Source organism: Streptomyces sp. NPDC002785 (assembly GCF_040295565.1).
Taxonomy (GTDB): domain Bacteria; phylum Actinomycetota; class Actinomycetes; order Streptomycetales; family Streptomycetaceae; genus Streptomyces.
Map to the genome: position 1 here is coordinate 1 of NZ_JBEOVN010000002.1, position 57,671 is coordinate 57,671.

Here is a 57,671-nt window from a genome sequence, read left to right on the forward strand (position 1 = left end):
GAGGGGCCCGCCGACCGGCGGGCCCCTCACGTATGTCTGTCTCAGGCCTTGCCGACGCTCATGTTGGAGTCGGCGGGATCGGCGACGGTGTTCGTGTCTGCTTCCGCTTCCGTGTCTTCGACGAGGCCCAGCTTCAGGTCCCGCGCCGCTTCGGCCTCGCGGCGGACCAGCCGGAACCACATGAAGAGCACGAACGCGGCGAAAACGAACCATTCGCCGGTGTAGCCGAGGTTCTGGAAAGCCTTCAGATCGAGCCCGGTGCCCTGCGGTACGGCGGCCGGCACGGGACGCAGCGCGCCGCTGGAGCCGGTGTCCTGGAGCGTCACCCATGCGTCGTAGACGTCGTACGGGACGAGGTTGACCAGGGACGCGGCGCTGATCATGCCGAGCTGGCTGTCCGGGAGCCCACCCACCGCGTCGACGCCCGCGGTGCCGGCGTTCTCGGACGCCTGGAGGTCGCCGGTCACCGTGACCTCGCCGGTCGGTGCGGCGGGCACGGAGGTGTGACCGGGCTTGCCGGGCAGCCAGCCGCGCACCACCGGCAGGGCCTTGCCGCTGTCCGTACGGAGCATGTTCAGAACATAGAAGCCGCTCTTGTCGTCCAACTCCCGGCCGGGCACCAGGAACTGGTCGGCGTACCGGCCGGTGGCGGTGGCGGGGCGGCCGGAGGTGACCGTGTCGACAGGCAGGAGGTCGTCGATCGGCTTGGCGGGCCTCGTGCCCGGGGCGGGCTGCTTCTCGGCGGCGTCGTGCGTCTGCACGCGGTCCTCGAAGCGGCCGAGCTGCCAGGTGCCCATGAAGATGCAGAACGGGATGGCCAGCACGACGAAGAGGTTGATCCCCCACCATCGCGGGGTCAGCAGGAACCGGTACACCCCTCCACGGTACGGTCCCCGCTCCGGTCGCCCGGAGCGGGGTGCCGGATGGGGCGAGGCCGCGGCGCCCGGCGCGGGCGTCGGCCGGGGGTATCGGTCGGGGCACCGGTCGCGGTGCCCCGACCGTCCCGGCGTTGGCCGCCGGTCACCGCTTCGTCCTCAAACCGCCGGACGGGCTTGGGCCGGCCGGTGGTGGGGAGGGGTTTCGTGCGGGAGGAATGCGGAAGGGAGCCGTCGCCCTATTCGCCTGACGGGCTCGGCGGGGCGGCGGGGGCGGTATCCAAGGCCAGGTGGCGCTGGGCGAAGTCGAGTTCCAGCCGGAACTGCTTGATCCGCTCCTCCACGACGAGCGAACCGTGTCCCGCGTCGTACCGGTAGACCTCGTGCACCGCGTCACGGCCCTTCAGCCGGTCCACGTAGTTCTCGACCTGGCGGATCGGGCAGCGCGGGTCGTTGACGCCCGCCGAGATGTAGACCGGCGCCCGGACGGCGTCGACGTACGTCAGCGGGGATGAGGCCTCGAAGCGCTCGGGAACCTCCTCCGGCGTGCCGCCCAGCAGCGTGCGGTCCATCGCCTTCAGGTCCTCCATCTCGTCGTGATACGCCGTGACGTAGTCGGCGACCGGGACCGCCGCCAGGCCCAGGGCCCAGTCGTCCGGCTGCGTACCGAGGCCGAGCAGGGTCAGATAGCCGCCCCAGGAGCCACCGGCCAGGACCAGCTTCGCCGGGTCCGCGAGCCCGGACCTCACCGCCCACTCCCGTACCGCGGCGATGTCCTCCAGCTCGATCAGGCCGACCCGGTGCTTGAGCGCGTCCGTCCAGGCGCGGCCGTATCCGGTGGAGCCTCGGTAGTTGACCCGGACGACCGCGTAGCCGTGGTCCACCCAGGCGGCGGGGCCGGAGGCGAAGGCGTCGCTGTCATGCCAGGTCGGGCCACCATGGATCTCGAAGACGGTGGGAAACGGGCCCTCCGCCCGGGCGGCGGGCCGCTGCACGAGTGCGTGGACGCGGCCCCCGGGCCCGTCCACCCACACCTCCTCCACCGGCACGGACGCCGGAGCCTTCAAGCCGGGCGGATCGAGCACCACCGCACCCGAGGTGGACCGGACGACGGGCGGCTGCGCCGCCGACGACCACAGGTACTCCACCGTGCCGTCCGGCCGGGCCGTGGCACCCGAGACCGAACCCGCGGGGGTCTCCACCCGGACGGGAGCACTGCCCGCCCCCGGCTCGTACCGCCACAGGTCGCTGCGGGCCTCGAAGCCGTGCACGATCAGCAGCGCGGAGGCGTCCGGATACCACTCGGCCCCCACACCACCGGGCAGGTCGATCGCGAGATCCGTCTCCGTGCCCGTCATCGGATCCCAGATCATCGGCTCCCAGCGGCCCCGCCGCTGATGCCCGACCAGCAGCCGGGTGTCCCCGGCGACGGGGGCGAAGCCCAGCACGGACAGGCCCAGCTCCTTCGTACCGCCCTCGGTGTCGTCGAGCTCGGCGACCGTCGACCCGTCGGGCCGCACCACGCGCAGCGCGGAGTGCATCGCATCGCCGTGCTCGGTGTGCTCCAGGGCGATCAGTGTCCCGTCGTACGACAGGTCGCCGACGCCCGCCGACTCGCGGTGACGGTAGATCTCGACGGGCGCGGCCTCGGGCCGTACGACATGGATCGTCGTCCCGTCCTCGTCGGTCGAACGGCCGACCACCGCCGTACCGTCACGCCCGATCGCGAGCCCGGCCGGGTACGAGGCACCGAGACCGGGTGCTGCCGGCTCGTCCACCGCCTCCTCGCCCTCGCCGCCTTGGAACCACTGGCGCATCCACACCCCGAACTCGTCCCCATCGGTGTCGCTGAACCACCAGATCGACTTGCCGTCCGGTGTCAGCACGCCGTCCGTCGTCCCGTTCGGCCGGTCGGTCACCTGGCGCTGCTCGCCGGTCGCGCGGTCCCAGGCGTACAGCTCGTACGTCCCCGTGGCATTGGAGACGAACAGCGCGCGATCCGGCGCATCCTCCGCCCAGTCGGGCAACGACACCCGCGGCGCCCGGAAACGCTGCTCCCACTCCGGTACGGAAGCGCTCACCGGAGCGGAAGCGGTTGCGGGTACGGAAGCGGTCGTCGGTGCGGTGGGGGCCGCCGAGCCAGTGATCTCAGTCATGTCCCCCATTCTGCGCTGGAACGCCGATAATTCGTTCGCACCGTCCGCAGCCTGTGGATAACCTCCGGGCATGCATGCACCGACCCCTGCCGACTGGCACGAGGCCAACCGCGCGCTCTGGGACGAGCGGGTCCCCATCCACGCCGGGAGCGACTTCTACGACCTGGAGTCCTTCCGCGCCGGTAAGGACGCCCTGCGCGACTTCGAACTCGCCGAGGTCGGAGACGTGACGGGCAAGTCGCTGCTGCATCTGCAGTGCCACATCGGGGTCGACACCCTCTCCTGGGCCCGGCACGGCGCCACGCAGGTCGTCGGTCTGGACTTCTCCGAACCGGCCGTGGCGACCGCGCGCGGCCTGGCTCGCGAGCTGGGGTTCACCGAGGACCGGGCCGCGTTCGTCGCCGCCGATGTCCATGACGCCGCGGAGGCCGTCCCGGACTCTTCGTACGACATCGTCTACACCGGCGTCGGCGCACTGAACTGGCTGCCCGACACCCGGCGCTGGGCCGAGATCGCCGCATCGCTCGTGGCGCCCGGCGGCTTCCTCTACCTTGCGGAGTTCCATCCGCTCACGGACTGCCTCGACGACTCGACCGGCGCGAAGGTCGTCCACGACTACTTCAGCCGCGACGCATGGGTGGACGAGACGCCGGGCACGTACGCGGACTTCGACGCACCGACCGTCCACAACCGCAGCGTCGAATGGCAGCACCCGATCGGCGACGTGGTGTCCGCGCTGGCCGCCGCCGGGCTGCGGATCGAGTTCCTGCACGAGCACGACGTCTCGCTCTTCGCCCGCTTCGAGGCGCTGAAGCGGCAGGGCGACGGCTTCTACCGCTTCCCCGCCGACCGCCCGCGCATCCCGCTGATGTACTCGATCAAGGCGTCGCGGCCGGCCGGGTCCTGACCGAAGGCCGATGCTCAAGGCCCATTGTCAGTGGTGGGGTTCAGACTCGAAGTGTGACCACGACTGCTGATCTGCGCACCGCGGTGAAGACGTACTGGGCCGCGGCCGACAACCGCGACTGGGACACCTTCGCCACGGCGCTCGCCGACGAGGTGCTGTACGACCTGCCGCAGACTCGCGAGCGCATCCGCGGGAAGGAGCTGTACGTGCGGTTCAACCGGGAGTACCCGGGGGACTGGCACGTCCGTGTCGAACGGGTCGTGGCCGACCGGGAGGGGCAGCAGGTCGCTGTCCGGACGCTCTTCACGGTCGGCCCGCAGGAGTTGCACGCCATCCACTTCTTCACGTTCGACGCGGAGGGGCGGATCAGCGAGATCACCGACTTCTGGCCCGAGCCGTACGAGCCCCCGGCGGGCCGGGAGCACCTCGTCGAGCGGTACTGAGGTCGATGGGGCGGGGGCGGGGACGCGGGGGCAGGGGACGTGATGGCGGCGGTGAGCGTTCGCCGGGCCGCGGGTCCTCCGGCCGCGCCTTCGCCCTTGCCTTCGCCCTTGCCTTCGCCCTTGCCTTCGCCACCCTTGCTCTCAACTGCCGGACGGGCTTGATTCCTCGAGGCCCCGCGCGGTCCCACCGCGGTAGCCGCCGCTGTGACCGCCCTCGCCCTGTACCGGCGGAACACTGCTGCCCGCGCCTGAAGCAACATCCCGTGCGCGAAGCAACACTCCCGCGCCTGAAGCAACACGCCTGAGCCTGAAGCAATATGCGCGCCTGAACGCAACAGAAGTGCGGCGGGCGGCCCGCCGCACCTCTGTACCTCCGTCGTCCGCGTCCTACGCGGCCGAGCGGAAGGCCGGAAGGTAGCCGCCCGACTGTCCGGCGGCCTTGGGGTGGTACGAGTTGTAGACGGGGAGCGTCACACTGTTGAGCCATGCGTCGCCGGAGCACAGCTCATGTCCGGTGAACTTGTCCACCACGCTGGAGAACGTGAACCCGGCGTCGGCCGCCTGCTTGGCGATGACACTGTTCAGGACGTTGGACGCATTGTTTATGGCAGCCCGCTCCTTCTCCGAGAGCCCGGCGATGCAGCTGCCGCTCAGCTGGTAGAAGCGCGGGTAGCCCAGCACCACGACACGCGCCTGCGGGGCCCGCGACCGTATGGAGCCGTAGAGCGAACGCAGGCCGGAAGGAAGCGAGTTCTGCATCTGCGACACGGCCGAGTTGACGCTGCTCAGGCAGGTGGCCTCGCCGGACAGTACGCAGTTCTGCATGACATCGGCGAAGCCGACGTCGTTGCCGCCCGCAGTGACGCTGACCAGGCCGGTGGACGAGCTCAGCGCGCCCAACTGGCCGCCGGCCACCGAACTCGTCGTGGCGCCCGAACAGGCGACGAAGGCGAAAGAGGAAGGTGAGTTCGCGGCTGCCCACAGATAGGGGTAGGCCTTCGTGCTGCGGCGGCAGTCGCCGCTGTCTGAGAGGTAGCTCCCCGCGCCGACGCCGGACGAGTACGAGTCGCCGAGCGCGACGTACCCGCCAGTGGCGGCCGAGGCCGGCTGGGCGACGCCCAGAGCGGTTACGGCGGCGAGAACCAGAGTGGTTGCGGACGCCCAGAATCTGCGTACTGACATGGCTGTCAGCCCTCCGAAGTGTGGGGGGTGGGTAAGGGGGTTGATTTCGCGCCATGTTTCTAGCAGCTGGTGGTACTCGCCGGTAATAGCTGCGCAAGAACTGGTCTGATATGCCGGAATGATCGTTAGGGCACGATGGCTCCGCGCGTAGATAAACCTCTCGGCCTGCCTGAATCTGCGTGCGGAACCTGCGTGTTCGGGCGGCGGTGTGCCCCGTGATCCGGGCCGTTGTGGTGCGGTCGGGGGCCGGCTCAAAGCGTCCGGCGGCCTGTTCACCGATAGGTTCGCGCTCGCCGCGCACCGCCTGCACCTCGGCGACCGTACGGGCTCGATCGAACGCCGATGCGGCCCTTGCCGCGGGCAAGGTCGTGAGGCGGAATGAGGAGGCCGGCCCCGCTGACCGGTGTGACGGACAGCGGGGCCGGTGGGCTGGAAGCGTCGGGTGGGCTCGCCGAGGTCACATGGGGATCTTCACCTTCATGCCCTCGTGGGCCCGGCTGCCGCGTACCTCGACCGTGAGCCGTCCCCCGTACCGCCGACACCTCGTCCGGCTCCCGCTCCGGCCGGACGGCGGTGAACGCAGGGCCGCACCCCTGGAAGCACCTGCGGAGAAGCCATCAAGAACTGTTCCGGGACTGCGTCGAGCCGGCGGACGGCCAAGCCGTAGGGCATGACAAAACCGCCCTCTGTGGTGGCACCCCGATGCGGGGGTGCCACCACAGAGGGCGGTTGTCGTAGATCTACGAGGGTCAGTTGTGGCCGAACCTCCGCTGCTTCCGGTGGGAGACCTGTTCTGAGATCGAGTGCACCGTGTCCTGGGCAGCCGTTGGCTGCGTCGGCTGTTCCTTCGTCTCCGGAGCAGCGCTGCGTTCGTGGCCGCCGGTGCGGGCACCTCGGTTCTGCCGACTCTGCTTCTTGCCCACGATCGTGCCTCCTGTGGCGGATATCGGACGATGGGCCAGTACCAGATTCGCATGTGAGTGCGAAAGGTGCATCTCGGGCGGCTGCCGACGAGTGTGCTCCTGCTGACGCGGGCCGGCAGGGGGCTGGCCGCAGGCCGGGTATCTGCCCCGCCCTTCGCGGGTCGGATCCGCGCCGCATGGGTGCCCGGGGCACCCGTGGCTCCGCTCAGGCGTGCTCCGCCGGGTCCGGTAGGGAGCCCATGGGCGATGCTGGTCCTGGACGGCGGATCACGCGAATATTGAGATGCGGGCCGGTCGGGGCGGACGTAGGGTCCATGCCCGTGGAACCGCTCAGCGAGAAACAGATCCGCTCATCCTTCGTGAACTGCAGCAAGGGTGAGGCGGCGCGGCTTCGGCTGCCGCTCGACTTCGCCGAACTGCCCTGGGAGGACCTGGACTTCTTGGGGTGGGTGGATCCGGGCGCGCCACTGCGGGCGCATCTCGTGGTGCCCCGCGCGCAGGGTCTGCTGGGGATTTCTCTGCGTATACCCTCCGTGAGGCGTACCAGCGCCGTGAAGTCGAGCATGTGCCAGATCTGCCTGACAGGCCACGCCTCCTCCGGAGTCACCCTGCTCGCTGCCCCCTTGGCGGGCGCCCGGGGCCGCGAGGGCAACACGGTCGGTATCTACATCTGCGCGGACCTCGCCTGTTCCCTGTATCTGCGCGGCAAGCGGCAGCCGAAGCTGCGTTCCGGACGGTACGAGGAGTCCCTGACGCTGGACGAGCGCCTCGTACGCATGTCGGGCAATCTGGGTGCCTTCGCGGCCAAGGTCGCCGCGGCGTAAGCCCTGACGCGCACGGCCCGTCACCTCGTTCGGCATCCTGTGCGGCGCCCCTAGCCACCCCATGCCCGCCCGCTGTACTTCAAGGGATACCCGGCAGGGGTGCACTGCCGCGCCACGCCGAAGGCCCTGCGGTAGTCGGCTCGCTCAGCCTCATTTGGGTCGGGAATGCGCAGGAAGCTTCCTGCTTGCTGCGGGTCGTCGTACCGTCCGTGCTCATGTCAGCGCAAGCTGTGCGGTGAGCTTCCGGGTATCCGGTCGGCTGCTCCCGCGGGTGCCGGATTCCGAGGTCGGCTCCCAAACGGCTCCCAAGAGGGCCCCTCACCTGGTGTTTCAGCTGTCAGGGTGGCGGGATTTGAACCCACGACCTCTTCGTCCCGAACGCGATCACGGACTCAAGTGACCTTGTGTGCCTGCTGTTCGACCTGGACCAGCTCGCAAGGTTACGTCCGTAATCGTCCATGGGAGTGCGAGGGCGACTGCTGTCTTTGGCCCTCTGTTTGGCCCCCTGACCCAGTCAAACGTCAGCTCGGGCCGCGCACACTTTCCAGCTCTGTACGGTCCCGTCTGCCCTGGGTTCACGGTCGTCTGTGAGCTGGACCCCTGGGGCAGCCCGCAGGAGAGCTGAACGGCCGCGAACGGCTACTGGGCAGGTCCACGGACTGCCCGACACGCCGGAAGCTTACGGGGCCATGATCACTCACCCCGAAGCAGCTCCTGGCCAAAGTCGTTCCGCCAGCCTTGCAGGGCAATGCGCACGTAGATCATGCGCCCTTGCGCTGTGGGCGAGACTCAGTGCGAGCCATGGATGAATCGTGTCATATCGCTCGAAATGATCTATCAGTGCCTAAGGTGACGCGGGGTCACAGTGGGTGATCCGCGGCTCGTTGTCGGCACCATCGGTGTGGCTGGCGGAGGCCGCCGATGCGCGAGTCGGAGGTGCCGGTGATCAGGCGCGAGAGAAAACAGAGTGGGCCGTATCGCGGACTGGGGCCCGAGAAGAGCGGACATCGACCACGACCATGGGTGTGGGCGCGGACTTGCTTGGCGGGGCTGCTCATGGTGGCGGGACTGGCCTTGCCGGCCGTCACCCCGTCCCCGGCCTGGGCCGCCCCACCCCCGAACGTCTACGTCGCCAACCTCAGTTCGAACACTGTGTCGGTGATCGATACCACCACCAACACGGTCACCGCCACCGTCAACGTCGGCGCTGCCCCGTGGGGTGCCGCGGTCACCCCGGATGGCACGCACGTCTACGTCGCCAACGAAAACTCGCACAACGTGTCGGTGATCGATACCGCCACCAACACGGTCACCGCCACCGTCAACGTCGGCACCACTCCGAGGGGTGTGGCGATCACCCCGGACGGCCTGCACGTCTACGTCACCAACGCGGGCGCGAGCACTGTGTCGGTGATCGATACCGCCACCAACACGGTCACCACCACCATCAACGTCCAAGCCGACCCGTCCGCTATCGCGATGGCCCCGGACGGCCTGCACGTCTACGTCACCAACGATCTCTCGAACACTGTGTCAGTGATCGATACCGCCATCAACACGGTCACCGCCACCATCAACGTCGGCTTCAACCCGATCGGTGTGGCGGTCACCCCGGACAGCATGCACGTCTACGTCGCCAACGATGGCTCGAACAACGTGTCGGTGATCGATGCCGCCACCAACACGGTCACCGCCAACGTCAACGTCGGCACCAACCCGTACGCTGTGGCGATCACCCCGGACGGCACGCACGCCTACGTCGCCAACAACACGGGCGCGGGCACTGTGTCGGTGATCGATACCGCCACCAACACGGTCACCGACACCGTCGGCGTCGGCACCAACCCGGCCGGTGTAGCGATCACCCCGGACGGTCTGCACGCCTACGTCAGCAACTTCTTTTCGAACAACGTGTCGGTGATCGATACCGCCACCAACACGGTCACCGACACCGTCAGCGTCGGCACCAACCCGCTCGGCGTCGCGACCGTCCCGGCCACCGCAGCTCCCAAGCCTTCCTTGACCATCGCCAAGAGCCACACCGGCAGCTTCACCCCAGGCAGGGGAGTGAGCACCTACACCATCACCGTCGGCAACAACGGGACCGCTCCAACCGACGGCACCACGGTCACCGTGCACGACACCCTCCCGGCGCAACTCACTGCGGCCGGCCTCAACGGCTCCGGATGGCGCTGCACCCAGTCCACACTCACCTGCACCCGTAGCACCGTGCTGGCCGCCGGGAGCAGCTATCCGCCCATCACCCTGAGGGTCCGCGTCGCCCGCACCGCCACCGGCACGGTCACCAACACCGCCACCGTCACCGGAGGCGGCGACGCCGCCACCCACACCGCCACTGACCCGACCGTCATCGACCCCCCGAATCCGCACCACCACCACCAACACGACCACGGCTGGTGGTGGTGACGACACCGCACCCGCCCGGTACGGCGGCAGCGACTCACGGGAGTCCCTAAGCCGTCCGCGCCCCATCCGTGCCCGATCGTGCGGGTAACCGCGGGGACTTACGGTGACCACCGGGCAGCGCGCAGCCCAACGGCCCCTGACCGTCTCACCTGGTCAGGGGCCGTTTCGCGGGTCGGTGAGTGTGGGATCTGAACCCACGGTGGCTCGCGCCACGACGGTTTTCAAGACCGGTCGCCAGCGACAGAGTATCGACCGCCGTCCGTTGGCCGAGCAGCTTGCCGAGGTGATCACGACGGACGGCATCGCTGTGGGCAAGCCATTCCCCAGCACGTCGGCCACCCGATTCGGCGTCTCCCGGCCGACCGTGGCTAAGGCATTGGGCAACCTCGAAGCCGCGGGCTTCTGAGCGGCGTGCGGACAGAGGAGGCGCGCCCTCTCACCTGGGATCACGTGTACCTCGCGACCGAGAACGGCGTCCCGCCTCACGTCGCGGTGTGGCGCTCCGTTCGACGCCACGGGGAGACCAAGACCAGGAAGAGCCGGCGGGCGATCGCTCTGCCGAAGCAGGTGGTGGAAGTCCTCGAAGAACATCTGCGCTGGCAGGAGCGGGAGTCCCACGGAATCGAGTGGAGCCCGGCTGGCCGGGTCTTCACCACCCGAAGCGGCGAGCCCCTCGATGCCGTCAACGTGCGCCGTGACTTCCGAGCCATCGTGAAGAAGGCGGGGCTGGAGCCGGAGTGGACACCCAGGGAGCTCCGGCACAGCTTCGTGTCCCTGCTTTCGGACCACGGCATCCCACTGGAACGGATCGCGATGTTGGTGGGGCACAGCAGTCAGGCGACTACGGAGGCTGTCTACCGTAAGCAGCTCCGCCCGGTGATCACGCAGGGAGCGGAGGCGATGGACGAGATCTTCAGGTTCGAGGCCCTGCGCAGAGACAGCGAGGCTTGATCCGAAGCCTTTGGCCCCCTGTTTGGCCCCCCGGCAACGACAGAGGGCACGTACTAAATTTAGTACGTGCCCTCTGACCTGCTATTTCAGCTGTCGGGGTGGCGGGATTTGAACCCACGACCTCTTCGTCCCGAACGAAGCGCGCTGCCAAGCTGCGCTACACCCCGATCGCCGCCGATGTCCCGGCGACATCGATTACTTTAGCCCACCCGCGCCCGCAGACGAAATCCGGTTTATGGGCTGCTGAGGGCGAGGGGCCATGGGTGCTCATTCCCGGGGCGTCAGGGTCAGCAGGGTCGCTTCGGGCGGACAGGCGAAGCGGACCGGGGTGTAGCGGTTGGTGCCGCAGCCTGCGGAGACATGGAGGTAGGCGCGGTGGTCCTTGACGGAGTGGGTGGAGAGGCCCTTGACCCGGTCCGTGTCCAGGTCGCAGTTGGTGACCAGGGCGCCGTAGAAGGGGATGCAGAGCTGGCCGCCGTGGGTGTGACCGGCCAGAATCAGGGGGTAACCCTCCGCAGTGAAGGCGTCCAGCGAGCGCAGGTAGGGGGCGTGGACCACGCCGATGGAGAGGTCGGTGCCCGTCTCGGGGCCGCCTGCCACCTCCGCGTAGCGGTCGCGCTTGATGTGCGGATCGTCCAGGCCGGTGAAGGCGATCTCCAGACCGTCGATCTTGAGGCGGCCGCGGGTGTTGGACAGGCCCAGCCAGCCCGCCTCGTCGAAGGCGTCGCGCATCGGCTCCCAAGGATTGTGGACGACGCCGACCGCCGGGGCGTTCCCGTTGAGGCCGTGCTTGCCCCTGGCCTTCTCGAAGAGGTAGCGGGCAGGGTTGCGGAGCTTGGGGCCGTAGTAGTCGTTGGAGCCGAAGACGTACACACCCGGGAACTGCATCAGCGGACCGAGTGCGTCGAGCAGCTCGGGTACGGCCTCGGGGTCCGAGAGATTGTCGCCGGTGTTCACGACGAAGTCCGGGCGCAGGCCGGCCAGCGACTGCAGCCAGGCGCGCTTCTTGCGCTGGCCGCTCACCATGTGGATGTCGGAGACCTGGAGTACGCGCAACGGCCGTGCGCCGTACGGGAGTACGGGGATGGTGACCCGTCGCAGGCGGAACGAGCGGGCCTCGAATCCGGCGGCGTAGGCGAGGCCGACAGCGCCGACCGCTGCGCCGACTGCCGTGACTTTCAGGGGTACTCCGTAGCGTGCGCGCATGCGCCCATCGTCGCAGACACGGTGCGGTGGGAAGAAAACCGGCGGGCGGCGGGCGCCCCGTACCTGCCACAATCAGCACATGACCACGCTCAAGTCCAAGCTCAAGGAAGACCTCACCACGGCGATGAAGGCGCGTGACGAGCTGACCTCGTCCACGCTCCGGCTGACCCTCACCGCCATCACGAAGGAGGAGGTCAGCGGCAAGACGGCGCGCGAACTCTCCGACGACGAGGTGCAGAAGGTGATCGCCAGGGAGGCGAAGAAGCGCCGCGAGGCGGCCGAGGCCTTCGCCCAGGGCGGCCGGACCGAGCAGGCCGAGCGCGAGAAGGCGGAGGGTGAGCTGCTCGACGCCTACCTTCCGAAGCAGCTGAGCGACGACGAGCTGGGTGCGATCGTGGCGTCCGCCGTCGAGGAGGCGAAGGCAGCCGGGGCCGAGGGGCCGCGGGCGATGGGCGCCGTCATGAAGATCGTGAACCCGAAGGTCGCAGGGCTCGCGGACGGCGGCCGTGTGGCCGCGGCGGTGAAGAAGCTCCTGGCAGGCTGAGGCCGCGCGACATACGCACAGGGATGCACGGAGTGGGGCGCCCCGGATCGGGATCGATCCGGGGCGCCCCGTCTTCATGTGTGTGAACCGTACGGGTCAGGGACCCTGCGTACCGCCGTTGGTCTGCCCTCCGCGACCGCCGGTGTTCCCGCCGGTCGTGTTCGGCGGGAGGTTGATGCCGGGGAACGGGTTGTTGGCGCCGGGCTTCTTGCCGGGCTTCTTACCCCCGGGACCAGGCCTGCCATGGTCGTCGCGGTCGTCGCGGTCGTCGCCCTTCGGCGAATCCGGGATGTTGACGGTGTTGAAGGCGGGAGCGGGCACTCCATTGAGCGCGCCCGTCATCGCGTCGCGCCAGATCGGCCCGGGGACCTCTCCGCCGAACACCTTGGCCTGGTACGCGCCACCGATGGTGATGTTCACCATCTCGACGCTCTGGGTCGGGCTGCCGACCCAGACGGCGCCGGACATGTTCGGCGTGTAGCCGACGAACCAGGCGTTCTTGCGGGCGTCGGTCGTACCGGTCTTGCCCGCGTTGTCACGGCTGTTGAGACCCGCCTGCTTACCGGTACCGGAGTCGACGACGCCGCGCAGCAGGGTGTTGATGGTGTCCGCCGTCGGTTGCGACATCGCCTGCGAACAGGTGGTCTTCGGTACGGGGAGCGAGGTGCCGTCCGCCGTTTTGACCGACTCGATGGCGATCGGGGTGCAGTATGTGCCGCGGTTGGCGAAGGCGGCGTAGGCGCTGGCCATCGTCAGCGGCGACAGGCCGTTGGAGCCGAGGGTCAGTGTGGACGGGTTCTGCGGCAGCTTGGTGCCGTCGCCCTGCACCACGCCCAACTTGTCGGTCATCTGCGAGACCGGACACATGCCGATGTCCTGGAGCATCTGCACGAAGTAGGTGTTGACGGACTTCTCCATCGCCTCCCTCAGTGCGTACGGTCCCCTCTCGGACGTGTTCTCGTTCTCCAGGTGATACTTCGGCACGCCGTCGTTGACCCACGTCTTCCCGCAGGACCGCACAGTGTCCGGGTAGTCCATCTCGTACGGGGAGGAGTAGACCTGCGTGGCCGGCTTGCCGCCCTCTATGGCTGCTGCGGCGAGGAACGGCTTGAACGTCGAACCGGTCGGGAAGCCGTAGTTCGAGCCGCCCATGCTCTTGTCGACCGAGTAGTTGTACTGGGTCTCGTTGGGCCCGAAGCCGTACGGCTTGGACTGGCCCATTCCCATGATCTTGCCGGTACCCGGCTGGACCAGCGTCACGGCGGTCGCGACCTTGTCCGACTTGTAGACGTGGTCCTTGATCGAGTTCTGCGTCGACTGCTGGGACTGCGGGTCGAGCGTCGTCCGGACCGTCAGACCGCCCCGGTTCCAGATCTTGGCCCGGTCCTCCTTGGTCTTGCCGAAGACCGGGTCGGAGAGGAAGACGTGACGTACGTAGTCACAGAAGAAGCCGGCGCCGCTGACGGCCGTGATGCAGCCGTTCCGCGGCTTCTTGACCTTCAGCTTGATCGGGTTCGCCTTCGCCTTGTCGGCCTCGGTCTGCGAGATGTCACCGACGTCGGCCATGCGCTGGAGCACGGTGTTGCGACGCTTGGTCGCCTCCGCGGGGTCGTTGACCGGGTCGTAGCGGCTCGGCGACTGCACGATGCCGGCCAGGAGCGCGGCCTCGTCCAGCGTCAGGTCCTTCGCCGCCTTGGAGAAGTAGCGCTGGGAGGCAGCCTCGACGCCGTACGCCTGCTGCCCGAAGAAGGTGATGTTCAGGTAGTTCGTCAGGATCCGCTTCTTGCCGAGCTTCTCCTCGACCTGGATCGCGTACTTCAGCTCCTGGATCTTGCGGCCTATGGTCTGCTGCGTGGCCTGCGCGACCTTGTCCGGGTCGTCGCCGGCCTCCTCGACGAAGACGTTCTTCACGTACTGCTGCGTGAGGGTCGAAGCGCCCTGCGCGGTCCCGCCCGACTGCACATTGCGGTTCAGCGCGCGCAGGATGCCCTTGAGGTCGATCGCCCCGTGCTCGTAGAAGCGGGCGTCCTCGATCGCCACTATCGCCTTCTGCATGTACGGCGAGATGTCCTTCAGCTCGACCACCGTGCGGTCGCGTGAATACACCGAGGCGATCAATCCGCCCTTGCTGTCCAGGATCTTGGTGCGCTGACTCAGCGGCGGAGTCCGGAGATTGGCGGGGATCTCGTCGAATCCCTCGACCGTCCCCTTCGTGGCGAGACCCAGTGCTCCGGCGGCCGGCAGCGCGATGCCCGCGAGCACAACTCCGGAAAGTGCGGCGACACCGAGGAACTTGGCGGCTTGCTGGGTCGTCGTGAGACCGCCGCCCGAGCGCTTCTTTGGCATGGAGGCAGCCTACGTTCTCATTCGCCGGACAGGCGTATATGCCTTGGCCTAAGCTGCTCTCAACTGTCACAGCAGTCCTGTTGTGTATCAACCCCTGTGCACGATCCGGCCACGAGTTCAGGCGCTCCCGAATTCGCATCCTGTGTCATCGAACGTCCGTTGTGATCCAGGTGAATTATTCCGATTCTGCCGGGATGTTCAGCTATGTCCTCACCTCACTCCCCTGGGTGATCTATTGCATACGCATAGTCCGTTCGGGCCATCCAAGATTGGGCCCGAAGGGGGTGTTGTGCTGTCGCAGCCTTCCGTAACGTCCTCAACTGGCAGCGGTGAATATGCCGCTACCGCCGTGGGGGAGCCTCGATTCGGGAGAGGACGGCGCCGTGATGGGCTGGGTAACCGACTGGAGTGCGCAGGCAGCCTGCCGCACTACCGATCCGGATGAACTGTTCGTACAAGGGGCAGCGCAGAACAGGGCCAAGGCGGTGTGCACCGGATGCCCGGTGCGGACCGAGTGCCTGGCCGATGCGCTGGACAATCGCGTCGAATTCGGCGTGTGGGGCGGAATGACGGAGCGGGAGCGCCGCGCACTGCTGCGCAGGCGGCCCACCGTCACGTCCTGGCGCCGGCTGCTGGAGACCGCGCGCAGCGAGTACGAGCAGTCCACGGGCATCCTGCCCGTGGCGATCGGGCTGGACGACGACGAACTGCACGAGAGGTACGCCGCGGTGGGGTAGACCGTACGGAAGGCTACGCAGCTCCGGCCGGGGGGGAACCGGTCGCGAGCCGGTCCCCGATGGCCCGAAGCCCTGCGAGGTCATGTACGTCACCGGGCAGCGCGGCCACTTGGGTCACGGCGACTTCGGGGTGCAGCGCGGTGAAGCGGTCGCGGGTGCGGTGTTCGCGCGCGACCACCTGCATCCGTTCCGCGTGCAGCCGCAACAGACCTGCGGTCAGCTGCTCGACGGAAGCGGCCTCGGTCGCGGTCCTGGATTCGGCTGCGGCTTCGGGATCTGGTTCGGGATCTGGCTCGCGGTCTTCGATGTCCTCGTGCTCGGAAGGATCGGCAACGGCTTCGGGGGAGGCGACCGACCAGTCGGCCGGGTCACGAAGTCCAGCCTTCCCGGCCGTCTGATCCACAATGCCGACCCCGTCAAGATTTTCTGCGGCCGCAAGTGCGCGCTCGGCGGAGAGCCGGGCGGCGTCGCTGCCATGGACACGGTTGAGAACCAGGCCGGCCAGCGGCATTTCCTCCGCGGCCAGGCGTTCCACGAAGTACGCCGCCTCACGCAGAGCGTCCCGCTCCGGTGTCGCGACGACCAGGAACGCCGTACCGGGCGCCTGCAGCAGTTTGTACGTGGCGTCGGCCCGGGTGCGGAAGCCGCCGAACATGGTGTCCATCGCCGCGACGAAGGTCTGTACGTCGCGCAGGAACTGACCGCCGAGCAACTTGCCGAGGGTGCCGGTCATCATCGACATGCCCACATTGAGGAACTTCATCCCGGCCCGGCCGCCCATCTTCGCCGGGGCCATCAGCAGCTTGATGAACTTTCCGTCCAGGAACGAACCGAGCCGCTTGGGTGCGTCCAGGAAGTCCAGCGCCGAGCGCGACGGCGGGGTGTCGACGATGATCAGGTCCCACTCGTTGCGCGCCCGCAGCTGGCCGAGCTTCTCCATCGCCATGTACTCCTGCGTGCCCGCGAAACCGGCCGACAGGGACTGGTAGAAGGGGTTCTCCAGGATTGCGCGGGCCCGCTCGCCGTCCGCGTGCGCCTCGACGATCTCGTCGAAGGTCCGCTTCATGTCGAGCATCATGGCGTGCAGTTCCCCGGCACCCTCGCCGTTGATGCCCGACACCCGGCGCGGGATGTTGTCCAGCGAGTCGATACCCATGGACTGGGCGAGCCTGCGCGCCGGGTCGATGGTGAGGACGACGACCTTACGGCCGCGCTCGGCCGCCCGTACGCCCAGCGCTGCCGCGGTCGTGGTCTTGCCGACCCCGCCCGAACCGCAGCACACGACGATCCGGATGCCGGGGTCGTCGAGCAGCGCGTCGGTATCGAGCGCGAGGGCCGGTGCGGCGGCTCTGCCCGCGTCCGAGTCCGCGTCCGAGTCCGTGGCCGTGGCCGTGGCCGCGTCCGTGCTCTGTGTCATGTACCCGCCCCTTCGCCCACCCCGTCACCCACGCCCTGCTTGCGGAGCTCGGTCGCCAGGTCGTAGAGCCCGGCCGGGTCCATACCCTCGCCGATCAGCGGGAGTTCGTACCCCGGCACCTCCAGGCCCGCGAGCACCTCGCGCTGCTCGCGCTCCAGCTCGACCCGCTGGGCATGCTCGGCGGCCTGCTCGACCAGGGGACGTACGAGCCCCGCGGAGCCGGTCACGCCCACCCGGGTCAGCGCCTCGGCGATCTCCTTGCGGCGGCCGCCCGCGGCGGTGCGCAGCGCGTCCTCGTCCAGCAGATGCGGTCGCACCATGTTCACGATGACCCGGCCGACCGGCAGTTCGGCGGCCCGCAGCTCCGCGATGCCGTCCGCGGTCTCCTGGACCGGCATCTCCTCCAGCAGTGTCACCAGATGGACGGCTGTTTCCGGGGACTTCAGCACCCGCATCACGGCCTGTGCCTGATTGTGTATCGGGCCGATCCGGGCCAGCCCCGCCACCTCGTCGTTCACATTGAGGAAGCGGGTGATGCGCCCGGTGGGCGGGGCGTCCATGATCACGTAGTCGTAGACGTACCGGTTCTGCTTGTCCTTGCGGCGTACGGCTTCGCAGGCCTTGCCGGTCAGCAGCACGTCCCGTACACCGGGCGCGATCGTGGTGGCGAAGTCGATCGCGCCGAGCTTCTTGAGGGCCCGGCCCGCGCTGCCGAGCTTGTAGAACATCTGGAGGTAGTCGAGAAGGGCGCGTTCGGCGTCGATCGCGAGGGCGTACACCTCGCCGCCGCCCGGCGCGATGGCGATCTTGCGCTCCTCGTACGGAAGGGACTCCGTCTCGAAGAGCTGGGCGATGCCCTGTCTGCCCTCGACCTCCACGAGGAGAGTCCGCCGGCCCTCGGTTGCGAGGGCGAGCGCGAGGGCGGCGGCGACCGTGGTCTTACCGGTACCACCCTTGCCGCTGACGACCTGGAACCTGCTCACGTATTCGAGCCTAACCAGTCGGGCCGTGGGCTACGCACGAGGCTGCGCGTGCCAGGCATTACAGTCGGGCCATGACCAAGTGGGAATACGCGACCGTGCCCCTTCTCGTGCACGCGACCAAGCAGATTCTGGACACCTGGGGCGAGGACGGCTGGGAGCTGGTCCAGGTCGTTCCCGGCCCGAACAACCCCGAGCAGCTCGTGGCCTACCTGAAGCGGGAGAAGGCGTAATGGCGGGCGCCGTCGAGGCGAAGCTCGCCGAGCTCGGGCTGACGCTGCCGGACGTCGTGCCGCCGCTGGCCTCGTACCAGCCGGCCGTGCAGTCGGGCGTGTATGTGTACACCTCCGGCCAGCTCCCGATGGTGGGCGGCAAGCTCGCGGTCACCGGCAAGGTCGGTGCGGAGGTCACGGCCGACGAGGCCAAGGAGCTGGCGAAGACCTGCGCGCTCAACGCGCTGGCCGCCGTGAAGTCCGTCGCGGGCGACCTGGACCGGATCGCGCGAGTCGTGAAGGTCGTGGGCTTCGTCGCCTCGGCATCCGACTTCACCGGGCAGCCCGCCGTGATCAACGGCGCCAGCGAGTTGCTGGGCGCGGTCCTCGGTGACAAGGGCGTGCACGCGCGCAGCGCGGTGGGCGTTGCTGTTCTGCCGCTGGACGCGCCGGTGGAGGTCGAGGTCCAGGTCGAGCTGGTCGGGGCCTGAGCCGTAGGTCTGCTGCAGACAGTCTGTCGGGCTTGAGACATGTGTCTGCTGCGGCTCGTCGGCGGTCGCTGCCGTCCGCTGCCGTTTCTCTGATCCCGTCCAGTCGTGACGACCGGGCGGGATCAGGTGTGTACGGGGCATGTACGGATCAACGTGCCTCTCGAACATCGTCGCGGTTCCGGATAGCCTCCGGCCATGTCCAATGGTCAGTGGTACCCACCGGAATGGCCCGACCGGATCCGGGCACTCGCCGCAGGCGAGCTGACGGCCGCGACCCCGAAGCGGGCCGCCACCGTGATGCTGCTCCGGGATCCTGCCGCTGACACCGAGGGCGGCCCCGCCGTCCACATGCTGCGCCGCCGCGCCTCCATGGCTTTCGCCGGTGGGGCGTACGCCTACCCCGGTGGCGGAGTCGACCCGCGCGACGACGACCGGCTCGTCGGCTGGGCCGGACCCGCGCTGGAGAGCTGGGCCGAGCGGCTCGGCGTCGATACGCCGTCCGAGGCGCAGGCCATCGTCTGCGCGGCGGTCCGTGAGACGTACGAGGAGGCGGGTGTCCTCCTCGCCGGCCCGACCGCCGACACGGTCGTCAACGACACCACCGGTGCCGGCTGGGAGGCCGACCGCGAGGCGTTGGTCGCCCGCGAGCTGTCCTTCGCGGAGTTCCTGGACCGGCGCGGTCTGGTGCTGCGCTCCGATCTGCTGCGTGCCTGGGCGCGCTGGATCACCCCCGAGTTCGAACCGCGCCGCTACGACACCTGGTTCTTCGTCGCCGCGCTCCCCGAGGGCCAGCGCACCCGCAACGCCTCCACGGAGGCCGACCGCACGGTCTGGACAGAGCCCGGAGAGGCCGCCGACAGGTACGACAGGGGCGAACTGCTGATGATGCCGCCGACCGTGTCGACGCTGCGGGCGCTCAGGCCGTACGGGACAGCCGCCGAGGCCCTGAAGGCGGCGGATTCCCAGGACCTCACCCCCGTACTGGCACAGGCACGGCTGGAGGGTGACGAGTTGGTGCTGAGCTGGCCGGGACACGACGAGTTCACCAAGCACATCCCGAACGGGCCGGCCGGTGCAGGTGGTGCGGGAGGCGAAGCCGTATGAGCGACGCGGCCGCGCTGCCCGGGCAGCCACGCGGCGGGGTGCTTTCCGGCCCCGCCACCACCCGTACCGTCAACGTCCTCGCCCCCAACGCCTCGCCGATGACGCTGGACGGCACCAACACCTGGGTCGTCGCCGAGCCCGACTCCGACCTCGCGGTCGTCATCGACCCGGGCCCGTTGGACGACATACATCTGCGGGCCGTCATCGACACCGCTGAGAGGGCGGGCCGCCGGATCGCGCTCACTCTCCTCACCCACGGACACCCCGACCATGCGGAGGGCGCGGCGCGCTTCGCCGAGCTGACCGGTACGAAGGTGCGCGCCCTGGACCCGGCGCTGCGCCTCGGTGACGAAGGCCTGAGCGCGGGCGACGTGATCACCACCGGCGGCCTGGAGATGTACGTCGTGCCGACCCCCGGGCACACCTCGGACTCGCTCTCCTTCCATCTGCCCGCCGACCGGGCGGTGCTGACGGGGGACACGATCCTCGGACGCGGCACCACGGTCGTCGCACATCCGGACGGACGGCTCGGCGACTACCTCGACTCGCTGCGGAGGCTGCGTTCGCTGACGGTCGACGACGGCGTGCACACGGTGCTGCCGGGGCACGGCCCGGTGCTGGAGGACGCGCAGGGAGCGGTCGAGTTCTACCTCGCACACCGCGCGCACCGGCTGGCCCAGGTGGAGACGGCGGTCGAGGCCGGGTACCGGACGGCATCGGAGGTGGTGGCGCAGGTGTACGCGGACGTGGACCGATCCCTGTGGCCCGCGGCGGAACTCTCGGTGTTGGCGCAGCTGGAGTACCTGAACGAGCACGGGCTGATCTAAGGGCTGTCCCGTAATCCCTGGTGGATCAGCGCGCGGCGTCAGATGCGGTGCATCGCAAGGCGGAGGGGCGTCCGCATACTGGATGTATGCGGACGTTCCGACAATGCGGCGAGGTGCCGTAGCTGACGTCGTGCGCCCGTCAGGGATTACGGGACAGCCCTTAGGACGGAACGGATACGCGCAAGGCCCCGCCGTGCGGCAGGGCCTTTGCGTACAGAGATGGCGTCCGGTCGTCGGCCGACCGGCTAGCGGGACCGCTTCGCCAGGCGCTCCACATCCAGCAGGATCACGGCGCGCGCCTCCAGGCGCAGCCAGCCGCGCCCGGCGAAGTCGGCGAGTGCCTTGTTGACCGTCTCGCGGGAGGCGCCGACGAGCTGTGCCAGCTCTTCCTGGGTCAGGTCGTGGACGACATGGATGCCTTCCTCGGACTGGACGCCGAAGCGGCGCGACAGGTCGAGGAGGGCGCGGGCGACCCGGCCCGGTACGTCCGAGAAGACCAGGTCGGACATCTGGTCGTTGGTCTTGCGTAGTCGGCGGGCGACGGCGCGCAGCAGGGCCGTGGCCACCTCGGGGCGGGCGTTCAGCCAGGGCTGGAGGTCGCCGTGGCCGAGGCCGAGGAGCTTGACCTCGGTCAGCGCGGTCGCGGTGGCGGTGCGCGGGCCCGGGTCGAAGAGGGACAGCTCGCCGATCAGCTCGCCGGGGCCGAGGACCGCCAGCATGTTCTCGCGCCCGTCGGGGGAGGTGCGGTGGAGCTTCACCTTGCCCTCGGTGACCACATAGAGGCGGTCGCCCGGGTCGCCCTCGTGGAAGAGCGCGTCGCCGCGTGCGAGGGTCACCTCACTCATCGAGGCGCGGAGCTCCGCGGCCTGCTCATCATCGAGCGCCGCGAAAAGCGGGGCGCGCCGCAGAACGTCGTCCACGAGTTCTCTCCTTGTCGGCCTGTTCAGGGAACCGTGGTCCCCATCATGCCGGACGGTAAAACAGTGCGATCAATCACAAACCAGTTTGACGCACGGGCGTGCCGAACCGTGAGGCAGGGGGCCGATTGGGGGTGGATACGCGGTGACCGGGGCGGATGTCAGTGCGTGGCTCTAGGCTGGCTGGGTGTCCAACTCGCCGGTGAGAGCGCAGGCCAAGGGGGCTGATGGAGTGTCGGAAGGCCGTGATTCCGCTGTGGGCGAACAGGCTGCGAGTCGCCCGAAAAAAGCGACAAAACGCCCTGCGGGTGAGCAGGTCCCGAGGGCTGGAGTGAAGGCCGCGGCGAGGCCCGCTTCGAAGTCCGCGACGCAGTCCGCAGCAAAGTCCTCGACCGAGCCGGCCACGAGGTCCGCTGCGAAGCCCGCGTCGAAGTCCGCCGCACGGGACGCGGCCAAGTCCACGGTGAAGCCCGCGCCGAAGTCCGCCACGAAGGCCACCGTGAAACCCGCGAAATCCGGTGCAAAACCCGGTGCGAAACCCGGTGCGAAACCGGAATCGCGTCTGGCGATGGTTCGCCGTGCCCGCAGGATCAACCGTGAGCTCGCCGAGCTCTACCCGTACGCCCACCCCGAGCTGGACTTCAGGAACCCCTTCGAGCTTCTCGTCGCCACGGTCCTCTCCGCCCAGACCACCGATCTGAGGGTCAACCAGACCACTCCCGCGCTCTTCGCCGCTTATCCCACCCCTGAGGACATGGCCGCGGCCGTCCCGGAGGAAATGGAAGAGTTCATCCGGCCGACCGGCTTCTTCCGGGCCAAGACCAAATCGCTGATAGGCCTCTCCGTGGCGCTCAGGGACAGGTTCGGCGGCGAGGTGCCGGGCCGGCTCGCCGACCTCGTCACGCTTCCCGGGGTCGGCCGCAAGACCGCCAACGTCGTGCTCGGGAATGCCTTCGGTGTACCGGGCATCACGGTCGACACCCATTTCGGACGCCTGGTCCGCCGCTGGAAGTGGACGGAGCAGGAGGACCCGGAGAAGGTCGAGGCCGAGATCGCCGCGATCTTCCCCAAGAGCGAGTGGACGATGCTCTCGCACCGCGTCGTCTTCCACGGCCGCCGCATCTGCCATGCCCGCAAGCCTGCCTGCGGCGCCTGTCCGATCGCCCCGCTCTGCCCGGCGTACGGGGAGGGTGAGACGGACCCGGAGAAGGCCAGGAAGCTGCTGAAGTACGAGATGGGCGGTCAGCCCGGTCAGCGGCTGAGCCCGCCGGCGGACTACCCGGGCAAGCCCGCGCCGGCCCTGGGGGCCGACTGACGCACGGCGCTCGCTCCGGAACGAAATGAGTGATGACAGGCGTTGCGAGACGAGGGGTGCCTATGAAGACGCACGAACAGAGCACGGAAGCGGCAGCCGCGCCCGCGGCGGTCAGCCCCGCAGTGGCCCACCCAGCGGCCGTAAGCCCCGCAGCGGCGGTGGCAGCGGCCGCCGCCACGGCAGGCGCAGGCCACGACGGAGCCGTCACCGTCACGACCGAGGGCCTGCCCGAGTGGCTCGACCCCGTGGCCCGCGCCGCGCGGACGATCGAGCCGGACCAGCTCAGCCGCTTTCTGCCGCCCGAGAGCGGCGCCGGGCGGCAGTCTGCCGTACTCGTACTGTTCGGGGAGGGTGGGCGCGGTCCCGAGCTGCTCCTCATGGAGCGATCCGGAAGCCTGCGTTCCCACGCTGGGCAGCCTTCCTTCCCCGGCGGCGCCCTGGACCCGGAGGACGGCGACCAGGCCACTACAGGGCCGCTCAGGGCCGCTCTGCGGGAGGCCCAGGAAGAGACCGGCCTCGATCCGCGCGGAGTACAGCTCTTCGGAGTGCTGCCCCGGCTCTACATCCCCGTGAGTGGATTCGTCGTGACGCCGGTCCTCGGCTGGTGGCGGTCGCCGAGCCCGGTCGGCGTCGTCGATCCGGGTGAGACGGCCCGGGTCTTCACCGTCCCCGTGGCGGATCTCACGGACCCGGCCAACCGTGCGACCGCGGTCCACCCGAGCGGTCACCGAGGCCCGGCATTTCTGGTTGAATCCGCCCTGGTCTGGGGTTTCACGGCCGGAGTGATCGACCGGATTCTGCACTTCGCGGGCTGGGAGCGCCCGTGGGACGCCGCCAAGCAGGTGCCACTCGACTGGCGCGCATGACACGCTGACTCCCGTGCTGCGCTGTCCGGCCCTGCCCGGACCCAGCCGAAGGAACAGGCCCGGTGACGAATCTGCGAGGCTATAGACGGTGAACGTGCTGGACATCCTGCTGCTGGCCGGCGCCGTGTGGTTCGCGGTCATCGGCTATCGCCAGGGGTTCGTCGTCGGCATCCTGTCGGTGATCGGGTTCCTGGGCGGCGGTCTCGTCGCCGTCTATCTGCTGCCGGTCCTGTGGGACCAGCTGACGAACGGCTCCGAGGTCTCATCGACGGCAGCCGTCGTCGCCGTCGTCATCGTGATCGTCTGTGCCTCGGTGGGGCAGGCGTTCACCACTCACCTCGGAAACAAGCTCCGCCGATACATCACGTGGTCGCCCGCGCGCGCCCTCGATGCCACCGGCGGCGCCCTGGTCAATGTGGTCGCGATGCTGCTTGTCGCTTGGCTGATCGGCTCCGCACTGGCCGGTACCTCACTGCCCACGCTGGGCAAGGAGGTCCGTAGCTCCTCGGTCCTGCTCGGCATCTCCCGGGTGATGCCGGCCCAGGCCTCCACCTGGTTCACGGACTTCTCCTCGGTCCTTGCGCAGAACGGCTTCCCGCAGGTCTTCAGCCCCTTCGCCAACGAGCCGATCACCGAGGTCCGGGCCCCGGACCCGGCGCTGGCAGGCAGCCCCGTGGCGGTAAGGGCCAAGAAGTCCATCGTCAAGGTCGTCGGTACGGCCCCGAGCTGCGGCAAGGTCCTCGAAGGCACCGGCTTCGTCTTCTCCGACCGCCGGGTGATGACCAACGCCCATGTCGTCGGCGGCGTCGATGAGCCGACTGTCCAGATCGGCGGCCAGGGGCGGCTGTACGACGCGAAGGTCGTCCTCTACGACTGGCAGCGCGACATCGCCGTACTCGACGTACCGGACCTCGACGCGAAGCCGCTGAAGTTCACCGACACCGATCGCGACGCCGGCACCGGGAACAGCGCCATCGTCGCCGGCTTCCCGGAGAACGGCTCGTACGACGTACGGGCCGCGCGCGTCCGGGGCCGCATCGACGCCAAGGGACCGGACATCTACCACCGGGGCACCGTCCGCCGCGATGTGTACTCGCTCTTCGCGACCGTCCGTCAGGGCAACTCCGGCGGTCCGCTGCTGACCCCCGACGGCAAGGTGTACGGAGTCGTCTTCGCGAAGTCGCTCGACGACCCCGACACCGGCTACGCGCTGACGGCCGACGAGATCCGCCAGGACATCGCGCACGGCCGCACCGCCAACCAGCAGGTCGACAGCCAGGGGTGCGCCCTCTAGTGCCGGGAGGGGCACCAGAGCCTCTCCGGCTCTGATCAGCCGGACAGGCCCCAGGCGCACTGCCCCGCGGCAGCCGGGAGAGTTGTGGAAGTCCCGCCCGATCGGTGAGTGCTCACCGGTCGGCCGAGGCGGACATCATCCGCGTGGATGGCGCAGCCGCGCCGAGACCCAGCGGGCCCGACGGCGCAGAATGCGTGGAATACCGAGCCGGGGATCATGCATATCGTGCACCCGGCCCTGGGGGCCGCCCCCCTCATGAGTGCTCGGACTCGCCGTGGCGGTCGAGCGACGGTTGCGTGCTGTGTCACCGAAGTCGTGCGTCCAGCCCATACCCCGACGTCTGCCCGTGCCTCATGGTCGGTAACCGCCCATCCGTCAGCCAATTGGCCTATGCGCCGGGCAATTGGCTGTTCGTTGGACAACTATGCCCGTGCGGCTACCGGTCGGGCTCGGGATCCTTGAGCCAGTTGATGAGTTCGGTCGAGAACCCGCCCGGATCCTCCTCGTGGGGGAAGTGCCCCAGACCGTCGAAAAGTCGCCAACGGTAAGGCGCTTCGACGTATTCGCCGGACCCTGCCGCGCTCCGCGTGCGGATCGCCGGATCGAGTGAACCGTGGAGATGCAGTGTGGGTACCCGCACCGGCCGCTTCATGCGCCGGTTGAACTGGATTCCGTCCGGACGTGCCAGGGAGCGCACCATCCAGCGGTACGGCTCGATCGAGCAGTGCGCCGTCGACGGGATACACATTGCGCGCCGGTAGACGTCGATTGCCGCATCGTCGGGGAACTCCGGGGTCCGGGGGCCCGCCCAGTCATGGATCAGCCGGCCCACCAACGCCGCATCGTCCGCGACGAGCTGACGCTCCGGCACCCACGGACGCTGGAAGCCCCAGATGTACGAGCCCGCGCGGGACTGCGCGAAGTCGGAGAGCATCGAGGAACGCCAGCGGCGTGGATGCGGCATCGAGGAGACCGCGAGGCGGCGCACCAGCTTCGGCCGCATCACCGCGGCCGTCCAGGCGAGATAGCCGCCCATGTCGTGGCCGACCAGGGCGGCGTCCGGTTCGCCGAGCGAGCGGATCACGCCGGTGATGTCGAGCGCCAGGTTGGCGGGGTCGTAACCCCGGGGCGTACGGTCGCTGCCGCCGACCCCGCGCAGATCCATTGCCACGGCGCGGAAACCGGCGTCGGCCAGTGCGGTGAGCTGATGGCGCCAGGTCCACCAGAACTGCGGGAAGCCGTGCAGCAGCAGCACCAGCGGCCCGTCGCCGAGCTCGGCGATGTGGAAGCGGGCGCCATTGGCCGCCACGTCCCGGTGGGTCCACGGCCCGTCGAGCCGCACGGGCCCACCGGAGCCGGCCGGGCCGGGCGAACTCGGCAGGTCGGAGGGGCCCGAGGGGCCTGAGCGGCCGGTCGAGCCCGAGGAGCCGTCCGGGCCCGCCTGGCCGTTCGGGCCTGCCTGACCTTCCGGGCCTGCCTGACCTTCCGGGCCTACTGGGCCGGATGCACTGGAATCGGGGACCGTCATGTGGACGAGCGTGCCACAGCGGACGCTTTGTCCTGGACCGGAGACTTCTCCGGGGCCTTGTCCGCCGACGTGCTGCCCACGGCGGCCGGACGGCTCGTCCCCGCCGCGACGGCGGGCCGCGGGTGCGGCTTGACGCCCTGCAGCACGGCCGCCGTCTGCTTGGCCGAAGCGATGGACTTCTCCGGCGGCTTCACCTTCTTGAGCTTGGCGATGGCGAACAGCGCGAGCAACGCCCCCAGCACGATGAAGGCGGCGCCCACGATCGTGAACGACACGGCGAGTCCGAGCCCCAGGTAGTGGATTCCGTACGCCGCCGCGAAGCTCAGCACCGGGATCGCGAACAGAATCAGCACACCCGCGATGATGAACGCCACGCTCCCGGTGACGCCGCGCTTGACGTCCTGCCGCACTTCGGCCTTGGCCAGGGCGATCTCGTCGTGCACCAGTGCGGACATCTCGGCCGTCGCCGCAGCGACCAGCTGCCCGAGACTGCGGTCGGCGCTGCCCGCGTTGTTGCCGGGGTCGCTCATCCCTGACTCCCTCTCCTGCTCTCCTGCTCAACACATCTGGTGTCAGATCATGCCGGACTGTCCGGCTTGCTGCTCGCTGCCCCCGCCAGTTGGGCAAGACGGCGGTGCTCGGCAGCCTTCTTCTCGTAGATCGCGGCCATCCGCAGGTGGTACTCCGGGTCGTCCTGCTCGTAGACGTCGGGCACGCCGTCCTCGTCCTCGTCGAGCTCCTCCGCCTCGTACAACGTCCGGTATCTGCGTACCCGGAGTTTGAGCAGTACACCGGAGAGTACGGCGGCTGTCAGGGAGCCGAGCAGTACGGCGGCCTTGATCTCGTTGGTCATGTCCTCGTCGCCGGCGAAGGCCAGTTCACCAATGAGCAGCGAGACGGTGAAGCCGATCCCGGCGAGCGAGGCAACCGCGAAGACGTCCCCCCAGGCCAGGTCCTTGTTCAGTTCCGCCTTCGTGAAGCGGGCGGCCAGCCACGTACCGCCGAAGACGCCCATCGTCTTGCCGACGACGAGCCCCAGGACGACACCGAGCGTCTCGGGCCGGGTGAAGACGTCCGCCAGTGCGCCACCGGAGAGGGAGACACCGGCCGAGAAGAGGGCGAACAGCGGCACGGCGATACCGGCCGACAGCGGACGGATCAGGTGCTCGATGTGCTCGCCGGGGGAGTGGGTCTCGCCGTCCCGCCGGGTGCAGCGGAGCATCAGGCCCATGGCGACACCGGCGATGGTGGCGTGGATGCCGCTGTTGTACATCAGGCCCCAGATGGCCAGGGCGAGCGGTACGTAGATGTACCAGCCGCGCACATTCCTGCGCAGCAGCAGATAGAAGACGGCGAGGCCGATGAAGGCGCCGATCAGCGCCATGAAGTTGATCTTCTCGGTGAAGAAGACCGCGATGATCAGGATCGCGAAGAGGTCGTCGACGACGGCGAGGGTCAGGAGAAAGGCGCGCAGCGCGTTCGGCAGCGAGGTGCCGATGACCGCGAGGACGGCGAGTGCGAAGGCGATATCGGTGGCGGTGGGTACGGCCCAGCCGCCCGTGGAACCTCCGCCGATCACGGCTACGAGTGTGTAGACGACGGCCGGAACCGCCATTCCGCACAGCGCGGCGACGACCGGGAGGGCGGCCGCCCTGGGGTCGCGCAGTTCGCCCGCGACCAGTTCCCGCTTGAGTTCGACGCCTGCGACGAAGAAGAAGACTGCGAGCAGCCCGTCCGCCGCCCAGTGCTCCACGGAGAGGTTGAGACCCAGCGACCCGGGACCGAAGTGGAAATCGCTGACGGCCGCGTAGCTGGAACCGAAGGTGTTCGCCCACACCAGGGCAGCTATCGCGGCGACCAGCAGGATGACTCCGCCGACGGTCTCGGTGCGCAGGGCGTCCGCGAGGTAGTTCCGCTCGGGGAGGGACAGGCGCCTGAGAAAGGTGCGTCGGGAGGAAGGAGGTGTGGGGGTTGGCGCGGCCACGAGTAAGGACCTCCGGGTCGGTACGGCAGCGATGGCATGACTGTTGCACTTGCCGACCAGACTTCCCGGCACACCCTGTGGAGATTTCTTATTGCTTTTTTGACGTGGCTGCCACTGTACCCGGGGTGCGCGGGGGCTGTATCCGGTGATCTTCAACTTAGACCGACCGGCACGTGGGGGTGGGAGAAGCGCGGGGCTGGGTGCGTGCTCAGCCCCGCGACGCCGCCTCCCATTTGCCGGTCGGTCTTAAATGCCCGAGGGCACCCGGCCCGTTGCCGGATGCCCTCGGGGAGGTACTCGCCGCGGTCAGTCCTCGGAGAAGGAGGACGGCAGCTGGGTCTGGATGAGGTCCATCACCGAGGAGTCGGCGGAGACCGTACGGCTACGTTGCCGAGCTTTTCGTTTTCACCATCTGCACCTTGACCTGCGGAAACATCGCTCGGACCGGCGTCGATGGCGCTCGTGATCTCGGGTGCGGCGGACTTTGACGGGTACGAGGACAGCACTTTCAGACCGCGCGGTACTCGCCGGTCTCATCCCAGTGCCGAATACGACGCATGAGCGCCGCGTACGCCCGCCCGCCGATCCGCTCGGACGCGCTTCGCAGCCTTGCTGACGACGTCGTGCACCGGGTACGTCTTGCCGTCCGCCTTGTAGTGACCGGCTTCACTGTTCGCCCGGACCATATCGATCGGGGGCACCAGACAACCGGCGACCGAGAAGGGATCGAGCATAACGTTCTTGATCGCGTCCCGGATGGCGTTGTCTACGACCTGCATGCTTGCGGGACGACCTCGCCGGTCTCAGCGTCATAGGTGCCCAGGTACCGGGCCAGCTCGCCCGGCTCGAACACGGCGTGTCCGTTGCGCTCATGGCGCCCCACCGCCAGAAAGGCGAGGCGCGGCCACTTCGGCGACTTCAGCTCGGGGCCGAGTGTGCAGGACATGAACGCCTCTTGAAGAGCTGCGTGAACGGCTGTTGGATGCCGCTGCGGTCGTTGGGGGTTTCACTGTTGTGGGGCGTCTCTTCGGCCAGGTCCCCGCGCTCTCCCAAAAAATGATCACTGCGATTCGGTCTGTTCGCGCAGTGTGCGACAAAGTCTGATGGCACGTGCTCAAGGTCCGCTGCCACGGGACAGCACACATGAAGGAACCCTCGCACTTGGCGGGGGTTCCTTCATACCTACCTTGGGGTGAGGCCCTGGGGCCTACTCCGAGTGGGTCGAGTGGGTCGGCTTCAAACTGTCAGCGATGCGACGCACGCTGTCTGAATCCGTGAGCGTCGTGACGTCGCCCAGCTCGCGGTTCTCGGCGACGTCACGCAGCAGACGCCGCATGATCTTGCCGGAGCGGGTCTTCGGCAGCTCGGCGACCGGCAGGATCCGCTTCGGCTTGGCGATCGGGCCGAGCGTGGCGCCGACGTGGTTGCGCAGCTCCGCGACGAGCTCGTCCGAGGCGGCAGCCGTACCGCGCAATATCACGAAGGCGACGATGGCCTGGCCGGTCGTCTCGTCGGCGGCGCCGACCACGGCGGCCTCGGCGACCGAGGGGTGCGACACGAGCGCCGACTCGACCTCGGTGGTCGAGATGTTGTGCCCGGATACGAGCATCACGTCGTCGACCCGGCCGAGCAGCCAGATGTCGCCGTCCTCGTCCTTCTTGGCGCCGTCGCCCGCGAAGTACTTGCCCTCGAAGCGCGACCAGTAGGTGTCGATGAAGCGCTGGTCGTCGCCCCAGATGGTGCGGAGCATCGATGGCCACGGTTCGGTGAGGACGAGGTAGCCGCCCCCGCCGTTCGGAACCTCGTTGGCCTCGTCGTCGACGACCGTGGCGGAGATACCGGGCAGGGCACGCTGGGCGCTTCCCGGCTTGGTCTCCGTGACGCCCGGCAGCGGCGCGATCATCATCGCTCCGGTCTCGGTCTGCCACCAGGTGTCCACGATCGGGCACTTGTCGGCGCCGATGTGCTTGCGGTACCACATCCACGCCTCGGGGTTGATCGGCTCACCGACCGAACCGAGGACCCGAAGACTGCTCAGGTCGAACTTGGCGGGGATGTCGTCACCCCACTTCATGAACGTACGGATCGCGGTCGGCGCGGTGTAGAGGATCGTGACGCCGTACTTCTGCACGATCTCCCAGAAACGCCCCTGGTGCGGGGAGTCCGGCGTGCCCTCGTACATGACCTGCGTCGCGCCGTTGGCCAGCGGGCCGTAGACGATGTACGAGTGGCCGGTCACCCAGCCGATGTCGGCGGTGCACCAGAAGACATCGGTCTCCGGCTTGAGGTCGAAGACCGCGTTGTGGGTGTACGCAACCTGCGTGAGGTAGCCACCGGAGGTGTGCAGGATGCCCTTCGGCTTACCCGTTGTGCCGGAGGTGTAGAGGATGAAGAGCGGCTGCTCCGCCTCGAACGCCTCGGCGGTGTGCTCGGCGGACTGTCGGCCGGTGATCTCGTGCCACCAGACGTCGCGGCCCTCGGTCCATGCAGTGTCCTGACCGGTGCGGCGCACCACGAGGACATGCTCGACGCTGTCGAAACGGGAGACGGCGTCGTCCACGGCGGGCTTGAGCGCGGACGGCTTACCGCGGCGGTAGCCACCGTCGGCGGTGATGACGACCTTGGCGTCCGCGTCCTGGATGCGGGCGGCGATGGCGTCGGCGGAGAAGCCGCCGAAGACCACCGAGTGCGCGGCGCCGATGCGGGCGCAGGCCAGCATGGCGATGGCGGTCTCGGGGATCATCGGCAGATAGACGGCGACCCGGTCGCCCTTGCCTACACCGAGCTCGGTGAGGGCGTTCGCGGCGCGGGAGACCTCGTCCTTCAGTTCGGCGTAGGTGATGGCGCGGCTGTCGCCGGGCTCGCCCTCGAAGCGGATGGCGACCCGGTCACCATGGCCGGCCTCGACATGGCGGTCCACGCAGTTGTACGCGACGTTGAGCTTGCCGTCCGCGAACCACTTCGCGAAGGGCGGGTTGCTCCAGTCGAGTGTCTCGGTCGGCTCCGTGGCCCAGGTCAGGCGACGGGCCTGCTCGGACCAGAAGCCCAGCCGGTCCGCCTCGGCCTGCTCGTACGCCTCCGCTTTGACGTTGGCATTGGCGGCCAGATCGGCAGGCGGGGCAAACCGCCGCTCCTCCTTGAGCAGATTGGCCAGGCTTTCGTTGCTCACGACATCTCCCATTCCCAGGGTGTCCGTTGTGTCCCGCGCATAGCTCATCAGGCCAAAGGCCAGGTGACAAGTGTCTGCCCGGAATTGGTTTAGACCTGTGTCTCGTGTATGGAGACACGGTTCCGCATCCAAGTGCGGTCCGGCGCAGTGCGGCGCAGTACGGAGCACGGCGACACGGAGCACTCGGAGCACTCGGAGTGGTACGGAGGCGGGACCACAAGGGTTCACGGACCGGGGGCGAATGTGGTTCAGACGCCGGTACGTTCCAACTCGCCGGAACCGGATGGATTGCCCGGGGCGGCGGCGGGCCTGGGGGTGTCGGCGTCGCCGGGGGAGCGGGAAACGGCCAAGGCATGGGAATCGGCCGAGGCGTGGGCGTCGCCAGGGTCCACACGGTCGAAGACCTCGTCGAGCGCGAGCCCGGCGCTCGCGCCCTCGGTCAGCAGATAGGCCTGCGCCTCGCCCACATGGAAGTACATACCGTGCAGTTGGAGCGTGCCCTCGGCGAGCCGCCGCGCCACCGATTCATGGGCCCGCAGATGGTCCAGCTGCTGGACCACATTGGTGAGGCAGAGCTGCTCCACCGCATCGGCCGGAAGGCGGCCGGAGATCCGGGCCCAGGCATGATGTCGGGACGCCATCCGCTCCAGGCTCGGCAGCCCGTGTCTCAGCCAGCGCCACAGGGACGTCAGCGGAGTGCCCGGGGCCGGCTTGGTGCCGAGCAGAGCCTGCATCGCGCCGCAGCCGGAGTGCCCACAGACGGTGATGGACTCCACCTTCAGCACATCCATCGCGTACTCGATCGCGGCGCCCACCGAGTCGTCACCCGACTCGGTGTCCGGCGGGGGCACAAGATTACCGATATTTCGCACGGTGAACAGGTCACCCGGGCCGCTCGCCGTGATCATGCTGGTGACCAGGCGGGAGTCGGCACAGGTGATGAAGAGCTGGGAGGGGCGTTGCCCCTCGCGAGCCAACCGGGCCAGCTCCTCGCGCACCAGCGGAGCGGTGTTCCGCTGGAACGAACTCAGGCCGCTGACCAGGCGGTTTCCGCCGGTCCGGCGCGGGGTGGCGGTGGGTGAGCCGGTCGAGCCGGGGGTGCTGTGGACTCCGGGGGCGTCGTGGGACGTGTCGTTGTCGGGGACGCGGTCCTTGATGTAACTGGATCCGGAGCCGGGAGCTGGGCCCGTGCCGAGGTGGCCGTGGTGGGTCTCGGGCGTCTGCTCGGGCCGGTCGTGGCAGTGATGGTTGCGCCACGGCGTCCAGGGGCGGCAACAGGAATGCGCCGCCGATGCGGGCTCGGCGATCCGGCCGCCGGACCTGCCGGTGAAGACGACCCGGCCGCCGTGGGCCGCCTGGGCAGTGCTCCAGTCCTGGATCGCCTCGTACGCCGCGTGGTCCATGAAGAAGCCGTCAAGCTCGACAACGGCATCCCCGTCCTGGGGCAGCTGGCCGAGCGTCCGGCTGAGCCGGGGCACCGCGAGAAACGTCAACTGGCCCCGTACGACCACCAGATGCTGGCCGCCGTGTTCGGTCACGGTGATCCTGGTCCGGGCCAGCCGGTGCAGGGAGACGGCCACCGCGGCCGCGATGCCGATCACCACACCCTTGAGCACGCCGAAGAGGACCACGCCAGTGATTGTCGCCCCGTACACCGGGAATTCCCGGTGCCTGTGGACATTGCGGATATGGGCGAAACTCACCATCTGGATGCCGACCATCATGACCAGCGCGCCGAGCGCGGCCAGCGGGATCCGCTCCAGGACGGAGACCAGCAGCCCGGCGGCAAGCACCACCCAGACACCGTGCAGCACGGTGGAGGCGCGGCCCGTCGCTCCGGCCCGCACATTCGCCGAACTGCGCACTGCACCGCCGGACACCGCCAGCCCGCCGACCAGCCCGGACAGGGCGTTGGCGATGCCCTGGGCACGCAGCTCACGGTCGAGATCGGAGCGTCTGGCGGGCGGGTCCGGTGGGGACGAAGAGGCGGGGCCCCGGGCCGGGGTTGAAGTCGAAACCGAACCCGAGGCCGAGGCCGACGTCAGGTCGGCCTCGGGTCGGGCGGCCGGTTGCTCGCCGGCGCGGTCGGCCGACAGCTTGTCCACGGCGACCGCGGCGAGCAGCGACTCCAGACTGGCCACCAGCATCATTGTGAACACGGCGGTGGCCAGGGCGAGTACGGGGCCGTGGGGCATCTCCGGCAGGGCGTGCGAGCGCCAGGACGGCAGATCGACCCGGGCGATCCCGGGCGCCGTGATCGCAGCCACCGCTGTCGCGGTCACCACTGCGGCGAGGGCAGCCGGAATCCGCCGTGCCACCCGGCCGATCCGCCCCGGAATCCGCGGCCACAGGATCAGGACGGTGATGGTCAGCAGGCCGATCAGCGGGGCGGCCGGACTCACCCTCCCCAGCTGGTCGGGGAGGGCGAGGGCATTGGCGACGGCCGAACTCTGAGGCGAGCCGCCGAGCACGATGTGCAGCTGGGCGAGTGCGATGGCCACGCCGATGCCGGCGAGGGCGCCGTGCACGATGGCGGGGCTGACGGCGAGGGCGCTGCGTGCCGCCCGCAACGAGCCCAGCAGGATCTGCAGAAGTCCTGCGCCGATGGTGATCGCGCAGGTGGTGCGCCAGCCGTAGGTCTGGATCAACTCGGCTGTGACCACGGTCAGTCCGGCGGACGGCCCGCTGACCTGGAGAGGTGTGCCGCCGAGTAGTCCGGCGACGATTCCGCCGATCGCGGCGGAAATGAGGCCTGCCTCCAGCGGGGCGTCCATGGCGACGGCGAGGCCTAGCGACATGGGGACGGCGAGCAGGAAGACCGTGATCGATGCGGACAGGTCGGCGCCCGCGATGCGGAATCGTCCGCGGCGCGGCGGTGGTGGGCTGTGCGGTCGTTTGATTCCCGAGGCGCGGGGTGGGCGCGAACCGCGGGATGTGCGGTCATGACGAGTGGGGACGCAAGCAGACATGTTCCCGTCTCCTCCGGGGCAGCGCGGTCGCGGAACGTGGGGGACGCGGCCGTGGGTCACGGCGTGCAGCGGCGGGATTTCTCAACTCTCAGTAAATAGATCGTAATGGAGAGTAAAGATATGTGTCCATGGTTGAGGTCAAATGGATCAGTTAGCCATCCATTCAGGCGAATAAGAAGCTTTTCATATGGATTGTCGTACTAATTTCGGCATAGCTGCATGCGATCTCGACCGTTCCGCGTCAGCACTTCAACGTAAATTTCCCCCAAGGAAGAGGGGGCGGATGATGGGCGCCACGGAGAGGGCCGCCGCGAAGGGGACCGCCGCCGAACGGGTCGCCCCGGGCGTCATGGCCGTTGTACTGACCACGGAGAGTCGCCGGCTGTTCCTCCGGTACGGATTCCAGGACCGGAGCCGCCGGCCCTGCCGCCGCAAAGCGAGACGCCGGAGCGAAGAAGAGCGTTCCCCGAGCCGCACCCAAAAGCCTGTCCTGGCTCATCGGTGACGGCTCCACCGCCTTCACGGGCAGCTGGCCGAAGCTGCCCGTGGCGCAGCGCCTGGCGCTCGGTCAGAAGCCCCCGCAGTTCATGCTGTTGTCGCGGGACGGCGCCGGAGAGGGTAGCCAAAAGCTGTTCCCGCACTTCCGTGAGGTGGGCGAGAGGTGTCACGCGAGCATGACGTATTTCCTCAGCGGCGTGTACCTGCTGCCGGAGGACATGCGGGACCTCGACGACCCGTCGAAGCGCGATGCCGGCAGCTCCCGACATCGGCTTCAACGGCACAGAGGGAATCCGGAACACCTTCACTCGGGTCCGCGGCGCCTGGGAGGACGGCGACGAGATCGGCACCCGCTTCAACGCCCAATTCTGCGGCCCCGACGGTAGCGCGGTCGGTCCAAGCCTGGAGTCACTCGGTGAATCGAGGCTGAGCCGGGACCTCGGGGGCGGAAGCGGACCGGGGGCCGGGGGTCGGCAGGGCTCATGGCGGGGCCGGTGCGGATCAGGTCGGCCGCTGGCTCGGGTGACGGCGTTCGGTGACCGCGCACGGCCACCGAACCGCACGCCCTTCAGCTGCGACTGCCGCTTGAGGGTGCAACGGAGCCCCGGCCGGAACGCGGGCATCCTCCCGGCCGGGACGCCGACGGATCAGGCAGGCTGAGTGGCGCCGTCCCGCACGTACCGCTCGTCGAGTACGAAGGCCGGGTCGACCTGGGCCGCCAGGTCGGCGCCCGTCTTCTCGTTGCCCCAGCTCTCCGCGTTCTTCAGATGGAAGTGCACCATTTGTCGCGTGTAGCGCTCCCAGTCCCGCTGCTCGTACGAATCCTCCGCGGCGTTCTGCAGTGCCTGCAGGGCCATGCGGTTGTCCGCCTCCAGCAGCTCGAAGGGGGCTGGCCTGCCCTTTTCCATGGCCCGTACCCAGTCGGAGTGCCCGACGCTGACCAGTAGATCGTTGCCCACCTCGGCGCGCAGGAAGTCCAGATCGTCCTCGCCCTGCACCTTGTTGCCGATGACCTTCAGCGCGACCCCGAAGTCCCGCGCGTACTCCTTGTACTGGCGGTAGACCGAGACGCCCTTACGGGTCGGCTCGGCGACCAGGAACGTCATGTCGAAGCGGGTGAACATCCCGGAGGCGAAGGAGTCCGAACCTGCTGTCATGTCAACGACGACATAGTCGTCGGGGCCGTCGACGAGATGGTTGAGGCATAGCTCGACCGCACCGACCTTGGAGTGGTAGCAAGCCACGCCCAGATCCGACTCGGTGAACGGTCCCGTGGCCATCAGCCGGATCTCCCCGTCGTCGAGCCGGACCGTGCGGGCGCACGCGTCGTAGACCGGGTTGTCCTCACGGACTCGCAGCAGCCGCGAGCCCTCGCCGGGCGGAGTCGTCTTGATCATCGTCTCGACGGAGGCGATGCGGGGATTGCTGCCGCGCAGATACTCCTTGATCAGAGGTAGTTGGGCTCCCATGGCGGGCAGCGCCGCAGCCTCGTGGTCGTCGAGGCCGAGTGCGGCCCCGAGATGCTGGTTGATGTCGGCGTCCACCGCGACGACATGGGCTTCATTGGCGGCAAGGTGGCGGATGAAGAGAGAGGACAGCGTGGTCTTGCCGCTGCCGCCCTTCCCTACGAAAGCGATCTTCATGTTCACCTAGGGTAGCGGTGTGATTGCGTTCTGCTGTCACGCTTCGTGAAGAAGGCCACTCCTGGGCGGTATCGGTGTAGGGGGCGCGTAGCCTCGCTACTTATGAGTACGACTGCCTCTGATCCGCTCGCCACCCTGGGCACCCTGCCGGGGGTCGCCGACGCGGTGGACTCCGTACGCAAGGCCGTCGACCGGGTCTACGGTCACCGCGTCATGCGGCGCCGCAGCAGTGAGGTCACCGCCGAAGCGGCGCTGCGTGGCGCCCGCGGCTCGGCGGCGCTGTCCGGCGCCGACTGGAATCTGGAGGAGGTGCGCCGGCGCACCGACTTCAGCGGTGACGGTGAGGCGCATGTGATCGGAGCGGCCCTGAGGCTCACCGCCGAAGCGGGACAACTGCTCTCTATTTGGCGGCAGTCGCCCCTGCGTGTCCTGGCGCGGCTGCATCTGGTTGCAGCCGGCGGCGCGGCGCCCGAGGATGCTGTCGGTCGGCCGCGACTGGCGGGCGAACCCGTGGACGAGCCGCTGATCGATGCGCCGCTGCCGGACGCCGAGGAGGTGGCCGGGCGGCTGGAAGGGCTCTCCGGATTGATCCTTTCGGGTACTGCGGCGCCCGCGCTGGTGACGGCGGCGGTCGTGCACGGTGAACTGTTGGCCCTGCGTCCCTTCGGTTCGTACAACGGTCTCGTCGCGCGTACCGCAGAGCGGATCGTGCTGATCGGGAGCGGGCTCGACCCTAAATCGATCTGCCCCGCCGAGGTGGGCCACGCCGAGCAGGGGAGAGTGGCGTACGTCGCTGCGTTCGAGGGCTATCTGTCGGGGACGCGGGATGGGGTGGCGGCCTGGATCGCGCACTGCGGGCGTGCCGTGGAGCTGGGCGTCAGAGAATCGACGGCGGTGTGCGAGGCGTTGCAGCGCGGAGCCGCGTAAGCAGGGCGACGGGTCCGCAAGGCTGGGTGCGGCAACTGGGTGCGGCTGACTTCACCGCGGTAACTCCACTGCCCGGTAAAAGGGTTGCGGCGGTACCGTCCTCGGTACCGCCGCTGGCATGTCTACCCAGTTACCATGCGTCCTCAATATGTGCCCATCAGGTCGGGGACTTTGCCCGTCCCTGGTGCGGCTGGCCCGTAATCGACGGGTCGACGTCGCGTGGGTGCTCGGTTTTCATGCTCGGTCCGTGGGGCCTTCTCTGCGTTATCAGGTAATCCTCTCGGACGTCCTTGGTCTCGCGGGCCGTTGAGTCCTTTGTACTCCAGAGCCGGGGTGAGCGGTAGTGCTGGCCATACTTCTTTACTTTTAGGTTCAATTACGGGCGAGTTGGACAACTCGGTTCGGCCGGATGAACTGGACTGATTGGTCGCCGTGCAAGTGATCGGCCGGGCGGCGGGCCCAGGGGGCGTCGGGGCGCCGCCCGGCTTGTACATCAGGCGGAGGTCGTGGTGGCGCGGCGGCGAGAGGTGTACCAGACCAGTCCCGCCGTGACGGCGGCTGCACCCAGCGCTGCCGCCGCGACCAACGCAGGGCGCGGCGGCAGCGAGAGCGTGGGCAGTCGCTGCTTGAGTCGGACCGGTCGGTCAAAGACGAGAATCGGCCACTCGCGGAGGGTCGCTTCGCGCCGCAGGGCGCGGTCCGGATTCACCGCGTGTGGGTGGCCGACCGACTCCAGCATCGGTACATCGGTCGCGGAATCGCTGTAGGCGTAGCAGCGCGAGAGGTCGTACCCCTCCGATACTGCGAGCGCCTTGACCGCCTCGGCCTTCGTCGGCCCGTACGCGTAGTACTCCACTTCGCCGGTGAAACAGCCGTCGTCACCGACGACCATCCGGGTGGCGACGACTCGGTCGGCGCCGAGCAGCTCGCCGATCGGCTCGACGACCTCGGCGCCCGAGGTTGAGACGATCACCACATCGCGTCCTGCGGTGTGATGCTCCTCGATGAGCGTCGCCGCTTCGTCGTAGATGATGGGGTCGATCAGATCGTGCAGGGTCTCGGCGACGATTTCCTTCACTTGCTGGACGTTCCAGCCCTTGCAGAGTGCGGAGAGATATTCCCGCATCCGCTCCATCTGGTCGTGATCTGCACCCCCGGCAAGGAACACGAACTGTGCGTACGCAGTGCGCAGTACAGCGCGGCGGTTGATCAGTCCGCCTTGGTAGAAGGACTTGCTGAAGGTCAGCGTCGAAGACTTCGCAATGACCGTCTTGTCCAGGTCAAAGAAGGCTGCTGTGCGCGGCAAGAAGCGGTTTTCCACAAGGCAGAGCATAGGGGCCCACCATTCGGCGTAAACTCCGGCGCGTGGGTTTGCCTGAGAAGGCTCTCGGGTACACCATGGAAGTCACGGATCGTTCGCGACCGTGCTAACCCGGTCCGGCTCCTCCCCCCCCGAGTCGGCCGTGGGGACGACCCCCGCTCTCCCCCCCGGCGGGGGTCGTCGCATGTCCGGACGCGTTTCTGTCGTTCGGAATCAAGCTTTTTGCCTCCGTTTAGGCCGCGACGGCCCGCTTCTCGTTCCGTCTTTCATCATCTTGACTCGTCACGGTGCGTAGTGGAAGTGCTGCTCTCCGGAAGTCGCCGGTATGAGCGACAGAGATATTCACAACGGTGGAGTTGTCCACAGTTTTTGAGCAAGATCCACACGATTTCCCGAAGCGCTGCACGGTGATTCCAGCCGCGAAGTCCGCGGGTTGTGGAATCGCCGATCTCGGAACGCTCCGAGATCACCGCGAACCGCGATGAAGGTGTAGTGAGAAGGGGGCGGAGATCGTGGCTGAATCCATCGCACGGGATCGTCTGCCGACCGCCGAAGAGCGGCGGGGCGGGCCGCTGATCGTGACCGAGGATGTGGAACTCCTCGACGACCTGTTGCGGCTGTGCGCGGCCGCCGGAGCGGAACCAGAAGTTCATCACTCATTGCCCGAACGCAGAGGCAGCTGGGAGCAAGCCCCGATGATTCTGGTGGGGGACGATGCCGCCCAGCGGTGCCGCGGAGCGGTGCGCAGGCGCGGTGTGATGCTCGTCGGCCGGGATCAGGACGCCCCGGATGTCTGGCGCCGCGCCGTGGAGATCGGGGCCGAATATGTGCTGAGGCTGCCCGATTCGGAGGGCTGGCTCGTCGATCAGATCGCCAATGCGGCGGAAGGCGTGGGTCGGCCGGCACTCACCGTCGGGGTGATCGGCGGACGGGGCGGATCTGGCGCATCCACATTGGCCTGCGCCCTCGCAGTGACCGCGGCCAGGGCCGGACGGCGGACCATGCTGATCGACGGCGATCCGCTCGGCGGGGGCATCGATGTGCTGCTCGGCGGCGAACGGGCCGATGGGATGAGGTGGCCGGATTTCGTCCATTCCAAAGGGCGGGTCGGCGGAGGCGCACTGGAGGAGTCCTTGCCCGCACTGCACGGTCTGCGGGTGCTCAGCTGGGGCCGCGACGACTGGGTGGCTATCCCGCCTCAGGCCATACAGGCCGTGCTGGCCGCCGCGCGCAGGCTCGGCGGGGTGGTGGTCGTCGATCTGCCGCGCCGGGTCGATGAGTCGGTGGCCGAGGCGCTCGCACAGCTGGACCTCGGGCTGTTGGTGGTCCCGGGAGAGCTTCGTGCAGTCGCGGCGGCGAAGCGGGTGGCGTCGATGGCCGGGATGGTTCTGGACGACCTGCGGGTGGTGGCCCGCGGCCCGTACGCGGCGGGCCTCGACGAACGGTGGGTGGCGCAGGCGCTGGGGCTGCCGCTTGCCGGTGAACTTCCGCTCGAGGCAGGGCTGCTGGCCGCCCAGGACGGCGGTGCACCGCCCGGCGGCAGTGCGCGCGGCCCACTGGCCAGGTTCTGCACGGCGTTCTGGGAGCGGGCGCTCGCCCCGATGGGTGCAGGTGGACGCGCCGGTGGGGGTGCGTCATGACCGAGACGCTGCTCGACGCCGTACGGCAGCGACTGGCGCAGAGTGGTGCGGCGCCGACCCCGGCCGGGGTCGCGGCGGCTCTTCGGGCCCAGGGGCGACTGCTTGGCGATGCCGAAGTGCTCGGTGCGGCCGATGAGTTGCGGGGCGAGCTGGTCGGGACCGGGGTGCTGGAACCGCTGCTCGCCGATCCAGCCGTGACGGATGTCCTGGTCTCTGCGCCGGACCGGGTGTGGGTGGACCGGGGCGGCGGGCTCGAACTCACCGGGGTGACCTTTCCGGACGTCGCCGCGGTGCGCAGGCTGGCGCAGCGGTTGGCGGCCGTGGCGGGGCGGCGGCTGGACGACGCCCAGCCCTGGGTGGACGCGCGGCTACCGGACGGCACCCGTATGCATGCTGTGCTGCCGCCGGTGTCGGTCGGCTCGACATGTCTGTCGCTGCGGGTGGTGCGGCCCAGGGCCTTCTCGCTGACGGAGCTGGTCGCGGCGCGGACCGTGCCGCCGGACGGTGACCGGGTGCTGAGGGCGTTGGTGGAAGCCCGGGTCTCGTATTTGATCAGTGGGGGGACGGGGGCCGGGAAGACGACCCTCTTGTCGAGCCTGCTGGGTGCGGTCGGGGCGCGTGAGCGAATCGTGCTCGCCGAGGACTCGGCGGAGCTGCGGCCGGACCACCCGCATGTGGTGCGCCTGGAGTCGCGCCCTGCCAACCAGGAGGGGGTGGGGCGAGTGACCCTGAGGGACCTGGTGCGGCAGGCGTTGCGGATGCGGCCCGACCGGCTGGTGGTCGGGGAGGTGCGGGGCGCCGAGGTCACCGAACTGCTGGCCGCGCTGAACACTGGCCACGAGGGCGGCTGCGGCGTATTGACCGAACTAACTCGTACGTCTTCGCAGGTCAGGCACTGTTTCTGCTAGCTTCCGTTCATGGCCGGTGAGCAACGTCCCGGAAGGGATCTGAGGAACTTCGTCCTGCCTGAAATAGGCAAATTGCTGGAGACAGGAGATCCCTGGGAGCCCTACCGACTGCTGGACCTGTTCGGGAGACCGGTCGAGCCGACAGTCGTCTACTTCAAGGACCTGCTGGCCGGCCCTTACTCGCCATTGACCCCACGCTCTTACGGCATGGACCTGCTCCGGTGGTGGCGCTACCTGTGGGCCTTCGAGATCGAGTGGGACCGCGCGACCCGCGAGGACGCCCGGGACTTCACCCTGTGGATGAAGCTGGCGGACAAGCCGGTACGCGTCCACTGGCGCCACCGCGGAAAGGACTCGTCTGAGATCCCCGCACCGTCCCGGAAAGGCGGGCCGGCGCCGGGAACTCCGAACCCGGTGACGGGCAAGCCCACGATCGGCAAGAAGTACGCCCCCACCACCCGGGCCCACTTCGAGACGGTTATCTGTAGGTGTTGTAGGGCGTGAGGCACGTACGAAGCGCGTGCCCAACTCTACGTCACTGAAAGGTATCTAATAGGTGACTGTCACATCTGTTACGTTCACCGGTATGCAGGCATTCAAGGCCGAACGTGCCGTGTCCCCCGGCGACGAGTCAGTGGCATGGGTGGTCGTCTCCGACTCCTACGAGCTCCACCAGGAGGCGTCGGCGTACTTGGCGTCGCTGCGGGCCCGGGACTGCTCGCCGAACACGGAGCGGGTGTACGCGGGCAGGGTCGCCCTGTACCTGTCGCACTGCGTTGCGAACGGCCTGGACTGGGCCGCGCCGGGGTTCGTCGCACTGACTCGGTTCCTGCACTGGTTGGTGAAGGAGCCTCTGCCGCTCCGGGGTCCGCGGTCCAGTGCGACGCCGCGCTACCGGGACAAGGCCACGGCGAACCAGATCCTGACGACGGTGGGCGAGTTCCTGAGGTTCTGCGTCCCCTTCGGCTGGGTGGCACCAGCGACGGCGTCGATGCTGTCCGAGACCAAGTACTTGTCGTTTCTGCCGCCCGGCTACAGCCCTGGCGAGGGCGGGCAGTTCCGCTCGGTAGAGGCCAAGACCATCAAGTTCCGGGTGGCGTTGCCGGGCTACGACTGGTTGAGCGATGAGCAGTTCGCGCAGTTGCTCGCCCTGACCGTCCGGGCACGAGACCGGTTCCTGGTCTATCTGCTGGGGGCGACGGGGATGCGGATCGGGGAGGCGCTGGGGCTGCACCGCCAGGACATGCACCTGCTGCCGGACTCATCAGGGCTGGGCTGCCACGTCTCCGGCGGGCACGTGCACGTGCGGCGGCGGATGAACAGCAACGGGGCCCTGGCGAAGGCCCGCAGCCCGCGGTGGATCCCGGTCGATTCGGACGTGGCGGGCCTTTATGCCGAGTACGTCTACGAGCGGGACCAGGTCCCGCAGGCCGCCGAGAGCGAGATGGTGTTCGTCAACCTCTTCCGGGCCCCGCTGGGGCAGCCGATGAAGTACCCCAACGTCAAGGACCTGTTCGACCGGCTGGCCGTCAAAGCCGGCTTCGCCGCCCGCCCGCACATGCTCCGCCACTCCGCCGCCACGCGGTGGAAGCGAAGCGGGACTCCGGATGACGTGATCCAGAACCTTATGGGACACGTCTCCCCTTCCTCGATGGCCCCCTACATCCACGCCACCGACACCGACAAGCGCGAGGCCGTCGAACGGCTCACCGCCCTGCGGAAGGACCGCGCATGACCAGCACTCTGGCGCTGGTCGAGCGCATCACGCCGGTCCCGGCGCAGAGCGATGCCAGGTTGGAGGAGTGGCGAACCTACCTCGCGGGGCGCATCGACCCCGACTGGCGTCCGAACGAGTGGGACATGGCCCTGTGGCTGTTCACCGGCGACGTCGACAACCCCCGCACCGTCGCCTACAGGTGCCGCACCCCCGAGTGCCCGCGGGTGAATGCTGCACCCAACATGAGGTGCAGGAGTTGCGAGAAGGCACTCGCACGCGCAGGGCTGAGCTCGGAGGAGTTCGACGCCGCCTACACTCCCAGTACGAGGCTCCAGGCTTACAAGCCCCTCACCCAATGTGCAGCCGGTCCTGAGGATGGTCGGTGCCAACGGCGAGTCGCGGTCCGCGGCCTCTGCAGGTCCCACTACAGCCTGTGGGTCGCGGTGTTCAAGCGACAGAGGCTGGAGGACTCCGACGAAAACATGGCTACGTGGGCGGCTACCACGCCGGGCTACGAGCCGCTGCCACCGTGCCTGGTGCTCGGCTGTTCGCCGGAATCCGCTGTCCGCGCACGCCTGTGCCCGACGCACTACTCCCGCTGGCAGGCCAGGGGGGCCGAGGCGCACGACTCGGTCGAGACCTGGGCAAGTCGCCAGGCTCCCTACATGACCGGCAACCAGATCTCCCTGGCCCCGTTGGTACCCGTGATGCGGCTCGAGGTGCTGTTCGCACTCCAGCAGCGGGACGCAGTCGGCCGGAAGCTGGATCCGCGGGCTGCCCGGTCGATCGTGTCCCAGCTCTTCGACCTGCCCAGCCTTGTCCTGGCCCCGCCGGAGAGCGTCGCTCGGGGTGCGTTCGGCCGCACCACAAGTGTCATCGCCCATGCCCAGGAAATGCTGCGTCATTTGCGTTCGGCCTTCGATGACTTCAATGGCATCGACCCCACACAGCGTGTTGTGTGGGACCTGCCGGCCCTCGGGATCGGTTCGGCGACCGGCATCCGGCCGCGCCGCAATGCAGGAACGGCGGACTTCACCGAAATCCGGCAACCGTGGCTGCAGGCGGTCATGATGCAGTGGGCCCGCAGCAGCAATCCCACTGGCGGCAAGCTGTCCACGAGAATGGCCGCCTGCATCGCGGCCTCCAGGGCCCTTGAGCTGCGGCCGGGAGGCGGCATGGACCCCGCAGCCCTGGGGTTCGCGGACATGACCGCCGTCGTTGCCGCCTTCCGCACGCTGCCCAGGAAGGACGGCCGTCCTTACAGCGAGAAGCACCGGCACACCGCGCTGTCGAGTTTCTGGCAGATCCTGGAGTTCGGCCAGCTCGCCGGAATGCTAAATACCCTTCCGGGGCTTTTCGGCCGCCATCCTGCACACCGGATCGCGTTGCCCGAGCCGAACGAAGATGAGATCGGCAAAGCCGTGCCCGAGTCGGTCATCGCCCAACTCGACCGGCAGCAGGACACGTTGGGAGATGGTCTTTCCCACGGTTCGATGCCTGCTGAAGAGGTCAAGGAGATGTGCCGCACCCTCTACGCGGTCATGCGGGACACGGGCCGCCGACCGAACGAGGTCGTCACCCTGAAGGTGGGGTGTCTGGAGTGGGTCGACGGCCACTACAACCTGATCTGGGACAACAACAAGGGCAAGCGCCTGCGGCGACGCCTGCCCATCGACATCGAGTCAGCGGAGATCATCCAACGGTGGGAACGCCGCCGCGCGGCATTGAGCGACTTCGAGCACGGTGACGGCTACCTGTTTCCTGCCGCAACGGAGCGCAAGGAGACGGGACATCTCGGTGCGGACATCCCTTCAAGGATGCTTCGCGCCTGGGTGGACGCCCTCCCGCAGTTGGATTCCGAGATCCTCGATGAAGACGGTCAACCGTTGCCGTTCGACCGGGCGTTGGTCTTCCCCTACGCCTTCCGGCACGCGTTCGCTCAACGCTGTGCGGACGCCGGGATCGCGCTGGACATCCTCAAGGATTTTTTGGATCATAAGGATCCAAAAACGACGATGGGGTACTACAAGGTCTCACTCAAGCGGAAGCGGGCAGCGGTCGAGGTGCTGCGCAAGCACGCCGTGGACCGTGGCGGACGTCCGGCGCCGATGCCGTCCAACGCCGCCTACGAGCGGAGTTCCGTGGCGGCGCCGTTCGGCGGTTGTGTTGAGCCCAGCAACGTCAAGGCCGGCGGGAAGGCATGCCCGCTCCGCTTCCGCTGCGCGGGCTGCGATTTCTACCGCCCCGACCCGTCCTACCTGCCTGTGATCGAGGATCACATTCGCACCATGAAGGCGGAACGCGAGACCGCGCAGGCGCTGGGTACTGCGGAGTGGGTGATCGGGAACATGAACGAGGAGATCGACGCCTACAAGCGCGTCGCCGCCAACATGAAGAGGAAGATCGAGGATCTGACCGCTGAGGAGCGGACCGAGATTGAAGAGGCGAGCAAGATCCTGCGCAAGACCCGCGCCTCGAACGGCCGCACCCTGCTCCCGCTGACCGTCCTCCAGCAGCCGGGCGGTGCCCAGTGAGCGGCAAGCGTGTCCCCGCCGAGGTCCTCAAGGCAGCCCGTCTCCGCGACAGCCAGACCAAGCGGACCAAAGTCCTGGCGGTACTGCACGACATGGTCGCCCGCGGGGAGCCCGTCACCTTCGCGGCCGTCGCCAAGACCGCCGGGGTGTCCAATTGGCTGGTCTACGCCGAGGGCGTCCGTGAGCACATCGACGCCGCACGTGCTCGGCAGGCCGTGCACCCGCCGAAGCCCAGCGCAGGGGCTTCCGTCAGCTCGGCGGGCTTGAAGACCGATCTGGCGCTGGCTCGCCAGGAGATCAGCGCACTGCGGGAGGAGCGGGACAAGCTCAAGGACGCCGTGCGACGACAGCTGGGGCAGCAACTCGACCAGGTCGGCACGGGCGAGCTGGTGGCACGTATCGACGAGCTCAGCCGCCAGAACGCCGAGCTGACCGCCGAGAGGGAAGCGCTGACTCGGGGCAAGGCCGAGTGGGAGGAGAAGCTTGCCGAGGCGGAGGAGGACCGGGACGCGGCTCGCGCGAGCCTGCGCAGGATGATGCGCAGGGAGAACACCAACCCGGATGCCCCCGAAGCCGGATGAGCCCTGTCATCGGGCGGAGCCGGTTCCCGCCGCCGAGTGGGAACGCCTTCGCAGAGCACCTCGTCACAATTTCTCTGAGCTGCGGTGATATCCCACAAACCGGAGCCGGTGGCGGTCTACCGGCCTGGCTCGCGGCCCGGAATCGCGGTTGCTGACCAGATCACTCCGTTACGAGCAGGCACTCGGCGAGCAGGTCGATGACGTCGTGCCAGGCGCGCTGCGCGTGCTGTGGGTGGTAGCCGACGCCGGGGACCACGGGGTGATCGACCGGCGGGTGGTGGAAGGCGTGCAAGGCGCCGCCGTAGACCACGAGGCGCCAGTCGACGCCTGCGGCCTGCATCTCGGCGGTGAACGCGTCCCGTTGCGCGGGCGGCATGATCGGGTCTTCTGACCCGACCCCGGCCCACACCGGGCAGCGAATGCGCGCCGCCTCGCCCGGTCGGCCCGTGGTAGTCGCGTTGACTGTCCCGATCGCGCGCAGGTTGACGCCATCGCGCCCGAGTTCCAGCCCGACGGCGCCCCCGGTGCCGTAGCCGACGGCGGCGATCCGGTCGGGGTCGGTCCGCGGTTCGGCGCGCAACACGTCGAGCGCCGCATGGCCGATGCCCCGCATCCGGTCGGGGTCGGCGAGCAGCGGCATGCAACGGGCCAGCATCTCCTCGGGGTCACCCAAATAGCGCCCGCCGTGAAGGTCGAAGGCCAGCGCTACGTATCCCAGCTCGGCGAGAGCATCGGCCCGGCGGCGCTCGACGTCGCTGAGCCCCATGCCCTCTGGTCCGAGCAGCACCGCGGGCCGGCGGTCGACACCGGCCGGGAGCGCGAGGTGCCCGATCATCGTCAGACCGTCGGCCGGGTACTCGACCGTGCGCGTTGTAATCGTCGTCATGAGACTGGACCGTAGTGACCGTCGAGCCCGGTCGGGCCGGTGTTCACCGCTGGCAGAACAACGCGGGTGTCCCTCTGAAATGCGGCGATAGCTCACAAGATCCGTCACAAACCCGGTTCCCGCGGGGGCATCGACGCCCAGCAACGTGCCTAACTTCCCTTAACAAGCAACAGGGGCCTGAACTGCATCAAGACTTGACAGCACTAGATAAAGACCGTGCTCCGGACTTTCTACGACTGGCACCTGGACAACCACTCCGGTGCTCTGCTGATCAACCCGTTCCCCTTGGATCGCTCGCGCCACCGCGGTCGGCGTCTGCCCAACGGCCAAGGCGAGGAACGCCGTCCAGGTGAGCGGACGAATTCACACCACAACCCGATGGACGAGTTCAAGAACGAGCGGAAGGGCCGCTACCGTCCCACCGTCCCCAAGCGGATTCCGCGGCGCATCCCCGAGGACAAGTACACCGAGGTCTTCGCCGGCCTCCGCTCGCACCGCGACCGGGCCCTGCTGGCCTTCTGGGTCTCCAACGGCGCCCGCGCAGAGGAACTCCTCAGCCCCAAGCAGGGCGACGCGAACGTCGGCCAGCAGACCATCGGCGTGATCCGCAAAGGCACAGGCGACTACCAGGAACTGCCCACCAACGTCGATGCGTTCGTTTGGCTGCGGCTCTATCAGGAAGAAGCCTGGAAGAAGGGCGTCCCACGCGGCCGCCACAGGCCGCTGTGGTGGACGCTACGGCGGCCCTGGCGGCCGCTGGAGTACGACGCGGCACGCATGATGTTCAACCGCGCCAACGCGCTCTTGGGCTCCAACTGGACCCTCCACGATCTGCGGCACACGGCGACGTTTTTGATGCTCGACGACCCGAACATGCCGCCGGTCTACGTCCAGCACATCCTCGGCCACAAGTACCTGTCGACGCTGGACATTTACAACCGTCCCTCCAAGGACGACGTCATCGCGGCAGGCATCGCTCACCACGCCCGCCAGGAGCACAAGAAGAACCATCCGCCTCCGGCGCCGGCCGCACCCGCCTACAAAACCGAGTCCCTCAACATCCTGTTTGGAGGGCCGGTACAGTGACGCAGGCCGCCTCAACCGCTGTGCTGCCGGAATTCCGCACCGTCATTTCGATGGGCAAGGAAGCGGCTGCACTGATCAAGACCTTCCCGCCCCGCCCGCAGTCGGCAACATGGCCGACTACAGCGGCCAGTCGTGAAGCGGTCCTGGACCAGCTTCGGCTTCCAGCATTTCAGTTTGGCCAACCCAACTCGCACAAAGCGCGGTTGGTCGGCGCGCGCGTGCTGCTGCAGTGGCTGGAGACGTTCCCCGGGGACAGCTGGCAGCGGCGCTGGGATGCCTGCCCGAGCTCGCCCTCTGCACAAGGCTGGGCAAGCCCAGTGCAGGCTTGGGCTCCGACCATTGGCAGGAACCCGACAGGGGCATCCCTTCGAGCCGGGATGTTGCTCCTGATCTGCGCGGATGTTATCCGGCCGAGCCTGCGTTGGCTCATGGACAACTCGTCTCGACACCTGCGGCCAAGCCTCGAATCTGTTCGCGACCCCGAGGGGTTCAGGACGTTGCTGGCGTCCCGCCCGCCGCACGAACGGGACACAAAGATGGCGTCGGAGGCGTTGAAGGCGCTGGCCCGAATCATGGCGGCCAGCGGGGGGAACGTCAGTGACATCGTCGTCGGGGATGTCCTCGCCCTGCTGCAGGAAGGACGCGACGGCACCACGGCGATCAGGCTCGCCTACGCCTGGCTCCGGGAACGGGGCCAGTTTCCCGCCAACGCTCCCGCGACTTTGCACGGGATCAAGGTCCGCAACGGGCAGTTGAGCCCCACTGAACTCGTCGACCGCTACAACCTGCAGTGCAAACCCATCCGCGATCTCATCGTCGCCTACCTGGCCGAACGCCAGACCGCAGTGGACTTCAACAGCCTGGTGCCTTTGTCCATGGCTCTCGCCAAGTTGTTCTGGGCGGACCTGGAACGACACCATCCGGGCATCGACTCCCTGCGGCTGCCCCGCGAGGTGAGTGATGCCTGGAAGGCCCGCATCGCGGTCAAGTCCGTCGCCCAGCGGAAGCCGGACGGGACGACTGTGATGATCTCCGCACCGCGGGGAAGCGCCGCCTCTGTCAAAAGCCTCGTCCGGACGTTCTACCTGGACATCGCCCAATGGGCCGTCGACGAGCCCGAACGCTGGGGCCTCTGGGCGGCACCGAGTCCGCTCACCGAAGCGGACTGCTCGGTCAAGAAGATGGAGCAGGACCAGAAGGTCAGGATGGACCGGCGAACCCGGGAGCGTCTGCCCGTCCTGCCCGCGCTGGTCCGCACGGCAAAACAGCAGTTGGACACTGCCAAGACTCGTCTCGAACTCATGGACAGCACGGCACTGGGCGCCGAGTTCACCGCGCTCGGGGAGACGTTCACCCTTCCTCTCTCCACCGGGCGGTCCGATGGAAAGCCCGCCTTCGCCATGGACGGAACCGGGCGCCGCCGCCACCTCCGGGCGGAGGAGAAGAAGGCGTTCTGGGGCTGGGCGACCGTCGAGATCCTCAGGCACACGGGCATCAGGATCGAAGAGCTCCTGGAGCTCGGACACCACAGCATCATCAGCTACAAGCTCCCCTCCACCGGAGAAGTCGTACCTTTGCTGCAAATCGCACCATCGAAGACCGACCAGGAGCGACTGCTGCTGGTCACCCCGGAACTGGCCGATGTCCTCAGCACCGTGGTCATGCGCGTTCGTGGCAAGGACGGCGCCGTTCCCCTGGTATCCAGCTACGACTCCGGCGAGCGCGTCTGGAACCCGCCCATGCCGCTTCTCTACCAGTGGCAAACGAGCGGGACGAACCGCTCGGTCTCCGAGAACGTGATCCGCGCGTCGCTCAAGGAAATGCTGGCCGCCTCCGGAATCACCGACAACTCCGGAGCACCTCTCAACTTCCAACCGCATGACTTCCGGCGAATCTTCATCACGGACTCGATCCTCAACGGGCTGCCGCCGCACATCGCCCAGGTGATCGCAGGCCACGGCAACATCAATACCACCATGGGGTATGCGGCGATCTATCCGACCGACGCGATCGAGGCACACCGGGCCTTCATCGCGCGCCGCCGCAGCCTCAGGCCCTCCGAGGAGTACCGGTCCGTCACCGCCGAGGAATGGGAGGAATTCCTCGGGCACTTCGAGCGCCGGAAGCTCGCCTTGGGCCAGTGCGGGCGCGCGTTCGGGACCGACTGCCAGCATGAACATGCCTGTGTTCGTTGTCCCGTATTGATCGTTTCGCCGGAGGAGCGACCGCGCCTCGAGGAGATCCGCGACAACCTGAGCGACCGGATCGCCGAAGCCGAACGGGAAGGTTGGCTGGGCGAAATCGAAGGCCTGCAGGTCAGCCGCGCTGGCGCCGAGGAGAAACTGGCGCACCTTGACGCTGAACAGCTCCGCCGAAAGACAGTCGATCTCGGAATCCCCACCTTCAACCAGATCGCCGCCCGCATCATGGAGGGGAACGATGAATGACCCGCCACGGACTCCCGGAGACACAGTGATCGCTGACCTTCGACGCCAGGCCGAGGCCGATGCCCTTTCGGTCGCCGCTCTTGCCTCGGAGCTGATCCGCACTCCTTCACGAGGCGGGATCGACGACTACGAACCTGTACTGACCATCGTGGGAACGTGGCTCCAGGCCAGACAGCTTCCGCACCGCCGCCTTCGCAACCCGGACGGCGACTCCGTCGCCGTCCTCATCGAGATCCCCGGCGGCCGCCCCGGCCCCACCTGGGTTCTCGACGCCTGCCTCGACACCGCCCCATTCGGCGACGAGGCCGCATGGAGCTTCGCGCCGACCGTCGGCGACGTGACGCCCGCCGGAATCCTGCGGGGCCGCGGAGCGTCCGACTCCAAGTCCGCAGCGGCCATCTTCTGCCACATCGCCGACGCCGTCAGCCGCCAGGCCAGCCAACTCGCAGGCACCCTAGTGGTGTTGCTCGACGTCGACGAACACACTGGCAACTTCGGCGGGGCGGTCGCCCTCATGCAGGCCATCGACCCCACCTCCATCGCCGGGGCAATGATCGGCTACCCCGGACACGAAGAGGTCGTAATCGGCGGCCGCGGCGTCTACCGCGCCCGGCTCCATGTTCATGGCACAGCCGGCCATTCCGGATCTTCCAAGCCGAGCCCTTCGAACGCCATCAGCCGGGCGGCTCGCCTGGTGACCCTGCTGGAGAACCAGCCGCTGCCAGCCCCGGCCCCAGCCGGTTTCCCGCAGCCGCCCAAACTGACCGTCACCGAGTTCCATGGCGGAGAGGGCTTCACCGCGGTCCCCGACCACGCCGTCATCGGTATCGATATCCGCCTCACCGACGTCCTCGACGCGAACGCCGCCGAGGCAATCATCCGCAAGACAGCCGCTCAGCTTGACGCACAGCTTCCCGCCTCCCGCCCCACCGAGCTCACGAGCGTCCTGTCCTGGCCGCCCTTCCGACTCGACCCCACCGAACAGCCCGCCGCCGCCCTCCTCGAAGGCGCCATCGCAGCCGGGATCATTCCCCAGACCAAGGTCGCGGGCCCATCGAATATCGGGAACCTCTTCGCCACCCAGAAGATCGCTACGACTGCCGGATTCGGCCTTCCATACACGGGTCTGCACGGGACCGATGAACAAGCCGACCTCTCCGCACTTCCCGCAGTCCAGGCCGCCTACCACCATGCAGTACTCACCCTGATGGACCTGCAGGCTTGATGTCCTGCGGGCCAGAACCGATCCTCAGACATCTCCTTGATCAAGCCTGAGACGAGTCCGCGTCGCCGCCTACGGGCGGGCTGTCCTGCTCGTCCTCGTGCTTCGAGCGAGACCTGCGAATCTCAACTCGCCTCTCAGCCGCAGGTCCAGTAGGTCGGCCCGAGCGGGCCGGCTGCCACCCGCCACTGGCCGAAAGGAGGACAGCGCAGCCGGCCGGTCGGGAATCAGGGCAGCCCGGGCGTCCCGATCGTGCTCGCCGAAGAAAAGATCATTAGCTTGCTTCCAGTAGCTGGTGGACGCGCTCACCTACGCGCATGAAAGTCTGCCTGCCTGCCCCTCCCGTTCGCGAGATGATGCCCGTGGGAGCCGCCTCCTTGAGTGCGGCCAACCCTCGAACCGGGAGAAGCACATGGCAATTGATCAGAAACTCATGGGGTTCTCGTCCAGGACGTAGCGGACGTGCGGGCCGCCGAAGTAGCCGCGGATGATGTGTGGCTGGCGCTGGCGTCGGCGGAAGAAGCGGCGGGTCTCGGCGGCGAGTTCGGTCTGTTTCCGGGCTCGGTGCTGCTTGGGCAGGCTGTGCTTGAGGTCGGCGTTGACCAACTCGTCGGGGTTCAGCTCGGGCGAGTAGGCGGGGAGGAAGTGCAGCTCGACTGCTTCGGGGTGGGCGGCAAGCCAGTCGCGGACCTTCTTGGAACGGTGGGCGGAGTGCCCGTCGACCACGAGATGGACCTTGTGGTCGAAGTGGCCGGCGAGCCGGTCGAGGAAGCGGCACATCACCTCGGCGGTGAAGCTCTCGGTGAAGACCATGAAGTGCATCCGGCCCTGGTGCTGATCGCGGACATCGCGTTAACCGAGAACCGGTTCCCGCTCCGCCGCACGACGGGAGTCTTCCCCTTCTCGCCCCAGGTGCGGCCGGTGACCTGGTCGGAGCGGATGCCGACCTGGTCGGCGAAGAGGATCTCACCGCCGTCGGCCTTCGCCTTCGCGCGGATCTTCGGCCAGGTCTCCTGATGCCAGCGCGCCACGGCCTCCGGGTCCTGCTCGACGGCCCGCTTGTCCGGCCGCTGGAACGACAGCCCCCACCGCTTCAGGTACTTGCCCACCCCCGGTTCAGTCAGCCTCACCCGGTACAGCTTCGCGATCAGGTCACCGATCAGCCGCCGCGTCCACAACTGCCCGCTCAGCCCCACGTCGCAGGGCCGATGGTCGAGGACCGCCTGCCGCACGGCGGCCTGCTCGGCCTCCCCGAGCACCTGATGCACCCCGACTGGCTTGCCGCGCGGCTGCATGACCAGCGCCTCCCGACCGCCGGCCTGCCACTTCGCCCACCAGATGTCGACCGCCTTCAGCGACACCCCGAACACCGCCGTCACGTCCTCACGACCCCGCCCCGCCACCAACGCGGCCACCGCCCGCAGACGCAAGGCCTCCTGAGCCGACGGCGACAGATGCCGCGCGTCCCCCACCAGATCGCTCACACCCAGCTCAACGACCCAGAATCACAAGCGTTTCGGATCAATAGCTCAGGAGACGCTCAAACAGCCCACGGCACGTCAGATAGGTCGGCATCATTGGTGGATGCTGACAACAGGACGGCGCCGCGAGCGGCGCAAGTGGCAGGCTGTAGCCGCCGCCTGCGTGTTGCTAATCTTGGCCAGCCTGACCTTCACCATATGGGCCATCGTCACAGGCAAGGAGCACGAGCCTCCCGATACTGCAACCCTTCTGGGTGTCCCGATAGGCGTGATCGGTCTGATGATCGCAGTCGTCGCGATGCGTAAGCCGGTCGAGGACAACGGTGCCCAACTCGCACGTGCCTGCGCTGTCGGGCTCGCCAGGCAAGTCAGGGACGGGGAAAGCCAGGTGTGGTTGCAGTTGCTTGGTGCCGATACCCGGCGCATCAACCTCACCTACGTACTGCAGTCCACAACCACGCGGGTCGCGATGGCTCCGCCAGCCGGACGAACCTTCACCAAAGGGCCCGCAACCGTGCCCGATGTACGTGAGTACTTCCAAGCCACTGAGCCCCGGCGTCTGGTCATTACTGGGGCCGCCGGAGCGGGAAAGACCGTCCTGGCCCTGGAACTCATGATCGCTCTCATAGACCACCGTTCCGAGGACGATCCTGTTCCGATCCGGATCTCGCTCGCTCAGTGGGATACCGACCAGCCCTTGAGCACCTTGCTAATGCAGCGTCTGACCGAGGCCTATGAACTGTCTTCCAAGGAGGCCGCCGGACTGATCGCTCATGGAATGGTGCTGCCAGTCCTGGACGGACTGGACGAGATGGACCCCCTCGCGAATGGCACCCCGAACCCAGAAGCGCCCCGCGCCCGCGCGGCTCTGAATGAGCTCAACCGCTACCAGGACGGCCTGAAGGCGGGCCCTGTCGTACTGACCTGCCGAACCGGGCACTACGACGCACTCGCCCTCTCCCCTAACTCACGGCTGCTCGACGCTGCCCGCGTCGCCATCGCTCCCATCGACACCCACCGCGCCATCGACTACCTCCGTAGCCGGATCCTGGACGCACCCCGCTGGCAGCCCTTGATCGATCAGCTCGACACGCAGCCCGCCAGCCCACTCGCTGCCATCCTGTCCACGCCCTGGCGGCTGTGTCTGACCGCCACCGTCTACCACCACGAAGGCGACCCGTCAGACCTCCTCCACCACGCCGACGGGCACGACCTCGACCAGTACCTTCTGAGTCGATACCTTCGCGCCACCATCACCAACTCCCACGCCCCCCATCGCTACCAACCCGACGACGTTCACCGCTGGCTCAACCACCTCACGAGCCACCTCGCAGGCACTCCCACAAGGGCCCCGGCCACCGACATCACCCTCCACCACCTTTGGCCCCTCGCTGGCACCACCCGCGTCCGCATCACGGACTTCGCTGTCACCGTCATCCCCTTCGCGTTTGTCGAGATCTTCTTCGTCAAACGGGCCCCCGGGCCCCTCATCTCCTTCGCATTCATTGCGGTGCTCGCTTGCTTCGCGGTCTTCCGCCCGACACCCCAGCCCAACCGCCTACGTGTTAGCTGGGGAAGACCCGGACGCCGGTCCGCTCGCCGGTTCTGGGCCAAGTTCAAAATCTGGTTGACCGTCACCTTCGCTAGCCTGACACTCGCGATGTTGGCCATCGACCATGTTTCATCCGGGAGCGCTCACACACCTGTGACCGAAGTTGGACTTCTCTCTCTCCTATATGGGCTTATGGCTGGCACCGTCTCGGGCTTGATGGAGGGGTTGGCAGGCGGATTCGCGACTGGGTTCAAGACCTGGTTCAGAGCCTGGTTTGCGATCGGTCTATTGGTCGTGGGAATCTCGGGTTGGCTGGAATTCGGGTCTCAGCTCTGGAGCCAGTCCGGGGAGAATTTTGGGCTCGGGTTCGGAACGTGCCTCATGATCGGGCTTTTCGGCGGGATCACGGGTGGATTCATCCGGGGGGTCAGAGGGGAGCCAGTTACGCTGGCACGTCCTCGGGAGATCATCCGAGGCGATATGGTCTACGGGCTCCTAATCGGACCCCTGGCCGGGCTTCTGGTCGGACTCCTACTCGGGCTCCCGGGCGGCCTTCTGCTCGCACTCATCTCCGGACCTCTGTATGGACTCAAGTCCGGACTCATATTCGTATTCACAACCTTATGTTTGCTAGGAATTGTCGTTGGGATCGCAACCGGGTTCGCGCGCGCGGCGCGGAGGTACGGAGTATTCCTGCTGTGCTCCCGAAGCAAGCTCCCTTTCCGCCTCGGAGCGTTCCTCGACTGGGCCGTAACCGCCGGCCTTCTTCGTTACAGCGGGCCCGGCTACCAGTTCCGCCACCGCGAACTTCAGCAGTGGTTCGCCGATAACCCTAGCCCTCTCCCTCGCTATTGAACTCCGACCTCATGGCTCGCCTGTCGCGCCCCGTTATCCCTTTCGCGGTCCTGCAACGGGGCCGCTGGCCTCCGGGTCCGATATGACTGAGCCTTTTCCATCTTGATCAAGTGGTGAGTTCGAGGGCGACGACGGCCCGGACGACGGCGCAGCTACTGCAATTGGGACCGCCATCGGCGACCTCTGCGGTGCGGTTGGCGGAGTCCCGACGGCTCGGCTCAACTTAGTTCGGAGAAGGGACAGTTCACGCCAATGCTGCCGAGCACGTCCCGGCCCGCCTTGAAGCATTGGGGACGGCGGCAGGACTGGACCGGACGGCACTTCACAGCCAGTTGGCGGCCGCGCTGTCGGTGGTGGTCCATCTCGTACGGGACCGGGCCGGGCAACGGCGGATCGCCGAGGTGCAGGTCCTGGAGCGGGATGCGGCTGGGCTGGTGGTGACCGTGCCGGCGCTGCGTTGGGGTGCCGACGGATTTGTGCAGGAGCGGGGCTGGGAACGGCTGCGGTCGCTGATCGGGGGTGCGTTGTGACCGATGGCGCGACGGTGGGTCTGTCGGCTGGTGCGAACTGTGCGGCGGTCTTGTGCGTCGGGGTGGCGGCCTGGCTGGTGGTGGTGCAGGACCAGGGGCGTCGGCGAGCGCGGGTGTTGTTCGTCGACGGGGTGGTGGAGTCGCCGTTGCGTGAGCGCTGGGAGCGCATTCGGGCGTGGTTCCAGGAGCGGTTGCGGGCGCGGCGGGAGTGGCTCTGTCTGCCGGTGGCGCTGACCATCGCCGTGCTGGGGGAATCCGTGCTGCCGGTGCTGGCGGTGGCAGTAGCGGTGCCGCTGGTGCGGCGGTGGCTGCGGAGACGGGCCCTGACGCAGGAGCGGGAACGCCGGGCCGATGGGGTGGTGGCGCTGTGCGGTGCCGTCGTGGGTGAGCTGCGGGCCGGGCACGAGCCGGGGCAGGCGTTGCTCGTCGCTGTCCGAGGGACCGGGGTGATGGGAAAGGCGGAGGCCGGTGTGTCCGCCGCCGCGCGGTTCGGCGGCGATGTGCCGGGGGCGCTCAGGCAGGCGGCTCGGGAGCCGGGTCTGGACGGGCTTGCCGGGGTGGCGGCCTGCTGGCGGGTGGCTGTGGACGGCGGGGCCGGGCTCGCGGCGGGCCTGGACCGCCTGGAGGGGGCGCTGCGGGCAGAGCGGCGCAGACGGGAGGAGTTGCGGGCCCAACTGGCCGGTGCCTGGTCGACGGTGGCTGTGCTGGCTCTGCTGCCGGTGCTGGGCCTGGGGCTGGGAGCGGCGCTCGGAGCCGATCCACTGCGGGTGCTGCTGCACACGCCCGCCGGGCTGGTCTGTCTGGTGGCGGGTGGGTTGCTGGAGGCGGCCGGGCTTTGTTGGGCCGGCCGGATCGTACGGGCGGGGGAGGCGGCATGAACGGGGTCACCGGCGAAGGCGCCCACCGGGCGGCGGCAGTCTGGGCGGTTCTGGGCATGACCGCGTATCTGGCCCTTGCGCTGGCGGGACGGCGGCGGAGGCGGACGGTACGCCGTCGGGGTGCGGTGCTGCTGGCCATCGGCCCGGAGAAGCGTCGGCGCGGGCGGACGGTGCACGGCGCACGAGTGAAGGAATGGATCGCGCCGCTGGGCGCTGTGGCGATCGGCTGGGTCCTGATCGGTGGCCTGCCGGGGTTCGCGGCCGGGCCGGCAGGGGCGTACGGAGTCTGGAGGTGGCAGCGGGCGCGGCGCAGCCGCGAACCGGGCGCCGGTGCTGCGGAAGCGACGCAGGTCGTACGTCAACTTCCTTTG

Annotated in this window: 46 protein-coding genes, 1 tRNA gene and 4 pseudogenes (1 of these 51 running past the window's edge); 29 read left to right on the plus strand and 22 right to left on the minus strand. The window is 68.2% G+C overall.

The features are described 5' to 3' along the window. Positions 1 to 41 precede the first annotated feature (41 nt). On the minus strand, positions 42 to 875 hold the full coding sequence (locus ABTZ94_RS00855; protein ID WP_351196142.1) for an SURF1 family protein: 834 nt from the start codon (positions 873 to 875) through the stop codon (positions 42 to 44). Positions 876 to 1,114: 239 nt separating this feature from the next. Further along, the gene (locus tag ABTZ94_RS00860; RefSeq protein ID WP_351196144.1) at positions 1,115 to 3,031 is read right to left on the minus strand and encodes a S9 family peptidase; all 1,917 of its coding nucleotides are present in this window, start codon (positions 3,029 to 3,031) and stop codon (positions 1,115 to 1,117) included. Positions 3,032 to 3,101: 70 nt separating this feature from the next. On the opposite strand from ABTZ94_RS00860, the gene ABTZ94_RS00865 reads away from it, so the two are divergent. Then, entirely contained in the window at positions 3,102 to 3,938 is an 837-nt protein-coding gene (locus ABTZ94_RS00865; protein ID WP_351196146.1) for a class I SAM-dependent methyltransferase, read from the plus strand. 83 nt (positions 3,939 to 4,021) lie between these two features. Next, on the plus strand, positions 4,022 to 4,381 hold the full coding sequence (locus tag ABTZ94_RS00870; protein ID WP_351196325.1) for a nuclear transport factor 2 family protein: 360 nt from the start codon (positions 4,022 to 4,024) through the stop codon (positions 4,379 to 4,381). 387 nt (positions 4,382 to 4,768) lie between these two features. Here ABTZ94_RS00870 and ABTZ94_RS00875 read toward each other — a convergent pair whose 3' ends face one another. Both ABTZ94_RS00875 and ABTZ94_RS00880 read right to left on the minus strand, forming a co-directional pair. Further along, positions 4,769 to 5,563, minus strand: a complete 795-nt coding sequence (locus tag ABTZ94_RS00875; RefSeq protein ID WP_351196148.1) for an SGNH/GDSL hydrolase family protein — start codon at positions 5,561 to 5,563, stop codon at positions 4,769 to 4,771. A 749-nt stretch (positions 5,564 to 6,312) separates the two neighbouring features. Then, positions 6,313 to 6,486 (minus strand): hypothetical protein, encoded by a 174-nt coding sequence (locus ABTZ94_RS00880; RefSeq protein ID WP_351196150.1) that lies wholly within the window; start codon positions 6,484 to 6,486, stop codon positions 6,313 to 6,315. Between the two features lie 320 nt (positions 6,487 to 6,806). Here ABTZ94_RS00880 and ABTZ94_RS00885 point away from each other — a divergent pair, with 320 nt between their 5' ends. The 4 genes and pseudogenes from ABTZ94_RS00885 to ABTZ94_RS00900 form a co-directional block, all read left to right on the plus strand. Then, the gene (locus tag ABTZ94_RS00885; RefSeq protein WP_351196152.1) at positions 6,807 to 7,310 is read left to right on the plus strand and encodes an FBP domain-containing protein; all 504 of its coding nucleotides are present in this window, start codon (positions 6,807 to 6,809) and stop codon (positions 7,308 to 7,310) included. Positions 7,311 to 8,366: 1,056 nt separating this feature from the next. Beyond that, complete coding sequence (locus ABTZ94_RS00890; protein WP_351196327.1) at positions 8,367 to 9,737, plus strand: YVTN family beta-propeller repeat protein; 1,371 nt, start codon at positions 8,367 to 8,369, stop codon at positions 9,735 to 9,737. A gap of 199 nt (positions 9,738 to 9,936) precedes the next feature. Continuing rightward, positions 9,937 to 10,143 (plus strand): hypothetical protein, encoded by a 207-nt coding sequence (locus ABTZ94_RS00895; protein ID WP_351196154.1) that lies wholly within the window; start codon positions 9,937 to 9,939, stop codon positions 10,141 to 10,143. Further along, positions 10,137 to 10,688 (plus strand): annotated as a pseudogene (locus ABTZ94_RS00900) (site-specific integrase); the annotation flags it as partial. The gene ABTZ94_RS00895 and the pseudogene ABTZ94_RS00900, both read left to right, overlap by 7 nt. A 93-nt stretch (positions 10,689 to 10,781) precedes the next feature. Here ABTZ94_RS00900 and ABTZ94_RS00905 read toward each other — a convergent pair. Continuing rightward, a tRNA-Pro gene (locus tag ABTZ94_RS00905) sits at positions 10,782 to 10,855 on the minus strand. Positions 10,856 to 10,955: 100 nt separating this feature from the next. Continuing rightward, positions 10,956 to 11,894, minus strand: coding sequence for a metallophosphoesterase (locus ABTZ94_RS00910; protein ID WP_351196158.1), 939 nt, complete (start codon positions 11,892 to 11,894; stop codon positions 10,956 to 10,958). Between the two features lie 79 nt (positions 11,895 to 11,973). Here ABTZ94_RS00910 and ABTZ94_RS00915 point away from each other — a divergent pair, with 79 nt between their 5' ends. Beyond that, positions 11,974 to 12,438 carry a GatB/YqeY domain-containing protein gene (locus ABTZ94_RS00915; protein ID WP_351196160.1) on the plus strand — a complete coding sequence of 155 codons (465 nt, stop codon included), beginning with the start codon at positions 11,974 to 11,976 and terminating at the stop codon, positions 12,436 to 12,438. A 96-nt stretch (positions 12,439 to 12,534) separates the two neighbouring features. Here the strand turns inward: ABTZ94_RS00915 and ABTZ94_RS00920 are convergent, their stop codons facing one another. Next, a complete protein-coding gene (locus ABTZ94_RS00920) occupies positions 12,535 to 14,784 on the minus strand; it encodes a transglycosylase domain-containing protein (protein WP_351196162.1) in 2,250 nt (749 codons plus the stop codon). Between the two features lie 386 nt (positions 14,785 to 15,170). Between ABTZ94_RS00920 and ABTZ94_RS00925 the strand changes: the two genes are divergently transcribed. Beyond that, a complete protein-coding gene (locus ABTZ94_RS00925) occupies positions 15,171 to 15,521 on the plus strand; it encodes a WhiB family transcriptional regulator (protein WP_176740522.1) in 351 nt (116 codons plus the stop codon). 13 nt (positions 15,522 to 15,534) lie between these two features. On the opposite strand, the gene bagB is transcribed toward ABTZ94_RS00925, so the two are convergent. Together bagB and bagA are read right to left on the minus strand one after the other, a co-directional pair. Continuing rightward, entirely contained in the window at positions 15,535 to 16,938 is a 1,404-nt protein-coding gene (gene bagB, locus ABTZ94_RS00930; protein WP_351196164.1) for an ATPase BagB, read from the minus strand. Continuing rightward, positions 16,935 to 17,921, minus strand: a complete 987-nt coding sequence (gene bagA, locus ABTZ94_RS00935; RefSeq protein ID WP_351196166.1) for an ATPase BagA — start codon at positions 17,919 to 17,921, stop codon at positions 16,935 to 16,937. The genes bagB and bagA overlap by 4 nt, the downstream gene beginning before the upstream one ends. Before the next feature lie 71 nt (positions 17,922 to 17,992). On the opposite strand from bagA, the gene sp36 reads away from it, so the two are divergent. The 4 genes from sp36 to ABTZ94_RS00955 all read left to right on the plus strand — a co-directional run bounded on the left by sp36 (position 17,993) and on the right by ABTZ94_RS00955 (position 20,552). Next, complete coding sequence (gene sp36, locus ABTZ94_RS00940) at positions 17,993 to 18,151, plus strand: Sp36 family protein (RefSeq protein ID WP_003967454.1); 159 nt, start codon at positions 17,993 to 17,995, stop codon at positions 18,149 to 18,151. After that, positions 18,151 to 18,621 (plus strand): RidA family protein, encoded by a 471-nt coding sequence (locus ABTZ94_RS00945; RefSeq protein ID WP_351196168.1) that lies wholly within the window; start codon positions 18,151 to 18,153, stop codon positions 18,619 to 18,621. Before sp36 ends, ABTZ94_RS00945 begins: the two co-directional genes overlap by 1 nt. A gap of 195 nt (positions 18,622 to 18,816) precedes the next feature. Next, positions 18,817 to 19,725 (plus strand): NUDIX hydrolase, encoded by a 909-nt coding sequence (locus ABTZ94_RS00950; RefSeq protein WP_351196170.1) that lies wholly within the window; start codon positions 18,817 to 18,819, stop codon positions 19,723 to 19,725. Beyond that, positions 19,722 to 20,552, plus strand: coding sequence for an MBL fold metallo-hydrolase (locus tag ABTZ94_RS00955; RefSeq protein WP_351196172.1), 831 nt, complete (start codon positions 19,722 to 19,724; stop codon positions 20,550 to 20,552). The genes ABTZ94_RS00950 and ABTZ94_RS00955 overlap by 4 nt, the downstream gene beginning before the upstream one ends. 245 nt (positions 20,553 to 20,797) lie before the next feature. Here ABTZ94_RS00955 and ABTZ94_RS00960 read toward each other — a convergent pair whose 3' ends face one another. Continuing rightward, the gene (locus ABTZ94_RS00960; protein WP_014046869.1) at positions 20,798 to 21,472 is read right to left on the minus strand and encodes a Crp/Fnr family transcriptional regulator; all 675 of its coding nucleotides are present in this window, start codon (positions 21,470 to 21,472) and stop codon (positions 20,798 to 20,800) included. Positions 21,473 to 21,725: 253 nt separating this feature from the next. Between ABTZ94_RS00960 and nth the strand changes: the two genes are divergently transcribed. The 3 genes from nth (at position 21,726) to ABTZ94_RS00975 (ending at position 24,944) form a co-directional block, all read left to right on the plus strand. After that, positions 21,726 to 22,784 (plus strand): endonuclease III, encoded by a 1,059-nt coding sequence (gene nth / locus ABTZ94_RS00965; protein ID WP_502967158.1) that lies wholly within the window; start codon positions 21,726 to 21,728, stop codon positions 22,782 to 22,784. 62 nt (positions 22,785 to 22,846) lie between these two features. Then, the gene (locus tag ABTZ94_RS00970) at positions 22,847 to 23,650 is read left to right on the plus strand and encodes an NUDIX hydrolase (protein ID WP_351196176.1); all 804 of its coding nucleotides are present in this window, start codon (positions 22,847 to 22,849) and stop codon (positions 23,648 to 23,650) included. A gap of 88 nt (positions 23,651 to 23,738) precedes the next feature. Then, positions 23,739 to 24,944: a MarP family serine protease gene (locus tag ABTZ94_RS00975; protein ID WP_351196178.1), complete on the plus strand. Its 1,206-nt coding sequence runs from the start codon at positions 23,739 to 23,741 to the stop codon at positions 24,942 to 24,944. 135 nt (positions 24,945 to 25,079) lie between these two features. Here the strand turns inward: ABTZ94_RS00975 and ABTZ94_RS00980 are convergent, their stop codons facing one another. From ABTZ94_RS00980 to ABTZ94_RS01020, 9 genes are all read right to left on the minus strand, one after another. Continuing rightward, the gene (locus ABTZ94_RS00980; protein WP_351196179.1) at positions 25,080 to 25,274 is read right to left on the minus strand and encodes a hypothetical protein; all 195 of its coding nucleotides are present in this window, start codon (positions 25,272 to 25,274) and stop codon (positions 25,080 to 25,082) included. A 106-nt stretch (positions 25,275 to 25,380) separates the two neighbouring features. After that, positions 25,381 to 26,472, minus strand: a complete 1,092-nt coding sequence (locus ABTZ94_RS00985; protein ID WP_351196181.1) for an alpha/beta fold hydrolase — start codon at positions 26,470 to 26,472, stop codon at positions 25,381 to 25,383. Continuing rightward, positions 26,469 to 27,002 (minus strand): phage holin family protein, encoded by a 534-nt coding sequence (locus ABTZ94_RS00990; RefSeq protein WP_351196183.1) that lies wholly within the window; start codon positions 27,000 to 27,002, stop codon positions 26,469 to 26,471. Before ABTZ94_RS00990 ends, ABTZ94_RS00985 begins: the two co-directional genes overlap by 4 nt. Positions 27,003 to 27,049: 47 nt before the next feature. After that, on the minus strand, positions 27,050 to 28,456 hold the full coding sequence (gene nhaA / locus ABTZ94_RS00995) for a Na+/H+ antiporter NhaA (RefSeq protein ID WP_351196185.1): 1,407 nt from the start codon (positions 28,454 to 28,456) through the stop codon (positions 27,050 to 27,052). Positions 28,457 to 28,989: 533 nt separating this feature from the next. Then, entirely contained in the window at positions 28,990 to 29,235 is a 246-nt protein-coding gene (locus ABTZ94_RS01000) for a hypothetical protein (RefSeq protein ID WP_351196187.1), read from the minus strand. Further along, positions 29,223 to 29,402, minus strand: coding sequence for a hypothetical protein (locus ABTZ94_RS01005; protein WP_351196188.1), 180 nt, complete (start codon positions 29,400 to 29,402; stop codon positions 29,223 to 29,225). Before ABTZ94_RS01005 ends, ABTZ94_RS01000 begins: the two co-directional genes overlap by 13 nt. A 261-nt stretch (positions 29,403 to 29,663) precedes the next feature. Beyond that, entirely contained in the window at positions 29,664 to 31,637 is a 1,974-nt protein-coding gene (acs, locus tag ABTZ94_RS01010) for an acetate--CoA ligase (protein WP_351196190.1), read from the minus strand. 236 nt (positions 31,638 to 31,873) lie between these two features. Then, complete coding sequence (locus tag ABTZ94_RS01015; RefSeq protein ID WP_351196192.1) at positions 31,874 to 34,594, minus strand: bifunctional SulP family inorganic anion transporter/carbonic anhydrase; 2,721 nt, start codon at positions 34,592 to 34,594, stop codon at positions 31,874 to 31,876. A 1,145-nt stretch (positions 34,595 to 35,739) separates the two neighbouring features. Beyond that, positions 35,740 to 36,735, minus strand: coding sequence for an ATP-binding protein (locus ABTZ94_RS01020; RefSeq protein ID WP_351196194.1), 996 nt, complete (start codon positions 36,733 to 36,735; stop codon positions 35,740 to 35,742). A 102-nt stretch (positions 36,736 to 36,837) separates the two neighbouring features. Here ABTZ94_RS01020 and ABTZ94_RS01025 point away from each other — a divergent pair, with 102 nt between their 5' ends. After that, the gene (locus tag ABTZ94_RS01025) at positions 36,838 to 37,662 is read left to right on the plus strand and encodes a Fic family protein (protein WP_351196196.1); all 825 of its coding nucleotides are present in this window, start codon (positions 36,838 to 36,840) and stop codon (positions 37,660 to 37,662) included. A gap of 493 nt (positions 37,663 to 38,155) precedes the next feature. On the opposite strand, the gene ABTZ94_RS01030 is transcribed toward ABTZ94_RS01025, so the two are convergent. Next, the gene (locus ABTZ94_RS01030) at positions 38,156 to 38,995 is read right to left on the minus strand and encodes an HAD family hydrolase (protein WP_351196198.1); all 840 of its coding nucleotides are present in this window, start codon (positions 38,993 to 38,995) and stop codon (positions 38,156 to 38,158) included. A 566-nt stretch (positions 38,996 to 39,561) separates the two neighbouring features. Between ABTZ94_RS01030 and ssd the strand changes: the two genes are divergently transcribed. The 6 genes and pseudogenes from ssd (at position 39,562) to ABTZ94_RS01060 (ending at position 46,363) form a co-directional block, all read left to right on the plus strand. Then, positions 39,562 to 40,623 (plus strand): septum site-determining protein Ssd, encoded by a 1,062-nt coding sequence (gene ssd / locus ABTZ94_RS01035; RefSeq protein WP_351196329.1) that lies wholly within the window; start codon positions 39,562 to 39,564, stop codon positions 40,621 to 40,623. After that, positions 40,620 to 41,483: pseudogene (locus ABTZ94_RS01040) on the plus strand (TadA family conjugal transfer-associated ATPase); the annotation flags it as partial. The gene ssd and the pseudogene ABTZ94_RS01040, both read left to right, overlap by 4 nt. A gap of 57 nt (positions 41,484 to 41,540) precedes the next feature. Next, positions 41,541 to 42,035 carry a hypothetical protein gene (locus ABTZ94_RS01045; protein WP_351196200.1) on the plus strand — a complete coding sequence of 165 codons (495 nt, stop codon included), beginning with the start codon at positions 41,541 to 41,543 and terminating at the stop codon, positions 42,033 to 42,035. Positions 42,036 to 42,117: 82 nt separating this feature from the next. Further along, complete coding sequence (locus ABTZ94_RS01050) at positions 42,118 to 43,266, plus strand: tyrosine-type recombinase/integrase (protein ID WP_351196202.1); 1,149 nt, start codon at positions 42,118 to 42,120, stop codon at positions 43,264 to 43,266. A 770-nt stretch (positions 43,267 to 44,036) separates the two neighbouring features. Further along, positions 44,037 to 45,782: a tyrosine-type recombinase/integrase gene (locus ABTZ94_RS01055; protein WP_351196204.1), complete on the plus strand. Its 1,746-nt coding sequence runs from the start codon at positions 44,037 to 44,039 to the stop codon at positions 45,780 to 45,782. Beyond that, entirely contained in the window at positions 45,779 to 46,363 is a 585-nt protein-coding gene (locus tag ABTZ94_RS01060; RefSeq protein ID WP_351196206.1) for a DUF6262 family protein, read from the plus strand. Before ABTZ94_RS01055 ends, ABTZ94_RS01060 begins: the two co-directional genes overlap by 4 nt. A gap of 160 nt (positions 46,364 to 46,523) precedes the next feature. Here the strand turns inward: ABTZ94_RS01060 and ABTZ94_RS01065 are convergent, their stop codons facing one another. After that, positions 46,524 to 47,249: a dienelactone hydrolase family protein gene (locus tag ABTZ94_RS01065; RefSeq protein WP_351196208.1), complete on the minus strand. Its 726-nt coding sequence runs from the start codon at positions 47,247 to 47,249 to the stop codon at positions 46,524 to 46,526. Positions 47,250 to 47,465: 216 nt separating this feature from the next. Between ABTZ94_RS01065 and ABTZ94_RS01070 the strand changes: the two genes are divergently transcribed. The 3 genes from ABTZ94_RS01070 to ABTZ94_RS01080 are packed head-to-tail and all read left to right on the plus strand — an operon-like array spanning position 47,466 to position 52,007. Beyond that, on the plus strand, positions 47,466 to 48,335 hold the full coding sequence (locus ABTZ94_RS01070; protein WP_351196210.1) for a tyrosine-type recombinase/integrase: 870 nt from the start codon (positions 47,466 to 47,468) through the stop codon (positions 48,333 to 48,335). Then, a complete protein-coding gene (locus ABTZ94_RS01075) occupies positions 48,332 to 50,782 on the plus strand; it encodes a tyrosine-type recombinase/integrase (RefSeq protein ID WP_351196212.1) in 2,451 nt (816 codons plus the stop codon). Before ABTZ94_RS01070 ends, ABTZ94_RS01075 begins: the two co-directional genes overlap by 4 nt. Before the next feature lie 25 nt (positions 50,783 to 50,807). Then, entirely contained in the window at positions 50,808 to 52,007 is a 1,200-nt protein-coding gene (locus tag ABTZ94_RS01080; RefSeq protein WP_351196214.1) for a M20 family metallopeptidase, read from the plus strand. Positions 52,008 to 52,427: 420 nt separating this feature from the next. On the opposite strand, the pseudogene ABTZ94_RS01085 reads toward ABTZ94_RS01080, so the two are convergent. Continuing rightward, a pseudogene (locus ABTZ94_RS01085) lies at positions 52,428 to 53,488 on the minus strand (IS630 family transposase). A 100-nt stretch (positions 53,489 to 53,588) separates the two neighbouring features. On the opposite strand from ABTZ94_RS01085, the gene ABTZ94_RS01090 reads away from it, so the two are divergent. The 4 genes and pseudogenes from ABTZ94_RS01090 to ABTZ94_RS01105 form a co-directional block, all read left to right on the plus strand. After that, entirely contained in the window at positions 53,589 to 55,892 is a 2,304-nt protein-coding gene (locus ABTZ94_RS01090) for an NACHT domain-containing protein (protein ID WP_351196216.1), read from the plus strand. 230 nt (positions 55,893 to 56,122) lie between these two features. After that, positions 56,123 to 56,422, plus strand: a pseudogene (locus tag ABTZ94_RS01095) (TadA family conjugal transfer-associated ATPase); the annotation flags it as partial. After that, the gene (locus tag ABTZ94_RS01100; protein ID WP_351196218.1) at positions 56,419 to 57,300 is read left to right on the plus strand and encodes a type II secretion system F family protein; all 882 of its coding nucleotides are present in this window, start codon (positions 56,419 to 56,421) and stop codon (positions 57,298 to 57,300) included. The pseudogene ABTZ94_RS01095 and the gene ABTZ94_RS01100, both read left to right, overlap by 4 nt. Beyond that, positions 57,297 to 57,671, plus strand: the 5' end (the start) of a protein-coding gene (locus ABTZ94_RS01105) for a type II secretion system F family protein (protein WP_351196220.1). Its footprint extends 420 nt past the window's final position; the window shows 375 of its 795 coding nt (coding positions 1-375); the start codon lies at positions 57,297 to 57,299; the stop codon falls past the right edge of the window. Before ABTZ94_RS01100 ends, ABTZ94_RS01105 begins: the two co-directional genes overlap by 4 nt.

Bases quoted from the DNA above. Each gene is read 5' to 3' on its own strand.
- ABTZ94_RS00860 (WP_351196144.1), bottom strand. From the start codon at position 3,031: ATGACTGAGATCACTGGCTCGGCGGCCCCCACCGCACCGACGACCGCT.
- ABTZ94_RS00865 (WP_351196146.1), top strand. From the start codon at position 3,102: ATGCATGCACCGACCCCTGCCGACTGGCACGAGGCCAACCGCGCGCTC.
- ABTZ94_RS00875 (WP_351196148.1), bottom strand. From the start codon at position 5,563: ATGTCAGTACGCAGATTCTGGGCGTCCGCAACCACTCTGGTTCTCGCC.
- ABTZ94_RS00890 (WP_351196327.1), top strand. From the start codon at position 8,367: ATGGTGGCGGGACTGGCCTTGCCGGCCGTCACCCCGTCCCCGGCCTGG.
- ABTZ94_RS00910 (WP_351196158.1), bottom strand. From the start codon at position 11,894: ATGCGCGCACGCTACGGAGTACCCCTGAAAGTCACGGCAGTCGGCGCA.
- ABTZ94_RS00915 (WP_351196160.1), top strand. From the start codon at position 11,974: ATGACCACGCTCAAGTCCAAGCTCAAGGAAGACCTCACCACGGCGATG.
- ABTZ94_RS00920 (WP_351196162.1), bottom strand. From the start codon at position 14,784: ATGCCAAAGAAGCGCTCGGGCGGCGGTCTCACGACGACCCAGCAAGCC.
- ABTZ94_RS00925 (WP_176740522.1), top strand. From the start codon at position 15,171: ATGGGCTGGGTAACCGACTGGAGTGCGCAGGCAGCCTGCCGCACTACC.
- bagB (WP_351196164.1), bottom strand. From the start codon at position 16,938: ATGACACAGAGCACGGACGCGGCCACGGCCACGGCCACGGACTCGGAC.
- sp36 (WP_003967454.1), top strand. From the start codon at position 17,993: ATGACCAAGTGGGAATACGCGACCGTGCCCCTTCTCGTGCACGCGACC.
- ABTZ94_RS00945 (WP_351196168.1), top strand. From the start codon at position 18,151: ATGGCGGGCGCCGTCGAGGCGAAGCTCGCCGAGCTCGGGCTGACGCTG.
- ABTZ94_RS00950 (WP_351196170.1), top strand. From the start codon at position 18,817: ATGTCCAATGGTCAGTGGTACCCACCGGAATGGCCCGACCGGATCCGG.
- ABTZ94_RS00955 (WP_351196172.1), top strand. From the start codon at position 19,722: ATGAGCGACGCGGCCGCGCTGCCCGGGCAGCCACGCGGCGGGGTGCTT.
- ABTZ94_RS00970 (WP_351196176.1), top strand. From the start codon at position 22,847: ATGAAGACGCACGAACAGAGCACGGAAGCGGCAGCCGCGCCCGCGGCG.
- ABTZ94_RS00980 (WP_351196179.1), bottom strand. From the start codon at position 25,274: ATGGGCTGGACGCACGACTTCGGTGACACAGCACGCAACCGTCGCTCG.
- ABTZ94_RS00985 (WP_351196181.1), bottom strand. From the start codon at position 26,472: ATGACGGTCCCCGATTCCAGTGCATCCGGCCCAGTAGGCCCGGAAGGT.
- ABTZ94_RS00990 (WP_351196183.1), bottom strand. From the start codon at position 27,002: ATGAGCGACCCCGGCAACAACGCGGGCAGCGCCGACCGCAGTCTCGGG.
- ABTZ94_RS01000 (WP_351196187.1), bottom strand. From the start codon at position 29,235: ATGCAGGTCGTAGACAACGCCATCCGGGACGCGATCAAGAACGTTATG.
- ABTZ94_RS01005 (WP_351196188.1), bottom strand. From the start codon at position 29,402: ATGTCCTGCACACTCGGCCCCGAGCTGAAGTCGCCGAAGTGGCCGCGC.
- acs (WP_351196190.1), bottom strand. From the start codon at position 31,637: ATGGGAGATGTCGTGAGCAACGAAAGCCTGGCCAATCTGCTCAAGGAG.
- ABTZ94_RS01015 (WP_351196192.1), bottom strand. From the start codon at position 34,594: ATGTCTGCTTGCGTCCCCACTCGTCATGACCGCACATCCCGCGGTTCG.
- ABTZ94_RS01020 (WP_351196194.1), bottom strand. From the start codon at position 36,735: ATGAAGATCGCTTTCGTAGGGAAGGGCGGCAGCGGCAAGACCACGCTG.
- ABTZ94_RS01025 (WP_351196196.1), top strand. From the start codon at position 36,838: ATGAGTACGACTGCCTCTGATCCGCTCGCCACCCTGGGCACCCTGCCG.
- ABTZ94_RS01030 (WP_351196198.1), bottom strand. From the start codon at position 38,995: ATGCTCTGCCTTGTGGAAAACCGCTTCTTGCCGCGCACAGCAGCCTTC.
- ABTZ94_RS01045 (WP_351196200.1), top strand. From the start codon at position 41,541: ATGGCCGGTGAGCAACGTCCCGGAAGGGATCTGAGGAACTTCGTCCTG.
- ABTZ94_RS01050 (WP_351196202.1), top strand. From the start codon at position 42,118: ATGCAGGCATTCAAGGCCGAACGTGCCGTGTCCCCCGGCGACGAGTCA.
- ABTZ94_RS01065 (WP_351196208.1), bottom strand. From the start codon at position 47,249: ATGACGACGATTACAACGCGCACGGTCGAGTACCCGGCCGACGGTCTG.
- ABTZ94_RS01090 (WP_351196216.1), top strand. From the start codon at position 53,589: ATGCTGACAACAGGACGGCGCCGCGAGCGGCGCAAGTGGCAGGCTGTA.